The sequence below is a fragment of the Streptomyces sp. NPDC059957 genome, from assembly GCF_042730015.1.
Taxonomy (GTDB): domain Bacteria; phylum Actinomycetota; class Actinomycetes; order Streptomycetales; family Streptomycetaceae; genus Streptomyces.
On sequence record NZ_JBHWMB010000002.1, the window covers coordinates 197,579 to 255,249 of the forward strand.

Here is a 57,671-nt window from a genome sequence, read left to right on the forward strand (position 1 = left end):
GTGTTTTCTGCCGTTCTCTTTCTGTCCTTTCCGAGTGTTTCCTCTTCTGTCTCTCCCCGATTTTCTTTGTGTGTTGGGTTGTGGGGTTAGAGCGCGGCTGCCGCGAGGAGCGTGGAGGCGAGCACTGCCGGCGGGAGGAAGATGTTCTCCCTGGTCAGCAGGCGCGCTCGCAGGCCCAGGACCACTCGGAGCCGGCCGGCCAGCAGGGCGAGGAAGAGCACGCTCTGCCACGGCAGGCCCCAGGCGCGGGCGAGGAGGGCTGCTGCAAGGCACGAGGTGGGGACCGCGGTGGCGAGCAGGAGGAGTCGCTGCCAGGCACCGGCGCCGAGGATGTGCTGTCCGGGCGGGCGGGGCGGACCATGCGGGTGCACATCTCGAAGGTCTCGGGCACGCCGACGGCCTCCATGACGACGTCCGCACCGAGACCGTCGGTCAGGTCGCCCACGAGCATTTCCGGTTCCTCGGCGGCGTTCACGACCGCGTCCGCCTGGGTTCCGTCGATGGTGTGCCCGAGCACCCAGCCACCGCCCCCGCGGCACTGCCCGTAGCGGCTCTCGCGGCAGAGCCGGCACCGGCCGCACGAGGAGATGCAGGAGACCAGGACCCGATCGCCGGGCCGCACCGAGCGGACATCACCGCCGCACTCCACCACCGTGCCCACGGCCTCGTGACCGAGCACACGGCCTGGAGTCACCTCCGGCAGATCACCTTTGACGATGTGCAGGTCCGTACCGCAGATGGTCACTGCGTCGACGCGCACGATCACATCGGCGGGATCCTTGATCGCCGGATCCGGCACCTCCTGCCACGCGGTGCGTCCCGGTCCCTGGAAGACGAGTGCCTTCATGACGCCACCTCTCCATGTCTCCCGTGCTCCGGCAAAGGTCACCTCAGGCTGTCCCCCGCCGCCCGGTTCCCGGACAGGGCCGGTCGGTCCCGCACCGGGGCCCGACAGGCCCCTCCGGCCCGCGCCGTGGACGTGTGACGGTGGATGGCGGGGTCTGCTTCACCGACGGACGACGTCAACTGCGCGCTGACCACGTCGGCCGCGCGGACGGCCGGGGCATGAACGCTCCGCCCCGGCGGAAGTACCTGATCAGAACCCCTTTCGATCTCCGCACCGGAGTAGCATGGAGCTGCCGGGAGTATTTCGCGCATCGGATGCAACTCGGGTGTCATTTCCGGCGATCAATACGCCGGGGCGTCGATCTGCGGGCGGCCCGGGGACAGGTCTCCATCATGACCGTCATCCTGGAACGCACCACACCGGCCATGCCGCCGGTGCCTCCGGCTGCCGCGCTTCCGGCTGCCGCGCTTCCTCGCCCCGCTCGCCTCGTGCTCACGCCGAAGACCGCCCTCTCCGGGCAGCTGGACGGGGCCTGGTGGCCCCGCTCCCGTGACCTCGCAGCCGAACTCCCCGCTCTCGTCGCCGCCCTGGCAGAGCCCTGGGGGCGCATCACCCGCGTCACCGTGAACCCCACTCGCTGGCCCGTCATCCCGCACCAGGTTCCCGTCGCCGGGCACACCCTGCACGTGGGCTGGTTCACGGAACAGGACCCCGACAAGCTGATCCTGTTCTCCTACACCGTCGGCCGCTGGGATCTCCTCGTCGTCCCGCCCCAGACCGCCCCCACCGCCGCGGCCCGGCTGATGGCTGCCGCCGCCGTCCCCGGCAGCGTCCTGACCTCCCGCGCGCTGATCGCCGCCGAAGCCGTCATCGGCCGGATTCCCGACCTCCGGAACCGTGAAGACGCCTGGGAGAGCGAAGGCGGGGCGCGCGCGTCCGACATCGGCTCGCTCGCCAGGCTGCCGGTCGGGCCACTGTCCGCCGGCGCCTGGTGGTGAGCGCTGCCGTGCCTCCGGACGGGACCCTTCAGTTCGTGTAGTCGGGCCTGGCCGCCCCGAGATGCTCCGCCACCGTCCGGAGCCAGACTTCGACCGAGAACGGGGCCGGCGGCTCGACCTCCATGCCGAGCTCGGCGACGCCGGCGGCGTAGTCGTGCTCCTCCAGCCCCAGAGCCAGCAGTTCGTGGATCTCTCCGACCAGCCGGGCGGTCAGCTGGGGATCAACCGCTGCCCTGTAGTCGCGGACCGCCGCATCATGGTCGCCGAACTCGTCCGGCATGTCCTGCGAGAACCAGCCGCCGAGGAACTGTCCCAGCTCCCCGAAGCGGGCGTGCCACTCCCAGTGGGTCTGGGGCGCGACCGGCGCGGGCACCTCGCCGGACTCGATGCTGTGCTTGATGTGGTCGGCCATCTCGGACAGCCAGCTTTGAGTCCGGGACTCGGGCAGGCCGATGTCGGGTACCGAATAGAACTCGCCGAGGCGCAGCCGCAAGCGGCCCGGCGGATTGCGTGCGTACTCCCGGAGTTGTTGTTCGGCGACGGAGAGCGCCCAGGGCCGGGTGTGCCAGGTGTGCCGGAGGTACGCCTGAAGAGCCGGAGGCGCCGCGCCTGCTTCCGGGCCATCGGGTTCCTGTCCGACGAAGGCTGCGACGACGACGTCGAGTTCGCCGTACCGGCGGTCGAACTCAAGCGGCTTCATGGGCACTGCGGCACCTTCAGAGGTAGATCGGATAAGTGGCGTGCACGACGAAGCCGTGCGGACTCGACGCTTCACGCCTCAGCGTCACCCGCGCGGCCCGCACATCGACGGGCTCGCGGCCGGCGAGCATCATGGCCTGCAGCAGTACGCGCCCGACGGGCTCCTCACGGGACGGCCAAGCGGCCTCGATGGTGAGCCTCGGTCGCGTGCTCTGGGCCAGCCAGCGATGTACGGCCTGCTCGTTGCGCGTGACGACCTGCTGGGTACACCACTGTGCGGTCGTGCGGTCGGGATAGGTGGCAGAACGGGTACGCACGGGAGATCCTCAGTCGATGGTGAAGCCCCAGAAGATGCCGACTTCCGTGGCGGAGACAGCGATTACACCACAATCCATTACGTGGCTGGTGAAGCCCTCATAGGCACCCTCGCGACGGAACATATCGGCATGCGGATTCTCTCGCGCCGTCGCCGCATTGGTAAAGAACAGCGCATCTTCTCCGAACCTTTCCAGGATCGTCCTCGCGTGTGAGGTCAGTTCGACCTCTCGCGCATCAAAATCCGGAATGTCCTCTGTTTGAAACCACTCACCCTGGAGAGTGACCAGGATTTGTTCGGCGCCCCTCCTGGACACGGGAAAGGCCGTGCCGAAGTCTCCTGGCGTGACAGCACCGAACGGGCTGTCCGGGCCGGTGCCGTAATCGCCCCCTCCCGGTGCCGCGGCGCCCTTCGACCAGCCGCGCGGATCGTCCGTCCGCAGCTGCATGACGTCGAGGGCGTCCAGGCGCCAGTCATCGCGCCGCCGCGCCCCCACGGCCGCGAACATGCCCTCTCCGAAAAGAGCCCGCAGGGAACGGCTCCACGAGGGGGCGTCAATCTGGATCACGGGCCTTACCTCAGTTCTCCACGTGCGTACTACGGGTGCTGGGTCTTGTCGGTGGGCATCGACGTGAGAACGACGAACGGCGGGTTGCTCCCCGGGTTGGGCCTCAGAACGACCCACACGTTGGTCACGTCACGCGCGGCGGGGTCGCCCCGGTCCCACGACCTTCCCACGACGTCGTTCGTCGTCAGGAGGAGCGAGCGTGACGAGTTGGGTCCGGGGTTACCCGCGAGCCAATTGTCGATCTTCCTCTGATTGCCCGGTTCGTCCAGAGCCGCCTGAGTGTACCGCTGCGCGTCCGTAAGGCTCCCGAACGCCGAAACGGCCTCGGGCCGGATGCCGGAAGGCCTGACGATCTGCTGGTCCCTCAGCCTTTGTTCCAGTTGCTCATCCGTCTTGCCCACATGCTTGTCCACCACATGGGACCCGAGCATGCCCTCCTGGTTCGCGAGGTCGATCGGGTATTTGTGATTGCTTTCGTCGTCCCCGGCCACCGTGTACAGCGGATCGTTCTTGAAATCGGTCAGAGTTCGGGCGCCGAAGGACTCCGCCCGCGCCGACTCGGCCCGGAACGTGGGAGCACTGAGATATGCCTCGTCCAGCGCTCCGTGCAGTTTGTTGAGCTCCTCGACCTGGCGGCGCACGCGGTTGTTGTACGCCTCGACCGTCGCGTTCATCGCCTCCTCGTCCACCTCGAGGGAGAACCCGACCGCCAAACCCCTCCCCATCTTGAGGAGTCCCTTGCCGAAGCTCTTGACGTCCTTCATGTCCAGACCGTCGCTCCTGTCGATGTGCGGCAGGGCCTTCAGCACGGCTTCGTAGTAGAGCCTGCGAAGGTCGTCCCGCACATCCTCCGCGGCGGCCGCCCAGGCACGCAGAGCGTCGCTCATGACGTCACAGGTCTTGACCATCACGTCCATGACGGGGTGGCTGACGGCCTGACCGGGCTGCGCGGAGTCGTGCTTCCACCCGTAACCCTCGCGACTCTGGCCCCACGCGCTCGTACCCCAGACAGCACTGCAGAATTGCCGCATCGCGGCGTTCCACTCGCCGTTGGACCGATCGGTGTAGTTGTGCAGGGCACTGCTGAGGTTTCCGTCCGTCGCGGTGACGGACGTGCTCGCGTACACCCAGGCGATGGACATGTTGTCCAAACCCAGGTAGTCGGGCAACGGCATGATCTCGGCCGCCTTGCCCATGCGGTAGGCGTCCTCCAGGAGGGGCCTGATGATCGCCAGGACTCCGGCCTCCACCGCCTCCAGCGCCAATTGGAAGATGTCCTGGCTCTGGTCGACGTCCGCCCACTTGAGGTCCGTCACGGACCCGTAGTTCGGCGGCGTGTCGATCACGGTCGGCGGTGGCTGGGTCTGGGCCGGGGCGCCAGAGGGGTCCGTGGCGGCATCTGCGGTCGCGTAGTTGTTCGCGGTCACGGCGAAGCCGACGGCAGCGCCTCCGACGCTCGCCACCGACTTGGCCCACACCTCGATGAAACGGTTGCCGACCTTCTTGTACGCGTTGGCGAACTCCCATGCGGCGGTTCCATAGCCCCCGCAGTCCGGATATCGGCCGAGCTCGTTGAGGAGCTGATTGGCCCCCTTGTGCAGTCCGTCCTGAAGATGGGCGACGTAGCCCGCGAGTGCGTGCAGCGCACTGGGGGTGACGTCGATGTTTCCGTTCTTCAAGGGGGGCGGAGGAGGAGGCATGCTCATCAGGCCGCTCCCCATCCGCGCAGCACCGCGGCATGTGCCGCCGCGTAGTTGCTCTGCCCGGTCGTCACAATGCTGTGCAGCCAGGCCTGTGTCGCCTGAAGGTCCCGTGCGGACCGATCCCACTCGTCCAGCTTGTCGATGAACGCCTCGCGGGCGTCGCCCTCCCAGGTGAGTACGACCTTCTCGACGCGGTCGTGCATGGTCTGCACGTTCTCGTTGAGCTCCTTGAGGATCTCTTCCAGTTGGCCGGAGAGGAGCCGCAGAGTGGCGAAGTCCACCGCTATGTTGCCGTCGCTGTCAGCCATGAGTCCCCCTCGTCACAGATCCTGCAAGCGGCTCGTGCGCGGCGCGGGCGGCGGGCTCCCGGTGTTGGGGGTCGAGAGATCGGCCGCCTCGCTGTCCACGTCCACGGACATCTGGATGCGCCTGAAGGCGGCCAGAGTGTCGAGTTCCTGCCCGGTGAACCCGTCTCGGCTCATGCGAACGGCCGCTTCGAGCAGTTTCATGAGCTCGCGGATGCGTACCGCTTCCCTGGCGGCATCACGATGCCGCAGTCGGTAGGCCTTGGCCGCGGGCCCCTGCCAGCGGGCTTCGATCGTGTCGACGACCGCGTCCATGCGCTTGACCTGCCGGTCCAGGTAGCGCTGCATCTCGTCGAGGTCGTCGGCCAGCCTCGTCAATTGCCGGCCGCTCACCAGCAAGTTGGGATCTGTCGCCACGTATCCGCCCCCGTACCCCGTACCCCGATGACCGCTCGACTACTCAGTTGCTCAGTTGCCCCGTTGCTCAACAAAGTGTTCAACACTTGCACTCTAACAAGCACGAACACAGGCTCATCCATCGCCACTTCGTACGCACGGCGTCGCCCCGACGCGACAGAGCCGGGCCCGGTGTCGGGCCCGGCTCTGTTGCGTCGGGGCGGGAGTGGCGGTGCTCAGTGGTTCTCGTAGTTCTCGCCGAAGGCCGCTCGCCGGGTCCTCTTCAGGCGGGCGCTGAACATGCGGGCGATGATGACGGCGGGTACGCCGTGCCGCTCGCCCGGACCGGCCACGGACAGCAGCCAGGCCGGCAGGAAGCTCACGGTCCAGCCGGGGGCGGTCTTGCGCATGTGCGTGGCGTGCTCCTTCCAGATCTGCTCGCCGAGGGCCGGGGCGAGCCGGCCCAGCAGCTCCCGCTCCTCGTCACCGGCGTGCTCGGCGAGGTGATCGCGTACGCCCTGGGTGAGCCGTGCCAGTTCGGCGGCGGCATCGTCGGCCGTTCCCAGCCTCGTGCTCGCCACGTGCCAGGCGTGGAGCAGCTTGGCGAGCATCTCGTGTTCCTCGGTCATCAGGTCCAGTGCGGCCTCGTCCGCGCCGAGTTCGCGCAGCCGGGGCCAGAGGAAATCGTCCTCGCCCTCGTGGTGGTGTTCGATGACCTGGAAGAGCTTGTCGACGTAGGCCCGCAGCGCGGCCGCCCGCTCGGTGTCCGGGGTCGTGGCGAGCTGTTCTGCGGTACGGGCTATCCGGCCCAGGTCGCGCACCATGGCGCGGTGGGCCAGCAGCATCGTCTGGTGCGCCGGCAGCAGTGGCGTGGCGACGGACGGATTCATCAGGACTCCTCGGGAAGCGGCTCGTTCGCGGCGGGGTGCGGCGGGGTGCGGCGAGCAGCGGAAGCATCTCCCCGGGCGAAGAACCGGCCGGCCGGCTGTGGCAATCCTGCCCACACGGAATCCAGGCCGGGTGGATTCCGGGCAGAGTGGCACTCGAGCCGAGTGGGTCTCGGGCCGTGGCCGGGGCCGGCGAGGGCGGCGGTGGGCTCGGCGCCGACGAGCATCCGGCGGGGACCGCCCCTGGCTGGTGGGGCGGTCCCCGGGCTCACGCTCAACCGCGGTCCTGGCAGCTCTCCTTCCTTGTTTCCTGGCCGGGGTACGGTGCCGGGCGCGGGCTCACGCCGAGGGTTTCACCAGCTCCTGGGCGCGGGGCGCGGGGGTGGGTTCCGTCGCCTCCATGCGGTCCAGCCGCAGCGCTCGGTGCAGCCTGCGCAGCGGCCCGGGGGCCCACCAGTTGGCGCCGCCGAGCAGGACCATGAGCGCGGGCACGAGCAGGGCTCGCACCAGGGTGGCGTCGAGGATGACGGCGAAGGCGGTGCCGAGTCCCAGTTCCTTGACGAAGACGAGCCGCGACAGCGCCAGCGCGCCGACCGCCACGCAGAACAGCATGGCCGCCGAGGTGACGGTGCGGCCGGTGTGGGCCAGCCCCTCGGTGACGGCGGCCCGGTCGTCCAGGCCCGAGGCCTTGGCCTCCTTGATCCGGCCGAGCAGGAAGACGTTGTAGTCGGTGGACAGGCCGAAGGCGAGCGCGAAGACCAGCACCGGGGTGGTGCTCTCGATCCCGCTCTGTGCCTCGAAGCCGAGGTTGCCGTCCTGGAAGACCCAGACCAGGAAGCCGAGCGCGGCCCCGGTGGACAGGGTGTTCATCAGCAGCGCCTTGAAGGGCAGCACCACCGAGCCGGTGAACGCGAACAGGAGCAGCAGTGTCACCACGGCCAGCACCCCGATGGCCAGCGGCAGCCGGTCGCGGATCCCGTCCTTCTGGGACAGGAAGTCCGCGGTCTGGCCGGTGAACTTGACGGGTGCGGGCGCTTCCAGGGCGCGTACGCGTTCGACGGCGTCCCGGGCTGCGCCGTCCAGCGGCTTCCCCGCGAGCACCCCGTCGATCTCCCAGTGTCCGGCGTCCAGGCGGGCCGGCGGGGCCACCGCCACGACTCCGGGGACCCGGGCGACCTCGTCGGCGTACGCCTGGAGGCCGGCGCCGGCGGCGTCCTCCACGACGATCCTCAGCGGCGAGGACGGCGGCTTCTCGAAGTCCTCCGCCATCGCGGCGGCGACCTTGCCGGCGCTGATGCTCGAAGGCAGGGCGGAGGCGTCGGCCCCGGTGAAGCGGATGCCGAGCACCGGCGAGGCGACGGCCAGCAGCACCACGACCGCCGCGACGGCCACCGTGACGGGCCGGCGCATCACGCCGGAGGCGATGGCGCGCCAGCGCCGTACGGCCGGGTCCTCGAGCGAGGTGTCCCGCTGCCGGCGGCGCGGGGCCAGCGAGTTGACCCGCTCGCCCAGCAGGGCGAGGATCGCCGGGAGCCCGAGGACCGCGAAGAGTACGGCGGCCAGCGAGGTGATCACCCCGGCCAAGCCCATGGACCGCAGGTACGGCTGGGGGAACACCAGCAGCGCGGCCAGCGCCGCCGCCACCGTCAGACCGCTGAACAGCACGGTGCGTCCGGCCGTCTCCATGGTCCGGCGCAGGGCGAGGACTCCGGCGCCGTGCACGGCGATCTCGTCCCGGTACCGGGAAATGATCAGCAGCCCGAAGTCGACGGCCAGACCGAGCGCGAGAGCGAAGGCCAGGTTGAGGGCCCCGGAGGACACGTTGCCGAACAGCATGGCGAGGCGCAGCCCGGCCAGTGTGAACAGGAGCGTGAAGATCGCGCCGACCAGCGGCAACAGCGCCGCGACCAGGCCCCGGAAGACGAGGAACAGGAGGATCAGGATGACCGGCATGGCCAGACCCTCGGCCATCGCCAGGTCCTTGGCGGTGACCTGGCCGACCTGGACCATGCCGATGGTCGGGCCGCCCAGGTGCGCGTGGCCCTTCAGCACCGGATCGGCGTCGATCGCCGCCATCAGTGCCTTCTCGGCCTCCTTGGTCTCCTTCTCCGTCATCGGCCGGACCGCGCCGAGGACGACCGTGCTCCGGCCGTCCTTGGAGATGAGCGCCGGGTTCCGGTCGGTGGCGTAGTCCACCACCCGCTGCACCTCGGGCCGCTCCTTCAGCAGGGCGATGCCCGCGGAGACCGCCCGGGTCGGTTCGAGGCCGGCCCGGATCGGCTCCTCGGTGCGGATCAGCAGGGCGTACCCCTGCTGCGGATCGACGCCGGTGGCGTCCTGGATGACCGAGCGGGCCACGGTGTGCGGGCCGGTCGGGTCGTCGTAGTCGGAAAGGCCGTTGGTGACCATGGTCTGGACGGCGCCGCCGAAGACGGCGGCGAGGACCGCGCAGACGATGGCGACCAGGAGGGCGAGTTTCCGCTTCGCGTGCAGCACGGAACCCAGGGTGGTGAACATCAGGGATCTACCTTCGAGAGGAGTCAGGCAACTGCGGGCCGGGCGGGCTCGATGAAGCTGAGCGCGTTGTAGATGGTTCGGTCCGGGTCGGTGATCGCCCTGCGGCCGTGCATCACGCGGGTGTTGTCTATGACCGCCACGTCGCCGTCGCGCCAGTCGAGGTTCTCGGTGAGGGACGCGGTGGTGCGGGTGATCTCGTCGAGCAGGTCCGCCGGGATCTCGCCGCTGTCGGCGAAGGTGATGCGCGGCTTCTCGTAGTTGAAGGAGGGGCCGAGGATGCTGTTGGCGAAGGAGAGCCGCTCGCCGAAGAGGGTGGGCCCGGCAGCCGGCGTACGGAAGGCGTAGTGCACCCCGCCGTCCGGGTCCGGTGTCACCACCGTGCCCGGAACCGAGGCGGCGAGCGCCTCCAGCTCCGAGACGTGGATGTCCTCGGCGGGCTTGCCGGTCAGGTGGTGGGCCATGGCGCGCCACTGGGGCTCGGCCACGTAGCGGCTGTAGACCAGGTCTTCGGAGCCGAAGGCGGCCCGCGCCTCGTCCGACAGGGCGTCCCAGACCCGGTAGCCGTCGCACACGGTGGTCTGCGAGCCGGTCGTGGCGGCCTTCTCGCAGAAGAACCAGGCGAGATGGGCCCGGAACGGGCTGTTCCCGTTCTCCGTGTGCAGGCCGACCTCGTCCAGACCCGCGTCGACCTTCTGGGCCACTTCCGAGTAGAAGTCGCGGGCCGGGTCGAGCGTGGTGGAGGAGGAGGTGTTCTGCACGAGGGTGGTGAAGGAGGCCATGTCCGCGCCGAATCCGCGCAGCAGCAGGAATCCCGCCGTGGAGAGCAGTTCCCGCAGCTCAGCGGGGTCGATCGCGGTCAGGTCCTGCCCTTCACCCGGCTCCACGAGCAGCCCGCTGCCGGTGCCGTAGGAAGTGGTGCGCAGGGTGGTGGTGAGCTGGGCCGTGGTCATGCTGGGATCTCCTCGCGGGTACGGGTCAGAAAGTTGCGGACGGCGTCCCGGCGCGGACGGCCGGTCACGGTGAAGCAGGAGGCGTACTCGGGGTCGTCCTCGGCCAGCAGGCTGATCGAGGTGACGCGTTCGATGTCGGAGAGCCGGCCGAGACCGAACTCCTCGATCAGGGCGCGGGCCTGGTCCCGGTCGGTGCCGGAGTCGATCACGAAGAGGCCCAGCACCTCGTCGAGGCCGTCCGCGACGACGGCGGCCTCGCGTACGAAGACCAGCTCGCGGTAGCGGGCCTCGACCCACTCGGGCGACAGGTTGCGGCCGCCGGCCGTGATGACCAGGCTCTTCTTGCGGCCCGTGATCCGGATGTAGCCGTCCTCGTCGATGGTGGCCAGGTCGCCGGTGTGCAGCAGCCCGTTCTCGTCCACGTGGACGCTGGAGGGGTCCTCCTGGGTGTAGCCGGCGAACAGCGAGCTGCTGCGGATGAGCAGTTCACCGTCCTCGGCCAGCTCCACGTGGACGTGGTCCAGCGGGCGGCCCACCGTGCCCAGCCGCTGCCGGCCCGGGAAGTTCCAGGCGACCACGGAGCTGTTCTCGCTCAGCCCGTAGCCCTCGTACAGGGTGATCCCGAAGTCGGTCAGCCGGTCCAGCACCTCCGGCGAGACCGGTGCCCCTCCGCAGGCGATGAAGACCGGGCCGGTGTGGCCGAAGAGGCGGATGCCGCGCTGGTCGCGGTCCTCGTCCGGGTTCTGCTCGCACAGGGACAGCAGCAGCCCTGCGACGGTGGGAGGGACGACCATGGCCGTGGGCCGTGCCTGGCGCAGCAGGGAGAGCATGCGCGGGCCCGCCGAGGCGGAGGTGCCGATCAGGGCTGTGCCCGGTGGCAGGAAGGTGACGCTGCCGCCGTTGAGGAAGGGCATGTACAGCCCCGCGACCTGCTCGATGAGCAGGCTCAGGGGCACCACGGACAGGTAGCGGGCGAAGGCCGCGTCATCGACACGGCCGCCCAGCGAGGCCAGCAGCGACTCCATCCCGTGCAGCCGGATCTTCACGCCCTTGGGCGCGGAGGTGGTCCCCGAGGTGTGCACCACCTTGACGACGGTGTCCTCGGCGGCCTCGGCCTCGGCGATCTCCTCGGCGAGCGGGGGCAGCGGGACGCTGTCGGCGGCCCGGCCCAGTGCGTCCATGTCGATGTCCTGCACCGGGCAGCCCGCGGGCAGCACCGAGGTGCTGCCGGCGGCATCCAGCCAGTGCGCACCCTGGGGATCGACCAGGCATACGTCGGCCCCCGCGAGCAGCGAGGCGGCCTGGACCGGTGTGAAGGCGGTGGGGACCGGGATCTCCACGGCCCGTGCGAACAGCGCGGCCAGGTCTGCGACGACCCACTCGGCGGAGTTCTCGGCGAGCAGCCCCACCCGGACCGGGCGGCCGAGGTCCGCGCTCCGCCGGCGCAGGCGTGCGGCCAGCACGCGGGCGGCCCGGATGATCGTCCGGTAGCTGTGTTCGGCGCCCGGGGCGCCGTCGGAGGTCAGGATCTTGACCATCGGACGGTCGCTCTCGGCCTGTGCCAGCAGAGCGGCCGGCAGCGAGCTCCGCGTGGTCGCGGTCGGTACGTCAGGCAGCACGGTTGAGTTCCTCCCGCTTGATGGAGAGCAGCCGGATGTCCACCGAGTCGAGCGCGTACCGCTCGAAACCGGTGAACAGCTGCTGGGTGTGGTCGGCCAGGGTGCCCCAGCGCACGGCGGGCTTCTGGTCGTAGAAGGTGCCCCAGGTGGCCAGTTCCTCGGGCTCCAGCCGGGAGCCGTCGGCCTCGCAGAGGCGGTGGGTGATCAGCCCGATCCGGGCGGCGAGCCGCGCGGACCGGTCCGTCATCGTCATCACCGCGTACGAGCGGCCCAGGCACGTCGAGATCAGCGGGAAGGCCCGGTAGATCTCCGCGCCGGCCAGTGGCTGGACCGAGGCGACGCTGCCGAGCTGGACTATCTGGTGGCGCTCGATGGGCCGGCCGGCCTCGCGGGACAGCGTCTCCTCGATGGAACCCTCCAGGTATCTCTCGAGAAATACGGGTCCGTTCTCCGGAAAGGAGACACCGATGCAGGCCTGGACCGCGTCCCGGCCGTCGTCGCCGGGCGCCACATAGGCGATGAACTCTTCCGGGTCCGGGGTGATTTCGGCCCCGAAACTGCGGGCGAACACCTTGCTGACCAGGTCGGCCGATTCCTGCCAGTCCTGGGTTCCGCGTCGGGCGAGCACAATCTTCACGTCTCTGTCCTCTCGAATCGGCCGTACTCCGTTGGTAGGGCGCTGAATGGGGAAGTCACCGCTGCCGGACGCCGCGGCATCCCGCTCTCGCCGGAGCGCACGGGGAATTGCCCGCCGGGCATCGCGGGGGCTCGGCCAGGCGTACGGCCGGCTTCTCGCCGTCCACCTCGGGGGCCGGGATCCGGTTCGGCGGAATGGGTGGGGGCGCGGTGGGAGCTCGGGCTCAGCGCCTCTGGCAGCCGGGCGCCGCGGCGCTGCCGGCGCCGGGCGGACAGAACAGGTCGCCCGCAGCCGAACCGGGCCGGCTGTGGCAGATGGCGCGTCATGACCTGACTCCCGACCGCTCAGGGCAGCCGGAGTAAGGGCCGGTCGAGCAGGCCCTGGCCGATGTTCATGCGTGAAAGTCCCATCCCCGTACCCCGTTGATGGCCCGGCACGTCGTCCCGGGCATATGAGCTAGTGCTGCGACCGGGAAGGTTCACCTTCCCGCCCACAGCACTGGAAGCCCCTGCCAACTCCCCGGCCCGGCGCGGCACAAGGGTGCCGCCGCATGGAAACCGGGGAAGTCCTGCCGGTGCTCCGATCGGTCCCGCTTCGCCTCCACATGTCGGCCATGTGTGGTGCAACGTTCATTCGGATCTCCCTTCTGGGGGGACACACCGGGCCTGACCGCAAGAGGTTCCTACGCCAAACACTGTGGCCGGGTCCGGTAGCGCCCCCCTTGAGGGACGGTTGATCGAAGTGCGGAACGGGACGGGGAGCCGACCCGCTCCGGAGCACCTGTCCGGGCCGCCGTCACAAGGCGCCGGCCGACATCTCCGGCCGGGCTGACGCCTTCGTGACCTGCTGGGATGCCGCGCCTTCGGACGTGTCGCGCGGTTCCTGGCGGCCGGCCACGAGGGGGTAATGTCGTCCGGTCACGGACGGCGATCGGATCGTCCGTTCTACCCTGGGGAAGCAACATGACCGATCTGAGCTCGCTGCGGGCAAGCCTTGCGTCAGGTGAGCACGAGTTCGCCGACACCTTGGCCTTCGTCGCCGCGCACTACGCGTATCAGCCGCAGGCGTTCCGCAACGGGGACGTGGAGAACGCCGCCGGCGAGAACGAGGGCTCCTGCAAGACGCTGGGACTGGCCGTGCTGGAAGGGCTGAGCGACCAGGAGGCACTGCTGGCGTTCGGTGAGCACTACCGCAGTGTGCTGGCGACGCCGAACGGCACTGATCACGCCAACATTCGCAACCTCATGGCCCATGGTCTGGCAGGGGTGAGCTTCGCCGGGCAGCCGTTGGCCCGCAAGAGCTGAACACGGCCGACGGATCCGGACCCCGGGAAGCCGCGCGGGGCCCAGGCCGTCTCTTTCGGATCTTGCCGGGCGGCACGGGCCCGGCAAGATCCGAAAGAGACCCCCTAGGCCAGGTGGTCGAGCAGCCAGGAGCCTTCCTTGCTGGGGATCAGCAGGCCTTCCGGGTCCGCGGCGGTGGTGGTGTTGTCGTCGAAGTCGTCGTCGCTCAGATTGTCGGCGTGGTCGCCGACGACCAGCTTGACCTTCTTCGGCCTCCGCGGCCAACTTCCCAGCCCGTCCAGCCCGGTGTTCTCCTCCGGGGACGGCGCCGTTCCGTTGAAGGAGAAGTAGCCGGCGGCTCGATGGTCCTCCTGCCGGGACTCCATCCGGGTGAGGGCGTAGCGGACCGCCAGGGCTCCCCTGCCTATGCCGCCTGCCGCCAGGGGGGCGCCGCCGATCTGCTCGGCCGCCGCTCGCCGGAGGGCTTCGGTGACCGTGTCCGCCAGGTCGGCCAGGGGGGCGGCTCCATCGTCGAAGCCGACCAGGATCAGATCGTGGCCCCGGGCGCGCAGTGCGTCACCGAACGAGTACGTGGTGGTGTAGAGGCGGGCCTGGAGTGCGTCGAGGTCCGTCTTGCCCGGCCCCGCCTTGCTGGCCAGAATGAGCGGCTTGACGATTCCCTTGTCGCTCGCGGGAAGTATCCGCGCCGTTCCGGCGCCGAGTTCCCACTCCTGATTCGATGTCACAAATCCTCCAGAGAACGGGCTTTGGCGGTGTTGTCGCCGCGTCGGCGCACGGGCCAAGAGAAGCTGCACTGCCTCGGCCGGCGAAAGGGCGAAATTCCGCCGCCGGGCCGAGAGTCGATCACGAACGCCGAGTCGATCGGGTCGGATCTGCCGCGCCCCGCTCGAACTCCCCCCAATACGGGGCAACACCCGCGAGAACACCTTCATCCTGGCGCCGGCGAACCGGGCGCCACAACCTGCCGGTGGGGCGCGGCCCTCCGGGGCTCGGATGGCCGTGCGTCGGCAGATGTGAGAGATCGCCGCTCCTCTCGTGAAGAACTGCTTAACAGATCGATTGCGATACGGGTGGGCCGGAGAGCGATACAGGGGATCGAAAGTCCATGTCAACCCGCCGTCGTGGCAGCTTGGTTGGGGAGATGCGGTGCGGTAGTGGGCGTCCGGCGGGCCGAACATCCGGTGATAGCATCCCGGCATCTGTGATCTTGTTCCATTTCGACGCAGATGCTGATTTGGATCGGCGGCATGCTCTCCGCGTAACAGCAGGTGAACCGTGCCGATCAGCTGTGTTGCGGGGCCTCGCGAGGTGTATCTGCAGCCGTCCGCATGGCACGCGCCGGGAAAGGTTTCCATGAATCGAGATGCACTTGTGTGGTGCCTGGTCGTGGTGGCGGCGATAGCCGTCGCCGCGGTCGTGGCACTCGTCGCCCGCAACAGAGCACTGGGGGCGAAGAAGGAGCACACCGAGGCCGAGCTGAGGCACCAGCTGCTCACGGCGGACAGCTACCTGCACGCGTCGCACGCCGAGCTGCAGAGGTTCCGCAGCGAGCAGGACGCCACGCTCCGCCAGGCCCAGGAAGCGGCGGAGGAGAACACCAAGGCCGTCCTCAAGGGTGCCGCCAGCCTCCTGCAGAGCCTCGCGGCCGAGCAGACGACGCTCCTGGACGGCATCCAGCGCAAGTACGGCGGACACACCGTCCTCAGCGACCTGTTGGACGTGAACCACGCCAACGCCCAGATGGCGCGCAAGGCTCAGGGCATCGCCGTCATGTGCGGTGCGCCGCTCGGCCGCCGCAACAGGCCCGCCAGCGTCTACGACGTGGTGCGCAGCGCCCAGGGCCAGATCCGCAACTTCCACCGGGTCGCCATCATGCAGCAGACCAGCCTCGCCCTGAAGGCGTCCGCGGTCGCGCCCGTGGCCCTCGCCGTGGCGGAGCTGCTCGACAACGCCGCCAGCTTCTCGCAGCACGACGCGCCGATCGAGGTGACGTTCCAGCGCGTCCAGAACAACCTGTGCATCGTCATCGACGACGCCGGTGTCAGCATGAACGACGAGGAGCGGCAGCGGGCGACCGCGCTGCTCTCCGGGGAAATCGCCCCCCGCCTGTCGCAGCTCGGGACCCAGCCGAAGTTCGGCTTCCCCGTCATCGGCCTGATCGCGCGTCAGCACGGTTTCAAGGTCGACGTCACCGGAGTCTCCCGGTACGGCGGCGTCAGGGCCGTCGTCCTCTTGCCCGAGGAGCTGTGGACCATGGAGGAGATAGCGCCCGTCCAGGAGGCCCCGGTCAGTGAGATCCGGCGCGCCACCGAGAGCCGGCCGCCACAGCCCGTCACACCGCAGCCCACCGCCCCCCAGCCCACGCTGCCGCAGAGCGTGGCGTCGCGCACGATGCACGGTCTGCCCAAGCGCGGCGCACGCCAGGCGCCCATCGCGAGCGTCCCCGATCCGGACGCCGCCGCACCGGCGCCGCGGAACTCGGGGGAAGCGGGCCGCGCTTCCGGACGTAGTCTGGGCGCTTTCCAGCGGGGCACGCTGTCCGGCCGCAACCTTGACGCCACCTCGTTCGAAGGGCCCGAAGAGGCATGACCGCAGACCTCTCGTGGATGCTCGAGGACATCGTGCAGAACGTGCCCCGCGCACGGCACGCCGTCCTGCTCTCCGCTGACGGCCTTCCTCGCGGCGCGACCGAAGGCCTGGCCGAGAAGGACGTACGCACCATCTCCGCGGCCATGGCGGGGATGCAGTCGCTCAGCCGGGCGACGGCCCACTTCGCCGGTCCGGAGGAGGAGCGCCAGTGGAACCAGACCATCATCGAGTTCTCGCACGGCTGGAGCTTCCTGATCGGGGCGGGGCAGGGCTCCTACCTCGCCGCCGCGGCAGCGCCCGATGTGGACATGCAGCAGATCTCCTTCCGCATGCACCGCCTCGTCGCCCGCCTGGGCAACAACCTCACCTCGCCTCCGCGGGTGAGCAGCGAGGACGCCGGAGGTCCGCGCGGAAGCGCCCCACGGCAGCAGAGCGCCGGTGACGCGGGGTTCGTCCTCGGCGAGCTCGACCGGGTGATGTCCGAGGTCAAGGGCGCCCGCCACGCCGTACTGCTGGGGTCGGACGGCCTTCCCCGCGGGGCGACCGACGGGATGAGCCGCGACCTCGCGGACACGATCTCCGCGGCCATGACGGGCATCCACGCCTACAGCCGGGTCACCTCCCAGTTCGCGGGGACCGCCGAGGACGCGCAATGGCGTCAGACGGTCATCGAGTTCCAGCACGGCTGGATCTTCCTGATGGCGGCCGGCCCCGATGCCTTCCTCGCCGCCGCCGCCGAACACGACTGCGACATAGAGCAGTTCACGACGCGTCTGCACGAGGTGGTTCCCCGGCTGACCGCCACGGCGACAGCAGGGAAGGGGACAGGCCGTGCCTGATGGCTTCGAACAGGACGAAGAGCTGGAGCTGACCTCTCCATTAGTCCCACTGTTCGTGATCACGAACGGACGAGCGCTGCCCCCGGAGCACGAGTACGAGCACACGACGCTCGTGACCGCTGCGGTGGAGAACGGACAGGTCGCGGCGCGCACGCTGTCGCCGGAAGCGGGGCAGGTCATGGACCTGGTCGCGAAGGGCTTCCTGTCCGTGGCCGAGGTGGCAGGGCACACGCACCTGCCCCTGGGCATCGTCCGCATCCTGCTGGCGCAGTTGGAGGATGACGGGCTCATCCTCGCGAGGACACCGATACCGCGCGCCGAACGTGTCGACAGAGAACTGGTCAGCGCCGTGCTCGAGGGCCTGAAGAATCGATTCGGAGCGTAAAAGCGTGTACCTGGATCCAGACGTCTCCCACGCGGTGAAGATCCTCATAGTGGGTCACTTCGGGGTCGGCAAGACCACCTGCATCGGCAGTCTCTCCGAGATCGAGCCCCTGCGGACCGAGGAGGAGATCACCGAAGCCAGCGTGGGCTTCGACGATTTGTCGGGCACGCCCGACAAGACGACCACCACCGTCGCCATGGACTTCGGCCGGCTCACCCTGAGCGACACCCTGGTGCTCTACCTCTTCGGAACGCCCGGCCAGGAGCGGTTCAAGGAGATGTGGGAGGAGCTCTCGCGGGGCGCTCTGGGCGCGCTGGTGCTCGTCGACCCGGAGCGGCTGCACGAGTCCTTCCCCGTCCTGGACCTCGTCGAGCGCTTCGGCCTGACGTACGCCATCGCCGTGAACCACTTCGAGGGCACCACGCACTACCCGCTCGACGAGATCCACGAGGCCCTCAACCTCACCCCCGAGACCCCTGTCGTGGAATGCGACGTACGGGACGAGAGCTCCTCCGCGCGGGCCCTCATCACCCTCGTGAAACACCTCATGTCCCAACTCGGCTAGGAGTGCAGGAATGCAACAGCCACACGACCCGCACGAGATACCCCCCGGCTGCCCTGCGCACGGGAACGTCCAGATGTACGGTCCCTCGTTCGGAGCCGACCCCGACAGCCACTACGCAGAGCTGCGCCACTACGGTCCCAGCGCACCGGTGGACATCGCCCCGGACGTCCAGGTCGAGCTCGTCACGAGCTACGACGCCGCGCTGTACGTCCTGCAGAACCCCGCCTCCTTCGTGCGCGACTCGCGCCGCTGGAACGCCCTCAACGAGGGCCGCGTCCCGGCCGACAGCCCGGCACTGCCCATGATGGAATACCGCCCCAACGCGCTCCTCAGCGACGGTGCGGCACACGCCCGACTGCGGCGGGCCGTCACGGACAGTCTCGCCACGATCAACGAGCACCAGCTCCTCAGGCAGACCCAGCAGTCCGCCAACTACCTGATCAGCCAGTTCAGTACGGACATCCGCGGCCAGGCGGAGCTGATGGCCGAGTACGCCCAGCCGCTGCCCCTGCTGGTCTTCAGCGACCTGTTCGGCTGCCCGCCCGAGATCGGCGACCGCGTGATCGCCGGCATCAGCGGCCTCTTCGAGGGAACCCCCGGCTCCGACCAGGTGCTCGGCGGGGCGCTCACCGAGCTGATCGCCCTCAAACGGCGTCGCCCGACGGACGACCTGACGACGCGCCTGATGGAGCACTCGGCCCAGCTGACCGACGAGGAGGTGCTGCACCAGCTGGTCACCCTGCTCTCCGGCGGCACCGCGCCACTGGCCGCGGCCATCGGCACCAGTAGCGCCCTGTACCTCGGCGAGGACTGGCAGGCCGGTCTTCCCGTCGAGGAAGCGGTCTCCCAGACGCTCTGGAACTTCGCTCCGATCGCCAACTACGCCGCCCACTACCCGACGCACGACGTGGAGATCGGCGGCAGGGTCGTCCGGGCCAACGACCCGGTCCTCGTCTCGTTCGCCGCGGCCAACACCGACCCGAAGCTGACGGAGCACCGCGAACAGCTGAGCGCCAAGGCGCACTTGGCGTTCGGAGCGGGCCCGCACGCCTGCCCCGCCAAGGACCCGGCCTTCATGATGGCCGTGACCGCGGTCGAGACACTGCTCAACCAGCTTCACGACGTCGAGCTGCGCGTCCCGTTCAAGTCACTGACCTGGGTGCCGAGTCCGTGGAGCCGCTCGCTGGTCACCCTGCCGATCCGCTTCACCCCGAGGAGCGTTCCCCAGGCAGCCGGATCGGCCGGGTCGGCCGCGGCGAATGCGGGCCGGATGGCCCCGCAGCAGACAGCCGCCCCCACTCCGGCCAACACCGGCTCCTCGCGCACGAGTTCCGGCGCCGCGCCGCAGGCCAAGGGCGGGCTGTTCAGCCGCTTCCTGGCCTGGACCAGGGGCGAGTAGACCGAAGAGGAAGATGTGATTCCAGTAACGTCCTGAGTGCTGGGCGGTACCCGAGGCGCTCGTCCTGACGAAGCGGGCCCCGGCATCGCCGGGGCCCGCAGCCAACCTAGTGAAGCGTGATCTGTTCGAGGATCTCCGCGTAGCGGGACCGCTTGTCGGGGCGGGCGTGGTCCGTGGCGTGCTTGAGCGCCGGGACCGCCGACGTTCCCATGGTGACGAGCCCTTCGGCCGCGGCCCTGCGGACGACGGGGTGCGCGTGTTCCAGCAATCCCGTCAGCGTGGGGATCGCGGGGACCCAGCCCGCGTGGCAGAGCGTACGGATCGCCGTGCGCACCAGGTCCGGCTGGGGGTCGTCCAGCAGGATCGACGTGTGGTGCAGGTGGGTCCGCCGGTCCAGCATGACCCGCGAGGTGCGGTGGGCGTGCAGGCGGACCTTGGGCCTGGGGTGACGCAGCAACTCGCCGATCAGGTCCCGCAGGCCCGGGTCCTGATCGGCGTCCGGGCCGGTGTGTCCCTCGGACAGTCGCGTGAGTGCTCGGCGTATCCGCACCGGGTCGCCGGTACGGGCCAGGTCCAACAGCTCCTGCCGGGAACGGGGTTGTGAGGCCCCTGTCGACGCGGCCGGGCCACGGTCGCGGAGCGCTGCCAGCGCGGCGGCGTCCTGGTCCACGGCGTCCGGCCGGCGCAGCGGACCTTCCACGAGGAGCAGGCTGTCCACGAGGCCGTCACGTCCTTCGGCGCGCAGCCGGCGGCAGGTCTCCGTGAGCGCGGGGGTGCGCAGCAGGGGACGCCCGCGCAGCAGGTCGAGGAACCCCCAGGCACCGGCGCCGAGGCGGTCGCCGAGGCGCTGCGCCAGTACGTCGGCGGGGACCCGGTGCAGTGCCTGCCCGACGGCGGCCCTGTCGGACGCCGGGTCGTGCTCCCACCATTCCAGCAGCAGCGGGACCAGCGGTTCCAGATCCCACGGGTCGAGTTCGCCCGCCGCGAGGGCGACCCTGTCGTGCAGGATGTCGTCCCCGCGCAGTTCCCTCTCGTCGATGGCGCTCAGGGCGCGGGCCAGGCCCGCACCGACGGGTACGTCGACGCCGCCCCGCAGGAATGCCCGGAGTACGGGAAGCCCCGACTCGGGCTCGGGCCATTCCAGGAGTGCGAGGGCCGCGGTGTGCCGGCGGTCCTCGGCGGGTGCCCGCAGCATGGCCAGCAGGCGGTCCCGCAGTGCGGTCGATCGGGGCTGGTCGAGGTCGTCGATGCGCACGGTCCTCGGTCGCGGCGCCGGCGTCCGGGCGGCTTCGGCGAGGGTCCAGGGTGGTGTGTCGAGGGGCTGGATGTCCGTCATCCAGTCGATGAGGGCGGCGCGGACCTCGGTACCGGTCGAGGGGTACGCGTCGATCAGCGCGGTCAGGCGGTCCCGGGAGGCGAGGACGGTGCCGTCGTACGGCCGGTCAGGCCGGTCAGGCCGGTCAGGCAGGTCAGGCCGGTCAGGCAGGTCGCGTCGGCGGAATTCCTTCAGGGCGTCCGGTGTGCGCACCGCGGTGTCCAGCGCGGCCCGCCACTCCTCGGCCTCGGCCGACGCGGTGGATGGCGCGCTGGTCGACGCGGTCGATGGCGTGGTGGCCTCAGGGGCCCGCGGCGCGACGAAGGCGGCCCGCAGTGCGGCGGTCTCGGCCTGCCAGGGACTCGTGGCCGGCCGGGCCGAGGCCAGTGCCCGGTCGAGGTCGGCGCGGACCAGTACCGCGCCGAGGCTGCGGAGCAGCGTCAGTGCGGACGGGCTGTCCGAGGGGGCGCTGGGCAGTGCGCGTACCGCCGCGGCGACGGCCTGCTTCTCGACCTCGGGAAGGCTCGGCGCGACCGCTTCGAGTACCGCCATGAGCCCGTACCGGTCTTCCGCGGAGGCCTCGGCGAGCCCGTCGAGCAGGACCCCGGTGCACCGGGCGAAGGCCGTCAGTTCCTCGGGCGTCCACGGTGCGGGGCAGATCCGGAGCGTGAGCCGCAGCACGCGGGCTCGTCCGGCGGGTTGTTCGGTGGCGGCCAGGCGCAGCCAGTCCGGCAGCATGGGCCGGAGCTCCCGCAGCCGGGTGGGATGCGGCAGTTCGTGCCGTGCGGCCAGGCGTAGGGCGACCGGCGCGTGCCAGCCCCGCGTCTCCAGCGAGTCGACGTCGAGGCCCGCTCCGGTGTCCACCGCCGACCGCGGTACGGCGGGTGTGGTGATCCCGTGCCGGGCCATGGCCGCCGACAGGTCCTCGGCCGTCCCGGAAGCGAGGCCGACCCGACCGGTCGCCACCAGCGCGAGCAGGGTCGGCGCGACCCGGGAGGCCTGGTCGTCCAGGGCGAGGACCGAGCGCACCGAGAGCGTGCCGTCGAGGCCTTCCAGCAGCAGTGCGCGGGCGCGGCCGTCGTCGGTGTGTTCGGCGGCTGCGAGGACGGTCGCCTGGTAGGCGTCGCCGAGGACGGCCCGCAGCGCTTCGACGAGCGTGCCGCGCAGCCCCGGATTGTCGTGCCGCCCGAGGTGGCGGAGCAGCTCCGGTACCGCCGCGGGGGTGCCCGCGCCGACCAGGACCGCGGCGGCGGTCTTCTTGATGTTCATGTTCGGATGGCCGAGACATGCGGCGATCGCGCGGGAGGCCCAGCGGGCCCGCGCGTGACCGAGGGCGAGCAACGCCTGCCGGACGGTCTGGATGTCCTGGGCGGCCGTCAGCGTGATCAGCGTCGCCGACAGCGCCTGCGCGTCGTCCCCCGCGGCGTCTCGGGCGAGCAGCGCGATCACGTGCTTGCGCACGTGCCGGTCGCGGTGGCGCAGCAGGCGGTGCGCTCGCGCACGGGTGCCCTCGTAGGGGGCTCGGAGCAGGAGTTCGAGCAGGATCGCCTGCTCGCCGTTCGACAGTCCGGGCCGCTCCAGCAGGTCCAGCGCCATGGTCGCGACGAGAGCATGCCCGGCCTCCTGGGCGCTCCGCGCGTCGAGCAGGCAGGACGGCCTGATCCGGCCCCGCTCGTGGAGCCGGCAGCCCAGGCCGTGTACGGCGTCCAGGATCTCCTGAGGCACCACGGGCTCGCCGGCCGGCTGTCCGCCGTCGGGCCGCGGGGCGGCTCCGCCCTCCTCCCGGGGCGCCGCCAGCTCGGCGACGACGCGCAGCAGCAGGTCCGCGATGACCGGCAGCGTGCCGGCGCCGCCGTGGGCGGCCAGTCTGCACAGGGCCGCCACCGGCTGGTCCGGGTCCAGATGGGAACTCAGCAGGGCCAGTTCCCGCTCGTCCGGCCCACCGAGGTCCGTCGCGATGCGCGCCGGCAGATCGGCGGGATCGAGGCGCACGAGGAGGCCGCGCCGCTGCGACGGATCGTCGGTCAGATGCCACAGCACCTCGAGGGCCCGGCCGCGCACCGCGCGGAGGTGCGGCGCGATCTCTCCCTGCTCCTGCTCCGCGGCGAGACCGAGCCCTTCCCTCAGCGCCGTCCTCGTCCGGTGCCCGCCGATGGCCTCCAGAGCGTCCAGGGCGGCCGCAGGCGCCGATGGCAGGAGGGCGATCACCGCGTCTTCGGCGTCCGCGTGGCGCACCGCGCGGATCGCGTCGAGGAACGGCCCCGGTACCCGAGCCGCGGGAAGGACCCTGGTGATCGCGGCCCCGATCGGAAGCTCTCCCGCCCCCTGTCCGGCCAGGGCGACGAGCAGCGCGAGCCGACGCGGCCAGCTCGGATCGTCGGCGGGCGCGTCCACCAGGACGCGGAGCATCTCCTGCCGGCAGGTGAACAGGATCGTCGCGACCTCGTGGGGTGCGATCGTGTGGTCGGCCAGCGCCACGCCGATGAGGTACGGGACGTGCGCACCGTCCGGGAAGTGTCCGCGCCGGTGGAGCGCGCGCAGGCAGGTCACCACCGGACCGCCGAACAGCAGCGGATCGCGCGCGGCGACGGCCGTCAACGCGCCGATGTCCCCACGGTCGGCCAGCTCACCGAGCAGTTCCATCGCGCGCCGGCGAAGACCCGGCGGCAGGTCCGGATCGTCGATGACCTGCCGCAGCAGCCCGCGGTGTCCGTGGTGGGCCGCGGCCGTGAGTGCGGCACTGGCAGCCTCGGGCCGTGTGGCCACCGACCCCGCGGCGAGGAAGGGCGCCAGCCGTCCCGAGGGGAGGGGATCCAACGCCGCCCAGGGCTCGGCGAGTTCCTCCAGGGCGGCGGTGACGACGTCCGCGCTGTCGGCGCCGAGCAGGCCGATCACGTGTGCGCGGACCAGTACGGGAGCCAGCAGGCCGGCGTGCAGCCCCTGCCGGGCCAGCCGCAGCGCATCGGCCTGGAGCACGGGGTCGCCGCTGCCCGCCAGCTCCTTCACGAGGTGCTCGGGCCGGTGCGCGGAGCCGGCGGTCGTTTCCCGCACGGCCTGGTACAGCAGTTCACCGGGAGGCTCGTGACGGAGCACTGCCGGATCGTTCAGGAGCTCGGCGCGCAGCCAGGCGATCCGTACCCGTACCGGCAGAGCGGCCGTACGCCACGACGGGCGGCGGGACTCCCGGAGGTACGGCCCCAGTCGTTCGTGGAGCCGCGCCAGGACGAGTGCCTCCTCCGGGGTCCCCGCCACCGATACGGGCAGCAGCCCGGCGAGTTCGGCCATCTCCTGCTCGTCGCCCGTCCGGCCCGAGGTGACGCGCTCGGCCAGGAGGACCAGCCCCAGGTACCGCACGCGGGAATCCTCGTGCCGGATGAGGACCCCGAAGACGGCCGGCGGGCACAGCTGCGCGTCGAGATGGCCGGCCAGCCGGCCGACGTCGGCCCGGCGCACCGCGTCGAGGAAGAACGTGTCCACCGGCGCCGTCATTGTCCTCGTCATCGTCACCGTCGGACTCTAACCGGGACGTTCCGGGCTCCGGCAAATGGATTTCGCGCGCTGACGACCAGGTCGGAGGGGACGGCGACCTGAGCTTGCCGAGGGTTTCGTACAGGTAGCCGGCGTCGCCCGGGGTGATCGGCTTGCCCGCGCACGTCGACCCGGCGGCCGGCATGACGGACGGGTAACCCATCAACAGGACACGGGCGTCGGGTGCCTTGGTGTGAACCCGCTGCAGCGCCTCGGCGAGCTGCGGTGCGGTGGCGGCGATCCGGCCGGCCAGGTCGTCGCTGCCGTACTTCCAGGTCCCCGTGGACCAGTCCTTCGGGAGGCACGGGAGGTACCGGAGGTGCGGGAGGTGCGGGAGGTACCGGAGGTGCGGGAGGTACCGGAGGTGCGGGTCTTCCTTGCGGGGTGCAGCACAGTTGCTCCTGAGGGTGAGGGTGAGCGGGTGAGGGCCGCCGTGGCAGGGGTTTGCGACCCGTGCCACGGGCGGGGGTACGTGGGGGTGCGGCGGATGGCGCCGACTTCCTTCAACGCCTGCTTCAGACAGGCGGGATGCGCTGGATCAACCGCCGACTACGGGCAGTACCAACCTGCAGAGGTGCTTCGCATGCGACGGGTCGAGGGTGTTGAGGGGCCCGGACTGCGCCGTCGGCCCGATCTTGACAAGTCTTCATGGGCATGACACCAGTGGATGCCGCACCACTCCCACTCCCACCAGCGGCACCCCACCCCGAAGGGGGCGATCAGCGCATGCCCAGCCCTGAGAGCACGGAACACGACTACGACGTGGTCATCAGCGGGGCCGGCCTCGCCGGCAGTGCCCTGGCGATCCTGCTCGCCCGGCGCGGGATCCGCGTCGCACTGCTGGAACGCCGCTCGGACCCCGAGGCGTACAAGGTGCTGTGCACCCACTCCATCACCGCCAACGCCCACCCGGTGCTGGACGAGCTCGGTCTCGTACCCGCCCTGGAGAAGGCCGGAGCACTGCGCAACACGGCGCGCTGGTACACCCGTTGGGGATGGATCGAGCCGAAGCCGGAGCCGGGCGGACCCGAGTTGCCGTACGGGTACAACGTCCGGCGCAGCACCCTCGACCCGTTGATCAGGTCCCGTGCGGCCCAGACCCCCGGAGTCGACCTGCTGGTCGGCCACCGCGTGACCGGGGTGGTCCGGGAAGCCGGACGGACCGTCGGGGTCCGCGCGTCGGCCCCGCACGGCGAGCGCGAGATCCGGGCCCGTCTGGTCGTCGGCGCCGACGGCAAGGACTCTGCCGTGGCGGAGTTCGCCGGGCTCCGCACCTGGACGTACGAGAACTCGCGGTTCGGCTACCTCGCGCACTACCGCGGCCTTCCGCTGCCCGGCGGGATCGGCCAGACCTGGTTCCTCGAACCCGACATGGCGTACGCCTTCCCGAACGACGACGGGGTGACGGTCATCGCCGTACTCCCGGACAAGGAGCGGCTCCCGGCCTTCCGGGAAGACCTGGAGGGCAGCTTCTCCGCGTTCGTCCGCGCCCTGCCCGAGGCGCCGCCCATCGACTCCGCCGAGCGCGTTTCGAAGATCATCGGCACGATCGACTACCCCCTCCTCATGCGCAAGCCGACCGCACCGGGCATGGCCCTCGTCGGCGACGCCGCCCTCACCGGCGACCCCCTGTGGGGGGTGGGATGCGGGTGGGCCCTGCAGAGCGCGCAGTGGCTGGCCGAGGCGGTCGCCCCGGCATTGTCCGGTAGGGGCAAGCTCGACAAGTCACTCGCCCGGTACGCGCGCAGACACCAGTGGCGGCTTCGCGGCCACCAGCGCCTGGCCGTCGACTTCGCCAAGGCCCGTCCGTTCAATCCCGGGGAGGAGCTGGTGTTCTCCGCGGCGGCCCGCGATGCGTCGATGGCGCGGCACATGCACCTGTTCGCTTCCCGCCTGATCGGTCCGGCGCGCTTCTTGAACCCCCTGGCGCTGGCCAAGGCCATGGTCGTCAACATCAGGCATCGCGAGGCACCCGTACCACCGGACGGTCCGGAGGCCGGCCACGGCGCGGAGGGCGTCCGGGGGACCGCCTGATCCGGCTCGGCCCGATGCGGCTCGACCCGATAGGGCTCGGCCGGATCAACTCCTGCGGGCCCCGCCCCCGCTGCGGGCCGGCAGGAGGACGCGGACGTCAAGTCCCCCGCCCGCGCGGGGCGTGGCCACGACCTCCCCGTGGTGCGTGGCGGTGATCGCCTGGACCACGGCGAGCCCGAGCCCGAACCCGCTGCCGCGCTCCCGGCCCTGGTGGAACGGCGCGAACAGGGCGGGAACCTCCTCCGGCTGCAGGACGGGGCCGGTGTTGGAGACCTCCAGGAACACCGCGGTGCCCGCGGCTCCGGTCGTGATCACGGCGGTGCCGTCGCGGTGGTTGTGGCGTACCGCGTTGGCCAGCAGGTTGAGCGCGACCTGCCGGAGCAGCGCGGGATCCCCGTCCAGCGGCGCGGGCCCCGCGTCGAGCGTGACCCGGACCCCGGAGCCGTCGGCCTCCTCGGCCAGCTCCCGCGTCGCTGCCCGGGCGGCGTCCGCAAGGTCCGCCGGCCGCAGCGCCAGCGCGGCGGTCTCCGCACGCGCCAGGGTCAGCAGGGCGGCGATCAGCCGCTCGATCCGCACGTTGGCGTCCAGCGCGCGGAGCACCGAGGGGCGCAGGTCGTCCGGCACCCGCCCCCGGGCCAAGGGGATCTCCAGCGCGGTGCGCAGTACGGTCAGCGGGGTGCGCAGCTCGTGCGAGGCGTGCGCGGTGAAACTGCGCTGGGCCGTGAAGCTGCGGTCGAGCCGGTCCAGCATGGCGTCGAAGGTGTCGCCGAGTTCGCGGATCTCGTCGTACGGGCCGTCCAGCGCGAGCCGCTCGTCCAGGCTGCTGCCGGTGCTGATCCGCCGTGCGGCCGCGGTCACCTGGTGGAGCCGGAGCAGGGAGCGGTGGCTCGCCCACCAGGCCAGCAGGGCGGCGAGCGCCGTGAAGACGGTGAGCAGCAGCACGGAACGGGTCAGCAGGTCGCCCAGGATGGCGTTCTGGAAGTGGTCGAAGGCCCGGGCCGGGGTCGTGGGGGCGGCCTCGATGGACCCCGGGGGCACGTCGGTGGACCCCGGGGGCACCTCGACGGGCGCCGCGTCGGGGAGCGACGGCTGTGGAGTTTCCTCGGTCGGTGTGATGAGGTCGCGGTTGGCCTCGATGAGCTGGCGCGAGCTGAGCCAGTTCAGCGCCAGCACCCCGCAGCCGAGTACCGCGAAGACGGCCGTGGTCACCAGGGTCAGCCGGGCGCGCAGCGGCAGGCGGCCGGGGCCGAAGCCGAAGCCGAAGCCGAAGCCGAAGCCGCTCACAGCCGGTATCCGTAACCGGTGTCGTGCACGATCAGCGGCGGATCGCCGATCTTGCGCCGCAGCGCGTGCACGGTGACCCGGACCGCCGTGGTGGCCGGGTCGAGCCCCGTGTCCCACAGCCGCTCCCGCAGTTCCTCGGTGGCGACCGGGGCGCCGTCCGCGGCCAGCAGCAGTTCCAGGACGCCCAGTTCCTTCGGCGTCAGGTGCAGCGGGCGGCCGTCGCGTTCGGCGACCCGGCGCACCGTGTCGAGGCTGATTCCGCGCCGGCTGAGCACGACCTCGGCCCGGCCGGCCGCGGAGCGGCGGCCGAGCGCGCGCAGCCGGGCGACGAGCTCCAGGTAGGAGAAGGGCTTGGTCATGTAGTCGTCGGCGCCCTGCCCGAGGCCGTCGACGAGGTCGGACAGGGTGTCCGCGGCGGTGAGCATCAGGATCCGGGCGGGATGGCCCATCGCGACGAGCGCGCGGCACACGGCGTCGCCGCCCAGTCCGGGCAGGTCCCGGTCCAGGATCACCACGTCGTAGTCGGCCTCGCCGGTCCGCCGCAGCGCCTCCAGGCCGTCGTGGGCGAGGTCGCAGAGCATCCCTTCTTCGCGGAGCCCCTCGGCGAGCATCACGGCCAGTTCCCGCTCGTCCTCGACAATCAGCACCCGCATCGCGTCCCGCTCCGTTCGCCCGTGCCGCCGCTTCCCTGTGGGCCGGCGCCGGGGACCAGCCTGCCCGCAGGCGGGTTAGCCGGTGGTTAGGCGCGCGATCACCGGTGGCTCACCGCGCGGACCGTAGAACTTGGGCGTTCACCGGCAACGCACAGGGAGTGTGGGACATGCGAAGCTCATCCGCCGCGATACGCGAACGGTCCGTACGAGGTCTACGGAGCCTGCGCGCGCTGCCCGCCGCGGCCTCCGCGGCGGCGGTCCTGGCCCTGGCCGGCTGCTCGGCAGGCTCCCCGGCGCCCGAGGTCGCCGGGGCCGACCGCGGGGGCAAGGTCAAGCCGCAGGACGACAACGCGGTCCGCCGGGCCTGGGTGGACTGCATGCACAAGCAGGGGCAGACGAGCGTCGAGCAGGACAAGGACGGCAACATCGGCTTTCCGGCCGCGAGCACGGACACCGGCCTGCCGTCCGGGTACGACGCCGCGAGCCGGCTGTGCGACGAGAAGGTGCCGGGCATCCACCAGGTCCAGCAGGCCGACAACGCCAAGTACGTGGAGATGGCCCGCAAGTGGGTCGAGTGCGCGCGCAAGAACGGCTACTCCGACATGCCGGACCCCGATCCCAAAGAGGGCGTGGTCGTCATCCCGCGCGCCGTGTTCGACGCGTCCAAGTGGGACGCCGCCGCGCGCGCCTGCGATGCGCAGTTCCCGCTGCCCGGCTACCGGATCGGTGAGTGAACGTGACCCGCACGGTGGAGCCCGTGGAACCCCTTGAACCCCTTCGGCCCGAGAAACCCGTGGAGCCGGTGGAGCCGGTGGAAGCCGTAGTGCGCGCGAAGAAGCGCGGCAGGGTCCTCGTCCCGCTGCTGCTCGTCGCCGTGGTGGCCGGGGCCGGGGCCGTCGCCGTCGCCCGCCCGTGGGACCGCGGCGCCGGGGGGCCCGAGCGGGACGGCGTGGAGTACGGCCTCGCCCCGGTGGAACAGGGCTCGCTGTCCAGCAGCATCCAGCTCACGGGCTCGCTCGTGTACGACGCACCCACCCCCGTCCTCCCGGCCGGCAAGGGCACCCTCACGGGGCTCCCGGCCGTCGGCGCCGTCGTCAAGGCCGGACAGAAGCTCTTCGAGGTGGACGGACAGCCGGTGGTGCTGATGGCCGGCGACCGCCCGATGTGGCGCGATCTGGGCCCTGGTGTTCCCGCCGGCCCCGACGTGGAACAGCTCGAGCGCAACCTGCTCCGGCTGGGCCACGCCAAGGGACTCGGTCTGACCGCCGACCAGAAGTTCACCCCGGACACCGCAACTGCCGTGAAGCGCTGGCAGAAGTCCCTGGGCCTGAAGGAGACCGGCACGGTCCCCCTCGGCGGCATCACCATGCTGCCGCAGGCATCCGTACGCGTGCAGCAGGTCGGCGCGCAGCTCGGCGCGGCCCTGGGCGGTTCCCCGGTCATGACCGTCACCCGCGAGGACCTCGTGGTCACCGCGCGGCCGGCCGAGAACCAGCTCTCCCGGTTCAAGCCGGACGGGCGGGTCCGGGTCAAGCTGGCCGACGGCTCCGCCGTCGAGGGCCGCATCCGTTCGCTGATCCGAGGCTCCGGCTCCGGCGGGGAGGACGGGTCCGGCGGCGGCTCCGGCGAGGGCCAGAGCCAGGGCGGAGCCAAGACCACCGTGACGGTCGTGCTCGACGCCCAGGAACAGGCGCAGCGGGCGGGGCAGTCCGCGGTCACCGTCACCGTGGTGGGCGACACCGCCGAGCACGCGCTCATCGTTCCGGTCACCGCGTTGCTCGCCCTGGACGGCGGCGGCTACGGCATACGGGTCTCCGACGGCCCCACCCCCCGGCTGGTCAGAGTCCAGCTGGGCCTGATCGCCGACGCCAAGGCGCAGATCACCGGCGACGTACGGCCCGGCGCGCAGGTGGTGATCCCCAAGTGACGGCTCCCCCGGCGGCGAAAGCCGCCCCCGTCCTGGAGTTGTCCGCCGTCGTCAAGGAGTATCCGGGCGCACCCGGCGCGCCCCCGCTGCGCATCCTGCACGGCATCGGCCTCACCGTCGAAGCCGGCGAACTCCTCGCCGTCGTCGGGCCGTCCGGCTCCGGAAAGTCCACCCTCCTCGCGCTGCTCGGCTCGCTCGACCGCGCCACATCGGGCCGGCTCCGCTTCGAGGGCCGCGATCTTGCCGGTCTGTCCGACCGGGAGCTGGCAGCGCTGCGGGCGCACCGGATCGGTTTCGTGTTCCAGCAGTTCTTCCTGCTGTCCGGACTCACCACCGTCGAGAACGTCGCGACCGGGTTGCTGTACGCCGGGGCGCCGGTCTCCGAGCGGCGCGCCCGGGCCGTCGAGGCATTGCGCTCCGTGGGTCTCGGGCACCGGCTGGACCACCGTCCCGACCAGCTCTCCGGCGGCGAGAAGCAGCGCGTGGCGATCGCCCGCGCGCTGATCGGCCGCCCGGCGCTGCTGCTCGCCGACGAGCCCACCGGAGCACTGGACAGCGTTTCCGGCGCCTCCGTGGTCGAGCTGCTGCGCACCCTGAACGCGGACGGCACCACGGTGGTGGTCATCACCCACGACCGTGCGCTGGCCTCCTCGTTCCCCCGGCGGGTCGGCATCCAGGACGGCCGCATCGAGTTCGACGAACGCCTCCCGGAGCCTGCGGGAGCCAACCGATGGAGGGCCGGCCGATGAGGGCACCTCGTACCCGGCTGCGCCCCATTGACCTGCTGCGCCTGGGCATGATCGGGCCGCGTACGCGCGCCCTGCGTACCGCACTGTCCGCGCTCGGCATCTCGCTGGGCATCGCCGCCGTGGTCGCGGTCACCGGCATCTCGAACTCCAACCAGCAGCACCTGCTGGCACGGCTGGACCAGCTCGGCTCCAACCTGATCACCGTGGCCCCCGGCAAGGGTCCCGACCAGCAGCCGGTGCCGCTCCCGCTCACCGCGGAGAAGATGCTCTCCGCCATCGCACCCGTGCAGCGGACCACCGCCACCGGGGCCACCAAGGCCCAGGTGTACCGCAACGACCTGGTACCGGCGCAGCAGACCGGCAGCCTGACCGTACTGGCCGCGCGCCTCAACCTGCTGGAGGTGCTGCGCGCCGAACTGCGCAGCGGCCGGTGGCTGGACGCAGCGAGCGAGAACCTCCCGGTGACCGTCCTCGGCGGCCAGGCCGCTCAGCGCCTCGGCGTCACCGGACCGGGCGAGCGGGTGTGGCTGGGCGGGCAGTGGTACCAGGTGCTCGGCATCCTCGCCCCGAACGAACTCGCCCCGGAACTGGGCACCGCGGCCCTGGTCGGCTGGCCCCGGGCGGTCGCCGACCTGGGGGCCGACGGGAGCGCCGCGACCGTCTACCTGCGGTCGTACTCCGAACGCGTGCCCCAGGTCCAGTCGGTGGCCGCGGCCAGTGCGAACCCCGGCAGCCCGACCATGGTCGCGGTCAGCCGGCCCTCCGACCTCCTCCTGGCCCGCACCGAGACGGAGAACAGCCTCACCGCACTCGTACTCGTCCTGGCAGGCGTGGCGTTGCTGGTGGGCGGCGTCGGAATCGCCAACACCATGGTCGTCGGCGTGATGGAACGCCGCGGCGAGATCGGGCTGCGCCGCGCCCTGGGTGCCCGGGGCGGCCAGATCTCGGCGCAGTTCCTGCTGGAGGCCGTGCTGATGGGCTTCATCGGCGGGATGGGCGGACTGGTCCTCGGCGGCCTCACCGTGTACGGCTACGCGCTGGTCCAGGGCTGGCCGGCGGCCATCCCGCTCCACACCCTGGTCGCCGGCCCCTCGGTCTCGGTGGTGGTGGCCGCTCTCGCCGGGCTCTATCCGGCGCTGCGGGCCGCCCGGGCCTCCCCGACGGACGCCCTGCGCTCGGCGTGACGCCCGCGGTTCCGCGCGGGCCGGGGGCGCCTTCGCGGTACAAGTGCGCAGGTCCGGGATAGGGTGCCGCCGACGGATGTACTCGGTGGGGTGGGGCGGGACATGACACTGCGGGACGGGGATCCGCGCGCGATCGGCGGGTATGTCCTGATCGCCCGGCTGGGTTCCGGCGGGATGGGGACGGTGTACTCGGGGCGGGCCGCTTCCGGGCGGCTCGTCGCGGTGAAGCTGGTGCACCAGCAGTTCGCGGACGACCCGGAGTTCCGGACCCGGTTCCGGCAGGAGGTGGCGGCCGCCCGGCGGGTGAGCGGTGCCTTCACCGCCGCGGTCGTGGACGCCGACCCGGACGCGGAACGGCCCTGGATGGCCACCCAGCTGGTGCCGGGGTGGACCCTGGGCGCGCGGGTGAAGGCGGACGGGCCGCTGCGCGGGAGCGCGCTGCGCGTGCTCGCGCTGGGACTGGTGGAGGCGCTGCGCGAGCTGCACACCACCGGGGTGATCCACCGCGACCTGAAGCCCGACAACGTCATGCTGACGGACGACGGGCCGCGGGTCATCGACTTCGGGATCTCCCGGGCGGCGGGCCAGCAGACGCTGACCTCGACCGGCCAGATCCTGGGGACTCCGCCGTACATGTCACCGGAGCAGTTGTCGGCCCCGGCGCGGGTGCGGGCCTCCTCGGACGTGTTCTCACTGGGGTCGGTACTGGCGTTCGCGACGACCGGGCGGGGGCCCTTCGACGCGGAGTCCCACTACATGACGGCCTACCGCGTGGTCTCGGAGGCACCGGACATCGCGGGGCTGGCCGATTCGCTACGGGCCGTGGTCGGGGCCTGCCTGGCCAAGGAGGCGGCCGCCCGGCCGGGACCGGACGAGCTGTTGGCCGCGCTGGCCCGGATCCCGGCGGCCGACTGGGAGAACCCGCTCCGCGAGGACGGGGATCCGGTTGGGGAGGACCGTAAACCCCTCGGAGCCGGGACCTGGACCGGCTCGCGGGCCGGCGATGAAGCGGAGCCGGGGGCGAGTGCCGACAGGGACGGCGCCGACGCCGGCGCTGACGCACGTACAGACACAGACACAGATGCAGACGCAGACGCAGACGGCACCGGAGGCCCTGCGGGGCCGACCGCCGCGTCCCGGGAGGGGACCGGGGACACCGGCGGGCCGCTCACCCGGCCGTCGGGGCCCCCGACCGGCCCCGCCGGAGACCCGGCGGCCCTGCGGCCCCGGCGGATGTCCGGACCGCGCCGACGCGCCCTGCTCACCGGGGTACTCGTGGCTTCGCTGCTGGTCGGCGGCGGGTACTACTTCGGATTCGCCCCGCGGGACGGCGGCGCGCGGGACGACGCCAAGGCCCCCGCGTCGTCCGCCGGGCCCTCCGTGACCCCCGGCCCCTCCGGCGCCGCCACGCGTACGCCCTCCCGGCCGACGGTCACCGGAACCCTCGCCCCGTACCTGGCCACCGACGGCGGCAGCCCGGGCGGCAGCCGCGCCTACGCGGACTCCCCCGCCCGGCGCCCCGCCGGGTGGCGGGCCTGGGACGGCGGTTCGGACATGGGGGCCTGCGTGTACGCGGACTCCTCGCTGGTGTGCACCGACAGGGGCTCTTCGGGCGACGGCCTCAGCCGCTTCGACGCGGCGACCGGCGAGACGCTGTGGGGACAGCTGCTGGAAGACGTCGTGGACGGGCAGGCCCCGCTGGTGGTCCCCGGGACGGCCACCGGAACCCACACGGTGATCGTGCCCGGCAGCAAGGGGTTCACCGCGCTGGACCTCGACGAGGGCATCCCCCGCTGGAAGTTCCCCACCAAGGAGAAGCTGAAGCGGGCGGTGCTGGACGCGGCCGGCAGCCGGGTGTTCGCGGTCTCCGCGTCCGGCACGGTCACCGCCCTGGAGACCCGGTACGGCAAGCTCCTGTGGCAGCAGGAGGTCTCCGGATCCGAGGACGGCTACCCGGCGCTGCGGGTCGACGGGGACCGGGTGTACGTACAAGGACGCACCCAGAAGGCCGACATGGGGTTCCAGACCTTCGTGACCGCCCTCGACGGGGCCACGGGCAAGAAGCTCCCGTTCGGGACCCCCCAGGACGGCACCCGCTTCGCGATGCCCGGGACCTGCGAGACCCGCGGACTGACGCTGGCCAGGGATTTGTACGAGGCGACCGTGTTCCTGTGCAGCAAGGAGAACGGGGCGGGCGTGCTGCGCGGCGAGCCGGCTCATCTGCGGAGCGCGGACCTCCCGTACGCCGGAACGACCCTGTCCGGGCCTGCCGCGGCCGGGGACAAGGTCTACCTGATGGCGACCGCCGCGGGCGGCGAACCGGGCTTCATGGAACTCAACCAGGAGTCCGGCGGCGCCGTTTGGCGGATCCCGCTGGCGAAGGAGTGCACCGACCCGGAACGCCCGGAGGCCGCGAACGCGGTGGTGGTGACCGACGGGCTGGCGTACGTACGGTGCCGCACCTCGGGCGTGGTCATCGACCTGGCCTCCCGCAAGCAGACGGCCCGGTTCACCGTCCCGGGCGGCGTCCGCCCCGGGACGGACGGCCCGTCCGGCTTCCTGGTGGTGGGCGGCATCGTCTTCACCCCGACCGCCAAGGGCTGGTCCTCCATCGAACCCACCCCGGTCTAGGGCCTGTTCTGCGCAGGGCACCGGAGCCGTCCACTGTCAGCGGCCCCGCTCCCCGCTCCCCGCTCCCGGGACGACCTAGCCGATGCCGGGGATCTGGCGGTCCCTGAACGCCCTCCGGACCGCGTCCGCGGCGGCCGGCCCGTACATGCTGCGGGCGGTGGCGATCGTGGCGAGCGCCGCGTCCCGGAAGCTGGTGTCGGGTGCGAAGTCGAACTGTGCGTTGACGATGATGCGGTCGGCCGTCCTCGCGCCCAGGGCCCCGCGGATGTCGAGGAGGGCACGGGACCAGATCTCGCCGTCCGCGTGCACCTCGCCGGTGCGGTCCGCGTAGACCTTGTTCCCGTCGATGCGGCGCAGGCAGTGCGGGGCCGCGCTGTAGCCGACCGAATCCCAGTCGGCCACGCACGCGGGGTCCGTCCCGCGCGGCCAGCCGCGGGCAGCGGCGGCGTGGTCGCCGACCGAGACGGCCAGGTAGTCGCCGAAGGCCTCGCCTATCGCCCCGGCCTCCGGGGAGGTGCCGAAGCCGGGGACCTGCGCGTGGTGCACCGCGTGCCCGTACTCGTGGACGATGACCTCCGCGTCCTCGGCGTCGTCGACGCCGCCCTTGCCGAAGCGGATCTCGGGCTTCTTGTCGGTGAAGAAGGAGTTGTCGGCGCCCCACTGGTTGATGCGGACGGGCTGGGCGCGGTCGTTGACCCCGGCCAGTTCGCTGCCGAAGCCGAGGCCTTGCAGGTACTCCTGCGCCTCGTTGATCCAGAAGTAGGCCATGACCTGCTCGAACTGGTCGTCGGCGCGGGTGTAGCGGCCGGCGTCCCGGACGGCCGCGGGTGCGCCGGTCTCCGACCGGATGTACGCCCACCGGCCGGAAAGGCCCCCGCTGCCGTCCAGGTTGCGGAGCGCCACCGAGGCGTAGGCGGAGTCGGGTACGGCGCCGGCCGAGTCCTTGGCGTCGACGAGCGTCTGGTCACCGGTGGACTGGACGGGGTTCACCATGAAGACGCGGCCCTGGGGCAGGCCGGGCGCGGGCGCCGAGGCCTCGGCCGCGGCCGGTACGGCCAGGCCCAGCAGGGTCAGGGACGCGATCACGGCAGCGGTACGGCCGCGGGAGGTACGGCGGGGCATGGACATCCTCCTGTGAGGGACGCGTGGTGCCGGAAGAACGTGCGCGGTGAGGTGCGGACGCGATCTTTGCTCAACATCCCCGCGTTTGACCAGCCCCGGGGCGAAGCAACTGAGCTGCGGGGTCTCCGCGCGACGACGGCCGGGGCAACGGCCGGTACGACAGCCGGGGCGGCGGCCGGTACGACAGCCGGGGCGGCGGCCGGGGCGAAGGCCGGGCGACGGCCCGGCCGTCGGTCGGGGTGAGCCCTCGGGCCCGGGTGGCGCATGATGTCCCGCGTGCACAGTGCGGAGGAGTTCGGCGGAGCCGACGGCGGAGCGGGCATACCGGGGACCCGGGATGCCCCGTGGACCCGGGGCGCACCGGGAGACATGACGGACGCAGTCCGGGCGGCGCAGCAGGGGGACGAGGCGGCCTTCCAGGCGCTGTTCCGCGCGGTGCAGCCCGTACTCCTGCGCTACCTGACCGTCCTGGTCGGCGAGGACGCGGAGGACGTGGCTTCCGAGTCCTGGCTCCAGATATCCCGGGACCTCGGCTCGTTCACCGGGGACTTCGACGGGTTCCGCGGCTGGGTGTCGACGATCGGCCGCAACCGGGCCATGGACCTGTTGCGGCGGCGTCGGCGCAGGCCGGCCGTGAGCGTACCGGTCGAGTACCTGCACGACCGGCCGGCCGCGGAGGACACCGAGGGGGCCGCGCTGACCACGATGGGGACCGGTGCGGCGCTCGCCCTGATCTCCCTCCTGCCCCGCGATCAGGCCGAGGCCGTGCTCCTGCGGGTGGTCATGGACCTGGACGCGGCCGGCGCCGCGCGGGTGCTGGGGAAACGGGCCGGGGCGGTACGCATGGCATCGCACCGCGGGCTGCGCAAGCTCGCCAAGCTCCTCGAACAGCAGGGGGCCGGGGTCGCGGGAGTCGCTGAGGTCACGGGAGCCGTGGAGGTCGCCGGAGCCGCGGAGGTCACGGCAGTCGACGGAGTCGACGGAGTCGACGGAGTCGCGAAGAGCGGGGACATACCGGGTGAACCGGTCGATCCGGGGCTGTCCGAAAGAACTTCTGCCCCAGGAGTGACACCGACTACGGCTCCGACGCTGAAGGGCACGAAATGAGCACCCACCGATCCCGCCGGATCGACCGCGCCACGGCCGAGCAGTTGCTCGCCGGCGCCCGGCCGCAGCCCTCGGGCACGCAGGGTGCGTCCGAAACATTCGAGTTGGCGGATTTGCCCGGCGCCTCGGACCGTCACGAGGCCCTCGCGGACCTGCTCTCCGCCGCCGCCGCTCCGGCGGGGAGGAGCGAACTGTCCGGCGAGCCGCAAGCCCTCGCCATGTTCCGGGCCGCCCGCCTCGCCCCCTCGGCCGTCTCCGTACCCGTCTCCCTACCCGTCTCCGTAGCCGTTCCCGTCCCGGCCTCCCCGGGGCGGTCGTTGCTCACCCCGGCGACGCTCCTCGGCGCGAAGGTCGCAGTCGCCGTACTGGCGGCCGCCCTCGGCGGTGTGGCCGTCGCGGCCGGCACCGGCAACCTCCCCACCGTCCTCGGCGGCGCCCCCCGGCACGACCGCCCGGCCGCCTCCCCCACGCCCGGCACCCTGGTCGCGGCCGCGCCGCCCCCCGCGGCGTCCGGCCGCTCGTCCGCGGCGGTCCCCGCCGACCTGGCCGAGCTGTGCCGGGCCTTCACCCGCGCCCCTGGCCCCCGCCCCGAAGAGGTCCTGGACGAGCAGCGGTTCGCCCCGCTGGTCGCCGCGGCGGGCGGCCGGTCCGGCGTTCCGGACTACTGCGCTCCCGTCCGGAGCGGCGAGCCGGAACCGAGCGGCTCCGCCCCGGCCGCCACACCGACGCGCGACCCGCGGGGCGGCAAGCCCACGCATCCCGGCAAGCCCGATCCGAGCCGGCGTCCCGTCACCCCGGGGCCGAGCGCGGGAGAGCACCGACCCGGCACCCGTCCGCCGGGCCACCCTGGCACCGTCCCGTCCCCGCCCCGCCGGGGCGTCCCGACCGGACGCCCCCCAGGAGCGAACCCCTGACCCCGGACGGAATACCGGTCCGGCGGAGTGCGGGGCGTCCCCCGCGTCCGTAAGCACCCCCGCCCGGTCCCGTCCACCACCTGTAGAGGCTGTCCACCGATGCACCGACCCCCGGGTTCCACGGCAGAACCGGAACCGTATCCGCACGCCGCGTACGCGCCCGTGCCCACTGCCGCGCCCTGGCCGGCACCGGCCCCGTCCTCCGAAGCCGCCACTCCCTGGCTCGCGCCCTGGTCGGGATGAGCGCGGCCGGTCACCGTCGGCGTACGGCCGTACGCTCCCGGACCGGGCCGGGAACAGGTGCTCGGTTTGGCGGGTGCGGGGAATCTCAATACGATCCGGCGATGATCACTAGAAGATGGGCGAGGGCCAGTGCGTGCGGCCTGTTCGTCGCCCTCGCTGCCGGGTTGTTCCCGTCAGGTGCCGCCGCCGGTGAACCGGTGGCGAAGGAAGCTCCCAAGGTCGAGTTGGTGCTGGACGTCAGCGGCTCGATGCGCGCGCGGGACATCGACGGGCAGACCCGGATGTCCGCCGCGAAACAGGCGTTCAACGAGGTACTGGACGCCGTGCCCGACGAAGTGCAGCTGGGCATACGGACCCTGGGCGCCAACTACCCCGGCCCCGACAAGAACCTCGGCTGCAAGGACACCAAGCAGCTCTACCCGGTGGGCCCCCTGGACCGTACCGAGGCCAAGACCGCGGTGGCCACACTGGCCCCCACCGGGTGGACTCCCATCGGACCGGCGCTGTTGGGGGCGGCCGAGGACCTGAAGGGCGGCGACGCCACCCGGCGGATCGTGCTCATCACCGACGGCGAGGACACCTGCGCCCCGCTCGACCCCTGCGAAGTGGCACGGGACATCGCGGCCAAGGGGATCCACCTGGTCATCGACACGCTCGGGCTCGTCCCCGACGCCAAGACCCGCGACCAGCTGATCTGCATCGCCGAAGCCACCGGCGGCACTTACACCTCCGTGCAGCACACAGCCGAACTCTCAGGCAGAGTGCGGCAGTTGGTGGGCCGGGCGGCCACGCCGGTGGTCAATCCGGTGGCCACCGACGGCGCCGAGCAGTGCGCCGGAGCACCGGAGTTGAAGCCCGGTCTCTACAGCGACCGCGAGAGCTTCGCGCAGCACCGCTGGTACCGGGTCTCCGTGGCACCGGGCCAGGAACTGCGGGCCTCGGTCAGCATCGGGGCCGACCGCGCCGTGAACAACGACTACGGCGTGCTGCTGCGCGCCACGACGCAGAGCGGCCGGGAGATCGTACGCGGCCAGGAGGCCGGTGACGGTCGGACCGACCTGATCTCGTCCGGGCTGCGCTATCCCAAGGCCGGGAGCGCCGACGACGAGGAGCCGGCCGAGACCGTGTGCCTCCAGGTCAGCAACTCCTTCTCTGCGCCCGCCTCGGTCAAGACGACCCCGGGCATGCCGGTCGAGCTGACCATCGACGTGGTGGACGGCCCGGACGGGGCCTCCGACGTGGCCTCGTTCGGCCTCGGGCGCGGCTGGTGGCTGCTCGGCGCACTGGCGCTCACCGGCTTCCTCGCCGGACTGGTGTGGGGCTGGGTCTCCCGCTGGCGTATCGCGGTCTGGAGGACCAACTGATGAGTGCCCTGAGACGTGATCGAAGCGTGCGACGCGCGCTGACCGCCGCCCTCCTCGTCGGCGGCGGCCTGCTCGGGGTGGCGGCCTCGCCGTCGCCGAGCCCGAGCGGCTCCGGGGAGGGTCCGACCGAGGCCGGCACGGCCTTCCGTACCGCCACCCCGCTCCAGTTGGACCAGGAGGCCACGGCCGACGCCTCCACCGGCGACTACCTCTACTGGGTGCTCCCTCTGGACTCGGGCCAGCGCGCCACCGTGCGCGCCTCGGTCACCCTGCCCGCCGCGGCCGGCCGGCACTCCGCCTCCACGTGGCAGCTCGACGTGTACGACGGTCTGCGCCGCCGCCAGCCCTGCATGTACGGCACGCAGACCGGTACGGCCGCCAAGGACGCCGCGACCGTCGACCTCACCTGCACCCTGCGCCCGGTCCGCTCGGGCGCCGACCAGTGGGCCAACGACCCGCTGTCGGGGGCCTATTACGTCCGGCTCACGGTCACCGACCTCGCGCAGGAGGACCTCGGCCAGCCCGTACGGGCCCGCCTGCGGGCCGAGGCCAGGGACGTCGGCGGCGCCTACGCCGCCGACAACGCCCTGGCCGCGCCGCTCGTCCCCGGCGCCGGCACGGCGTCCGGCGTCGCACCGGCCGACGGCTGGTCGGGCACCTGGTGGTCGGACCGCTGGCTCTGGACGGCGGCCGGCGGCCTGCTCGCCGCCCTCGCGGGCATCGGCGGCCACCGCCTGACCCGCGGCGCGGGCCGCCCGGTACGGGTGCCGCCCACCGCCTGATCCCGGCCCGGGTGCGGGGCCGTCGGGCCCCGCACCCGGGAATCCGTGCAGTATCCACACACCGGAGCCGTTGCCTCCCCCCGGAACCCGCCGAGATGATGCGCCACACACGCACACCGGGGGGATGCACATGGACAACGGTGAAACACGGGCCGATCAGTACGACGACGAGTCGGAGGACTACGTCGCCTACTGGCAGGGGCGCGACTACGAACACGCGGCGGAGATAGCCGCGGTCAAACGGCTCATCGGCGGCCGCCGTTACGGGCTCGCCTGCGAAGTGGGCGGCGGGTTCGGCCGGTTGAGCCCGGTCCTCAAGGAGTACGCGGACCGGGTCATGATGTTCGACCCGAGCGCCAAGCACGTGGCCATCGCCGGGCGGCTGCTGGCCGACCGGCCCGGGATCACCGCGCACCACATGCGCCCCGGCCACCTCGCGCTGGACGACGGCTCGGCCGATCTCGTCTCGATGATCCGCGTCATGCACCACCTGCCCGACCCCGGCCCCACGCTGCGCGAGATCGCGCGCGTACTGAAGCCCGGCGGAAGCGCCCTGATCGAGGTGGCCAACTCCGCGCACATGCTGAACAAGCTGCGCTACGCGAAGCGGCTGCGCGGCGTCCCGCGCGGGCCCGTGGACATCCGTTCCGCCGAGAAGGTGGCCGAGGGCAGCATCCCCTTCGTCAACCACCATCCCGACACCGTCGTGCGGCAGTTCGCGGACGCCGGACTGCGGGTCGAGGACAAGCTGTCCGTGTCCAACATGCGCAGCGGCCGGCTCAAGCGCAGCGTCGGCGAGGACCGCCTGCTGGCGGTCGAGCAGCGCATCCAGAGCCCGCTGGCCGCCCTCAACTTCGGGCCCAGCCTGTTCTTCCTGCTCCGGCGGAGCGGGTAGCTCAGGGCTGCGACACGCCGGAACCTCCGTGGGCTCCGCCCAGCGTGAACGTCGCGGCGCCCGACGGCGGCAGGAGCGGCCGCCACGCGGCGGGCAGCCCCGTGCGGTCGGCGAAGGTCGTGTTCATGAACTCCCCGTGATCCGCGAAGTCGGTCGCGGCGAAGGTCACCCGGTCCGCGAAGAGCGTGCCTTTGAAGAACGCCGTCCCGGCGAAGGTGGCGTGGTCGAAGGACGCCCGGGTCTCGAAGCGGGCCTGGTCGAACACCGCGCCGGAGCCGCACACGGTCGATGCGAAGACGGCGGGCCCCTGGAAGGTGGTCCGCTGCCAGGTGCTGTGGCCGTGGAAGACCGCGTGCGCGAGGTCCGCGACCCCCCGCACGCGCATCCGATCCATCAGCGCCTTGTCCCACACCTCGGCCCCGGTCATGTCGAGATCCTGGGCGAACACGGCCTCCGTGAATCCTGCGTCGCCGTTGAAGTCGGCTTTGGCGAACCGTGCTTCGCGGTCGAACACGGCCGCGTCGAAGGTCGCGCCGCGCCGGAAATCGGTCCGCCCGAAGGAGGCGCTCCCCTTGAAGTGGACCGTGTCGAAGCCTGCCCGTCCTTCGAAGACCGCCAAGTCGAAGGAGGCCCCGCCTTCGAACCCACCGCCGGGCGTGGCCCAGTCGCCGGTGAAGCGAGCCCGGTCGAAGAGCGCGGGCCCCACCCTCACCTGTCCCACCCCGGGCTCCCGCAGCGCGAGCAGCAGGTGGCCGAGCAGCTCGTCGCTGAAGGTCGTGCCCCGCAGGTCCACGTCCGAGCCCGGTCGGAGCGCATCGAGGTACTCGGACCGTTCCACCGCCGCCACGTGGGCGAGACAGCGCAGGCGGCCCGGCAGCCGGATGCCGATGCACCCGCCCGGATCCGCCCGCGTGCCGCCGTACCCGCAGCGCGGCCAGCCGACGGCCGGCGCGTGGCTCCTCAGCTCGGCATCGACCAGCGCCCGCCCGACCTCCGCGGCGCCGTCGGAAAGGATCCACCCCTGCGGTTGCCGCTCCGCCCCCGGCCCCCGCTCCAGCCGCTCGACGGCAAGGTTCTCCAGCCCGCCCACGCCGAGCATCGATTCACCCTTCACCAGGATGATCCGCCCCCTGGCGTCGGGCCGGTTCAGCCGCCGCATGAACTCCTCGCCGTAGAGCAGAGCCAAGGCCTCGTCTGCCGCCGGCCCGTGCACCCCGTCCTCGTCGACCGTGAATCCGCCGCGCGCCACGGCCACCCCCAGGGAGATCTCCCATTCACCGGTGCCCCTGGCCAGCCGCGAGAAGGCCCCGGGCAGCGCGGACAGCAACAGCCCCGCCTTCCGCAGGGCTCCCGGATTCGGCGCCGTGAGCAGCAGGGCCCCCTGCTCCATGGTCGGCGTCCCGAGCAAGCCGGTGTCCGCCTTCAGCATCGTGAAGAGATCGAGGCGCTCCGACGCTCCCCCGAAGTCGATCTGCCCCTCGGGCCGGACCGCCAGGCAGATGCCGGAGTCCGCGCCCGTGGCGCGTGCGTGCGCCGCCACCACCGCATGGAATCCGGGCTGCTCCAGCAGCGCCTGCCCGGTGAGGAACACCATCCGGTCCGTCATCACCGTGTGCACGATGCCCGCCAGGAGGCCGTCGCGGGAGACCGGCGAGCCCGCGTAGTGGGTCCAGACCTCGGGCTCGGCGGAGAGCCGGACGAGCTCCCCGTTGCGCTCCCCCTCGTACGGGAGGACCTCGCCGGTCAGTGCCACCGCCTCGCCCTGGTCGGTCGCGCCGTCCACGATCAGGTGCTCCCCCGGGGCCGCGAACCCCTCTGCCCAGGCCGGCTCCGTCCAGCCCGCCGGGTCGATCAGGTCCACGTCGGAAACCAGCAGCAGCACCTGGGGCGCCGCCCCGTCCCCCCAGGCCTGGTGGCAGAGGAACTCCTGCTCCTCGACCCGGACCCATGCGGTGGCGCTCGTCCGCTGGGTCTGCGCCGACTCGCCGACCGTCAGGACCAGCCGGGGCGACAACAGCACGCCCACCGCCTGCGGCTCCCGCGGTGACTCGAAGCGGACCCGCACGACCCGGTCGGCCAGTCCCGACACCGGCCCGGCGGCAAGGGCGAACGGCATGGCATCCGGAGCCAGTTCACGGCGCCCCACGCCCCGGGGCCCGTGGCGGATCGCCGTGAAGTCCCGGCCGGTGCCGCGCTTGTGGGACATGTACTCCCACACGCGCCGCCGCACCAGTTCCCGTACGGCGGCCACGTCGCCGCGCAGCTGTGATCCGAGCAGGGCCTCCCGTACGCCCGGCAGGAACTCGAACTGGGCGGTGTCGGGGTCCTGTTCGCCGTCCCAGGGGGCGAGCAGCCCGCCCAGGGCCACTTCCGCGAGGTGGCCGTGGGCGGACTCCCGCAGCAGGGAGCGGCGTACGAGGGTCATCACGGGCAGGGTGAGCGGTACGGCGGCCAGGTGGTCGGCGAGGCGCTGGGCCGTCGGCGAGGCGCTCGCGCGGAAGCGCTCCACCGCCTCCAGGGGGTCCGGGTGGAACTTCAGGGCCCCGGGTGTCCCGTACGGGGCCTCGCGCGCGGGTTCCGCGTCGAGGCGCAGGCATGCGAGCCGCCGCCAGCGGCCGTCGCCGGACACCACCCGCACCAGCCGGGCCAGGCTCCCGGAGGCGATGCCGACCACCGGGACCACCGCCCCGCCGCCGCGGGCCCGCCGGGCGATCGGGACCCGCTGCCAGGAGCGGGTGGCCGCCGCCGGCCGGTCCGCGCGGACGGCGAAGGGGACCGGCCGGACCGCCCCGCGCGTCCAGAGCCGCTCGGGCAGGACGTTCAGCACGGCCACGGCGTTGTGCGCCGACCACTGCCTGAACACGCCGCGCAGGGGCGCTTCGCGCCACCCGCCGGCGACCGTGTCGGAGAGCACCAGGATCAGCCGCCGGCCCGCCGGGTCGACCAGCTCCAGGGGGTTGCGGGGCGGGCTGTCGCGGTGGTGCGCGACCTTGGGGACGCCGCCGGGACCGGTGCCCGTGAGCCGCCAGGTCCGTACGTCGCGGAAGACCCCGCTGCGGGTGAGGAGCCCGCGCAACTCCTCCACCAGGTCGGACCAGAGCAGCATCGAGTGGTGGGAGTCGACGACCAGGGCCACGTCCAGCCAACGGCTCTCGGCGGGGCGCAGGACCGGGGTGAGCACCATCCGCTCGATGCTTCGCTCGACGGTGAGCTGTTCGTCCAGCTCCTCTCCCGGGCCGCCGATGCCGCGGCGGCCGATCGGGCGCAGGGCGCGCATCAGGGCGAGCGGGTCGTCGAGGGAGGCGGCGCGCGGCAGCCGCACGGCGGTGCCGCGGCGCGCGGGCGGCACGGGCGCGCCGGGGCCGCCAGCTTCGGCCCGGTCCGCGCCGGGGCCCGCGGGGCCGTCGGGTGCGGTCGCGGTCGCGGTCTCAGTCGCCGTCGCGGTCGCGGTCGCGGTCGCGGGGAAGTACTGGACGCCCGGTTCGACGGCGCCGCCGCGCGCCTTGGCGGGTACCTCCGGTCCGTCGGAGGCCGGTTCGGGTCCGGCCGCCGGGTGTGCCCCGGGAGGCTCCGGGCGGAGGGCGGCCGCGTCGACCCGGGTCGCGAGCCACAGGATGTCGGCGATCTCCTCGGCTCCGACCCCGGGGCGCGGGCCGTTGTCCTCGGCGCCCTCGGCCAGGGCGGCGAGGATCTTCTCGATCACGCGGAGGGCCCGGTCAGGTGGTGCATGACGGTGGCGAGGAAGCGGTCGCGATCGCCGGGGGCGGACCAGGCTCCGGCCAGGCGGAGCTGGATGGCGTTGAGGAGCTGGTCGGTGGCGAGGTCGCCGTCCTCGGCGCGTTCCAGGAAGCTCTGGACGAGATCGCGGTACTCGTCGCTGTTCTCGATGTCGACGCCGAGCCGGCCGCGCACGATGCGGGCGAGCTTGTCGGGCCCCGGCGGGTCGAGGTGGAGCCGGACGCAGCGGCGCAGGAAGGCGGGCGGGAAATCGCGTTCGCCGTTGCTGGTGAGGACGACGATGGGGAAGTACCGGCACTGGACGCGGCCTTGGGAGATCCGGACGACCTCCTCCGTGTCGTCGTCGGTGCCGATGGCGACGGTGGGGGCCTCCTTGACGAGCCGGGCGAGTTCGGGAATGACGAAGCCGCCGTCCTCGAAGACGGTGAGGAGGTCTCCGGGGAGGTCGATGTCGCTCTTGTCGATCTCGTCCACGAGCAGGACGCGGGGGCGGTCCTGGGGCAGGAGGGCCGTGCCGAGGGGCCCGAGGCGCAGGTAGCGGGCGATGGACGGACCGCCGTCGGCCGGGGCGGGAACCGGCCCGCGGGCCGCGGACGGCGCGGCGCCGGGTGTGCGCAACTGCTCCAGCCCAGCCTCCTGGAGCCGGCCGATCGCGTCGTACAGGTACAGGCCGTCGCGCAGGACGGTGCGGCTGGTGACCGGCCAGTGCAGGACCGGCCCCAGGCCGAGGTCGGCTGCGATGCTGGAGGCGAGCGTGGACTTGCCGACGCCCGGCTTGCCGGTGATCAGCAGTGGCCGGCGCAGGTGCAGGGCCGTGTTGACCACGTCCTTCTCCAGCTCGTCGGGTACGTAGCCCTCGCCGCGCCGCCAGGTGCGCTCCCAGGCCGGCCCCTCGCGCCCCGGGGGCGCGTACCCCGGGTCGGGGACGCCCTTGAAATCGCGCCAGGGCGGTGGCGGTCCGGCCTCCAGCCTGGCCCGGCGCTCGGCGGCCTCGCCGGTCCCTTGGTAAAGCCACCAGTCCTTCACCACAGCCTCTGCCTCCATCGTCGGTGTCTCGGGCCGTCTCGCCGCGAGCGGTCATCGGGATCGGTGCGGATGCGAAGTCGGGAGCGGGCACGGGACCCGGGTCCGGGGTGGGGGTCAGGGTCGGCGGCATCGGGAGCGGGTTCAAGCCAGGGACCGGAGGGTGAGGGTGTCGTCGGGATCGTCCCACAGGAGGACCAACCGGTCTCCCCCCGGCGGCTGTCGGCGGTCGCCGCCGGGGGCGCCCGCGTCCGCGACGGCCGCCGCCCGGCGCACCGCGCGCACGCGGGCGGGCAGCGCGAGCACGTCGAGTGCGCCGGGGTCGGGCGGCCACCCGTCCTCGCCGGCCGGCACCAGCAGATCGAGCAGGTCGCCTGCAGCCCCGCCCTGACCGGCGCCCCCGGTGTCCCCGGTGCCTCCCGCCCGGCCCGTCCCGGTGTACGTGGAGCCGCCCGGAGCCGCCTGCGCTGCCCCCGGTCCTCCGGCCCGGCCGGAGCCGGCCCGCGCCGCCCCGGCCCGCGCCGCCCCGGTACGGTCTGTGCCCGCCGGAGCGGGACCCCGGTGCCAGAGGGCCACCGGGACGCCGCCCTCCAGTACCGCCTCCACCACCGCCGCCGTCCGCGCCCCGGCCCGGGTGTGCGCCACTACGCACGCGGGCGCCGGTCCCGCGCCCAGTTCCATGCCGAGCCCGTCGCCCGCGTCCGCGTCGGCCACCACCCGGACCGCTTGCGGGTGCCGGCCGCCCTGGGCCCACAGCCAACGCCATTTGCCGCGCCATTCGGCGCCGGTGTACTCCCGCTCCTGCGGACAGCGCACCACCACCTGGTACAGCACCCCGAGGGGCCGGGTCCGCCTGCCCGGGCCGCGCGGGACCGGCCACTGGTCGAAGTCCAGGTCGAGCAGCTCGTACGGCACGTGGAACTCGATCCGCTCCACCGCGCCGGAGAGCCGCCACGCCTCCGCCTCGGCTCCCGACACCCGCGAGGCCGCCACGAGTTGCCGTACGAGTGCGTCCCGTACCGCCTCCAGCCGCACCGGCTCCCCCTCCGATTCCCAGATGTGCTCGGTCGCCTCCCGGCGCAGCCACATCCGGGCGAGGAACCCGTCCTCCCCGCCCGGCGGCGTCTCCAACCGCACGTGCAGGGCCGTCCTGCGCGGGGGCGGGGGCGGCGGCGGCAGCGCGGGCAGGGCGAGGCGTTCGCGGGTGGCGCGCACCCAGTCGCACAGCCGGGCAGCCCATCGCTCGTCGCCCGGCGCGCCCTGTTCTCCGAGGAACCGTACGAAGGGCACCGGGAGCGGCATCCCGCCCGGCCCGCCGTGCCGTTCGTCGAGGTCCTGGACCACTTCCAGCAGGGTGTCGCCGGGCAGGCCGCCCCGGACGGGGGCCGCGCAGCCGGCCGCCTTGAACGCCCACAGGTACGCCTCGTAGGCGCAGCGCGGCAGGTCGCGGTCCTCGAAGAGCTCGCCGAGCCCGTCCCAGGCGACCTGGTCGAGGCGGCCCGCGCTCGGCGGCGCGAGCCCGGGGCGCCCGTCGTCGGGGAAGTCGAGGAAGGAGGAGGCGTCCCAGTCGCGGTCCACGACGAACTGCGGGAGCTGCCAGCCCTCCCCGCGGTCGCGCAGGCCCAGGAAGGTGCGGTGGATGGAGCGGGCGGTGTCGGCGAGCCCGGAGACGGCCTCGAGCAGAGGGCGTTCACCGAGTTCGGCGAGGAGTTCCTCGGTGAAGCGGCCCGCGCCGCGCTCGGCGTCGTTCTTCGCGGCCTCGCCCTCGCGGGAGGCGTACAGCCGGAACTGGCGCCGTCCGGGGACGGTCGCGCCGCCGCCGTAGTCGCTGCTGCCGAAGTTCCACCGGGCGTCGCGGGGCGCGTCGACCCGGCAGGCGTCCACCAGGGTGGCCTGGTACCGGAAGAGTTCGCGCTTGACGAGGTTGGTGCGCCACCAGCGCAGCGCGGAGTCGAGGTTGAGGTGGCGGATCTGGCCGGGCGTGGCGTCCGCGGAAGGCAGCATCAGTTCGCCGCGGCGCGGTTCCGTGTAGCCGTGTCCGGCCCAGAAGATCACGAGCAGATCTCCGTCGCACGCGGGGAGTTCGTCGAACAGCACCGATTTCACGTTCGCCTCGGTCGCCGGGCGGTGCGCGGTGCGCAGGGCCTCCAGGCCGGCGGAGGCCGACCAGTCGAGCGCGTCCGGGTCGTCGAGCGGCGACAGCAACAGCCGTACGTGGCCCGGCGGCACCCCTCCCGGTCCGGTCAGCCAGCGTGCGAACCGCAGGGCGTCGCGGGCCGGGCCGCGCAGGTTCCAGTGGCGGCTGACGTCGTAGCTCTCGACCCCGGCGACGAGCGCGAAGGTGCGCGGCCCGAGGTCGGGGGGCAGGGAGCCGAGGGGGTTCACCCGATCTCCGCTTCGGCCACCGCCTGTTCGATGCGTGCGTAGAGGGAGTCCTGTTTCCAGTAGGCGCTGTGGCAGGCGGGGAAGGGCTGGCGGCTGCCGATCTCCTGGTCGCTGACGCGCGGGTCGCCGGGGAAGACGGGCTCGGCGAGGTAGGAGAGCACGTCCTGGCGGTCGTAGACGTTGAGCCAGCGCGGGAAGGCGTACGGGAGCCTGGTGCCCGGCACGATCCCGGCGAGCGCGCCGAGTTCGTAGAGGAAGGGTGCCTGCGAGCCGACGGTGACGAGCAGTTCGACTCCGGGCACCGGCTCGCCGCGGGCCGCCGCCAGGGCGAGGAGGTCCACCAGGGCGATGCCGCCGAGACTGTGGCCGATGAGTACGGTCGGCCCCGGCTCGGCGGTGATCCGCTCGTGCAGGAACGCGCGGAGGTCCGCGCCCCGGGCCTGGTAGCGCAGGATGTCGCCGAGGGCGGGGGTGGCCCCGACGGTGAGGGAGCCGCGCCAGGCGTTGAGCAGCGGCTGGGTGGTGACGCGCAGGGCGAGCCGGCCGAGGACGGCGGCGGCGCGGGCTCCGGGGACCCGGGCACCGCCGCCGAGGCGGGTGGTGATCAGCTCGACGAGGCGGTCGCGTTCGGCTCCGGTGCAGTCGGCCTCGGCTCCGGCCGAGGCGAGTGCGGCGGCGGTCACCGCTCGGGCCAGGGCCTTGGCCAGTTCCCGGGCCTGCGGCTGGCCGGCGGCGCGGGCCCCGGCGCGGGCGGCCTCGGCGGAACGGGAGACGGTCTTCAGGGCGGCAGGGAATCCGGCGGCGAGGCCGGTCCCGAGCAGTAACGCGGCCTGTTCGCCGCCGTCGGGGACCCCGGAGACCTCGGCGAGCAGCTCCAGGACGCGTTCGCCCGCGGACTGCACGCCGGGCATGGCGAAGCCGTCGTCATCGGGGCCGTCGTCGAGATCCCCGTCGGGGCCGCCGCCGGCTCCGGTGTCCCAGCCGGCTTCCGCCAGTACCCGCAGCTCGCAGAGCGGGTCGGCGACCAGCAGCCCCCACTCCGCGATCTCCTCCTCGTCCGGGCCGACGGCCGCGCCGGGAGCACTCAGTCCGGGCACGGAACGGCCCTGGGCGCTCAGGGTGGCCCCGTACCGCTCCCCCCAGAAGCAGGAGTCGACGGCCGCCCCGGGGAACCGGGCGGTCAGCCGGTCCCGGACCAGGGCGAAGAGCTGGTCGTGCCGCTCGCGTCGCACCCCCGTGCCGTGCACAAACAGAAATCGCATCGCGGCTCCGCCCCCTCGCACAGTCGTCCCCCGCTCGGCACGATAGCGCCGCGCGGCGAACGGGGCCCTCGGAACGTCGAGTTCGCAGTACCCGGGGCCCGCGCCGAACCGCCCCCGCCGACCAGCCGCCCACCCCCGGCCGCTTCTCCACCGCAGGCCCGGCCGCATTCAGGCATCCCCCGCCGCAGGCCCGTCCCCGCTCAGCCGCTTCCCCACCGCAGACCCGGCCCCTATCAATCACCTGTCACATGTGAAATATTACTCCCGCTCCGGCCAACCCGACCGACCGGAACCTCCAGAAAGGTCAGCTACGTTGCGCAGACTCGCTGCGGTGGGAGCGGCGATATCCCTCGCCCTCCTCGCCGCCCCCGCGCTCGCCGCCACCGCACCCCCGACCCCGCCCCCGACGCCCGCCGGGCAGCAGCAGGCCGATCGGGCCGCCCCGCCGCCCGCACCCCTGGAGCTGCAGCGCCAGGCCCTGCGCCGCCAGGCCCTCGAAGAGGTGGCCGCCGGCCGTCCCGGCGGCCTGCGCGCCGAGGCGGACGGCACGCTGCCGCGCCTGGCCAAGGTCGGCAAGCGGTACGTCGAACTGGCCCGGGAGCGCAAGGACAAGGTCTTCGTGATCCTCGCCGAGTTCGGCGACCAGGTGGACGACACCACCCAGTTCGAGGGCAAGCCGCGCTTCGGCGGCACCCCGGGCCCGGCGCACAACACCATCGGCAAGCCGGCCGCGGACGACAACCACACCCTGTGGCGCAAGGACTTCGACCGGTCCTTCTACCAGAAGCAGTTCTTCTCCACCGACCCGCAGTCCGCATCCCTGCGCGCCTACTACCGGCTCCAGTCCTCCGGCCGGTACGACATGGACGGCATGGTGACCGACTGGGTCAAACTGCCCTGGAACGAAGCCCGTTACGGCACGGACAACTGCTCCGAGTCCGGCCAGTGCCGGACCAACTGGGACATGATCCGGGACGCCACCGACTCCTGGTACAAGTCCGAGCGGGCGAAGGGCCGTACGCCCGAGCAGATCAAGGCGCAGCTCGCCGAGTACGACGTGTGGGACCGCTACGACGCCGACCACGACGGCAACTTCGACGAGCCGGACGGGTACCTCGACCACCTCGTCGTCGTCCACGCGGGCAAGGACCAGACCTGGGGCGGCGGCACGCAGGGCAAGGACGCCGTGTGGGCGCACCGCTGGTTCGCCTACTGGAACCAGGCCGGCAGCGCGGGCCCGGAGGGCAACAAGGCCGGCGGCACCCCGGTCGGTGACACCGGCATCTGGGCCGGGGACTACCTGACCGGCGGGGAGAACAGCGGCGCGGGGCTCTTCGCGCACGAGTTCGGGCACGATCTGGGCCTGCCGGACCTGTACAGCTCTGACGGGGACAACAGCGTCAACTTCTGGTCGCTGATGTCTTCCGCTTCCTACCTGGGCAAGGGGCGCAACTCCACGGGCGAGTTCCCGGGCGACCTCGACCCCTGGAGCAAGCTGCAGCTGGGCTGGCTCCAGTACACGGAGGCCGACGCGGGCCGCACGACGCGGGCGACGCTCGGAGTGTCCGGGTACAACACCGAGGATCCGCAAGCCCTGTTGGTGCACCTGGCGCCGTCTTCGACCAAGACCGAGCTGGTGGACCCGTACGAGGGCGCCGGCCAGTGGTGGAGCGGCACGGGTGACTTCATGGACAACACGCTGTCGCGCACGGTCGACCTCTCGGGGATCGCGGCCGGGACGGCGGCCCGCCTGGACGCCCGCGTCTGGTACGACATCGAGCAGGACTTCGACTACCTGACGGTGGAGGCCTCCACGGACGGCGGGGCCGCCTGGACGGCGCTGCCGGGCACGGTGGACGCCACGCCGATCGGCGCGAAGGGGATCTCCGGCACCTCGGCCGGCTGGACTCGGCTCTCGGTCCCGCTGACCCGATTCGCGGGCACCTCCGTTCAGTTGAGGCTGCGCGTCACCTCGGACAGCAACACCCACGGCAAGGGCGTCACCTTCGACGACATCCGCGTCACGGCGGGCGCCGACGACCGGGAGCTGCTGCGCGACGGGGCGGAGCAGGGCGCCAACGGCTGGACCGCGGTCAAGTGGTCGCGTACGGAGGGCCGCACGGGCAGCGAGCAGCACCCGCGCGCGTACTTCGTGGAGAACCGCCGCTACACCGGCTACGGCAGCCTGCTGAGGACGGGGCCGTACAACTTCGGCTTCACGGGCGACAAGGTGGAGTTCTACCCGTATCAGCAGGGCGTGCTGATCTGGCTCTGGGACACGGCGTACAGCGACAACACCACCAAGGCGCACCCCGGCGGCGGCATGCTGCTGCCCGTCGACTCCCGCCCGGAGCCGCTGGCCCACGCGGACGGCACGCTGCTCAACGCGCGTGCGCAGACCTTCGACGCCACCTTCTCCCTGGGGAAGAGCGACCGGATCGTCCTGCACAAGGCGGGCGCACCGACCGTGATCCCGGCCCGGAGCGGCGTACCGGTCTTCGACGACCGCCACGGGTCGTACTGGAACGCGGGACTGCCGCAGCTCGGAGTCAAGGTGCCGGACACCGGGACCCGGCTCACGGTGGTGAAGGAGGCCGCGGGCGGGGCCCTGACGACGGTGCAGCTCAGCCCGTCGAAGTGACCTGCCGCAGCTGAAGGCGGGGGGCGGCGGGGCCGCCGGTCAGTGGCGCACCAGACAGAAGGGGTGCCCGGCCGGGTCGGCGTAGACCCGCCAGCCCTCCCCGGCCCGGTCCCCGTCCAGCAGCGCCGCACCGCAGGACATGACCTCCGCATGGGCCGCGTCCAGGTCCGCGACGGCGAAGTCCAGGTGGAGCTGCTGGGACCGGGCCGGGTCCGGCCAGCGGGGCGGCCGGTGATCCTCGGCGTACTGGAAGGCGAGGACCTGGCCGGCCGGGAGGTGCAGGGTGGCCCAGGTCGCGTCGGTCGCCCAGCGCCGGTCGGGACGGTTGACCTCACCTCCGGTCAGGCGTTGGTAGAACGCGGCCAGCGCGGCCGGGTCGGGGCAGTCCAGCACCACGCACTGCATCTCGGCGATCACGCACCGATCCTAGGGCGTGTCCTCGGATCGGGCCGGGGGCGAGGCCCAGGAGAAACCCCCACATCTCCCCCCTTCCCCCCCCCCCCCCCCGGGGCCACGGTGGGGGTGGGAGGGGGGGGGGAAGAAAAAAAGGGAGGGCGCGGGGGGAACAAAGGGGGGGGGGGGGGTGGGTTGGGGGGGGGGGAGGGAAAAACCCCGGAGACCACGCCCTACGCGTTCCGGCGTGCGCCCCGCTCCGCCGGCGGGCCGTGGTGGGCCGGGTAGGCGGTGGAATCCGGGGCCGCCGGGAGGTGCCGCTTGGACAGGACGCGGAGCATCGTGACGGGGTCGAGCAGGGTGCTCGGCGGGCTGGTCAGCGACAGCACGCCGAAGAAGCGGGAGGCGATCGCCTGGTCGGCGTTGGCCCCCGCCATCACCCGGGACATGTAGCGCTGCAGGATCCGCGTGGCCCGGTCCGGCGGCGGCCCCTCCGTCACCGCGTACCGCATGTCCTCACTGGTGGCGATCTGCCAGGGCACCGCGGCCGCCGCGAGGGTGCGGCGCTGGATCCGGTGGGAGGCCGCGGCGATCTGTTCCGGGTCCAGGGTGCGGATCTCCTTGGCCAGGGCCTCCGCAGCGAGCGCCGCGACCGTCATCCCGTGCCCGTACACGGGATTGACCCGGCAGGCGGCGTCTCCGAGGACCACGAACCCGGCCGGCCAGCGCTCCAGTCGCTCGTAGTGCCGCCATTCGTTCATCGTGTTCCGGAAGGCGGTAGGCGAGGACAGCGGGACCGCGTCCCGGATGGCGTCGTACAGGGCCGGACTGCGCAGGCTCCGGGCGAACGGCAGGAACTCCTCCTCCCGTACGGGCGGGGCGTGTTCGCCGTTGCCCACGAGGGTCACCAGCCAGCGCTTCCCGTCCAGCGGCATCAGCACCCCGCCGCGCGGGAGCTCGGGCCTCCCCTGGACGTACATGCCCTGCCAGCGCCGGCCCGGATCGTCCGGGATCTCGAAGTAGCGGCTGGAGTACCCGAGATGGGAGTCGTAGCGGGTCACCGCCGGAACCGGGTGGCCGAGCGCCGCGAGCCAGGCGGGGGCCTTGGAGGCACGGCCGGTCGCGTCGACCACGAGGCGTGCGGCCAGCCGCTCGCCGCCGCGCAGTTCCACGCCGGTCACCGTACGGCCGTCCGGCCCGGCCACGAGCCCGGTGGCGGTCGCTCCGGCCCGGACCCGGACGCGTGCGTTGCGGAGCACTTCCGCGCGCACCGTCGAGTCGAGCAACTCCCGGCTCGCGAGCAGCACTCTGGCCCCGGACACCGGCCCGAACCAGTCGGCCGGGCTGAGCCAGAGGAAGTCGCGCGGCGAGTCGAAGAGGCCCGCCCCCGCCGCCACCAGCTTGTCGGTGATGCCCGGCAACATGAGCTCGATCAGCTCCGCACCCCGCGACCACAGGATGTGCGCGTGCCGGGACTGGGGTATCCCGGGCCGGAACACCGGCTCGCCCTCCGGCAGTTCGTCCCGTTCGATCAGGGTGACCCGGGAGAACCGCATCGCGAGCACCCGCGCTGCCAGCAGCCCGGCCATGCCCGCGCCGAGGACCACGGCATGGCCCTCGGCACGGTCCTCGGCGCGGGGATCGGCCTGCGCATCGGTCCGCGGGCCGGCGGTACGTAGGTGGTTGTCCGTCGTGTCGTCGTCCATGCCGACGAGTGTGACTGCAGACGGGGCGGCCTGGTCAGGGCCCGGACAGGGCGCCCGGAGGCTCGACGGGGGCGGACGGGCTCATACCGGGGCGCGCCCCCACCCGGACCCCCGCCCGGCCCCCCTCTCGGCCTTCCTTTGGACCCCTCCCGACCCCGTCGGGATCTCCGCCGGATCAGGGGCAGAGGACGGTCCAGGTGACCTTCACGTGCCCTCCGTCGTCCCCGCGGAACTCGCTGGTACGGGTACCCGGCTGATCGGTGTACGGATCCCAGGCCACGGTGCCCCGGGCGACCAGGTCGTCGGCCGAGGAGGCGTCGTAGTCCCAGAGGAAGACGCCGATCTCGAACGGGCCGGGCCCGTACGTGGTCCCCGAGCCGACCCGCTGGTAGAAGTACGGGTCGGGGTTGGTGCGGTTGCCCTGGTTGGGGAAGGTCGACGGGTCCGAGCCGGAGCGCGACCACACGGCGGTGCGGGCACCGTCACCGGTCCGGACCGCGATGTCCCCGTAGAGCGCGGGGCGGGTCGTACCGTCGTCGAAGTAGGTCAGCTCCGCCTGGTCCACGCGGACCCGGCAGGCGGGGACGCCCTGCACCGGGGTGACGGTGTAGGTGACGGAGGCCTCGCCGCCGTCCACGCCGGCCATCTTGGCGGTGAACCGGCCGAAGCCGAGCGCGGAGTCCCAGTGGACGCGGCCGGCGGCCATCACGTCGTCGTTGTTCCCGGCGCTGTAGTCGGCGTCGACGAGGTAGGCGGTGAGGGTGGCCCGGCCGCTGAAGACCTGGCTCCGGGTGGAATCGTCGAGCCCGAACCAGGGGTCGTGGTCGGGGAAGGCGGTGGCGCCGGACCGGTCGCGGTGCCAGAGCGAACGGGCCGTCCCGTCGGTGGTCAGGGTGAGCCCGTCGTAGAGCTCGGGACCGCTCTCGCCGCTGGAGGTGAACCGGGCCGAGTCGACGGTGATCCGGAACGGACCGGTCTTCAGCTCCACTTGACCGACCGGATCCTTGGAGAACTCGGCGACGATCTGCCGTCGGACCCAGTCGTTGCCGAGCAGTCCGTAGTGCGAGGGGCAGCCGCTGTCACCCACCGGCAGGACGTGGTTGACGGCTCCGGCCAGTTCGGTGGAGCGCGGGGCGCGGCTGTCGCCGGGCGGGATCTGCTGGTCGCAGGTGGAGCTGAAGGTGGTGTAGCGGGTGGCGCCCGGGGTTTCGTCTCCCGCGTTGAGGGAGTTCAGGAAGGGGCTGGCGGGGGTCATGTCGGCGAGCGAGGCCGCGTGGATGTCGCAGAAGGTGGCGAAGGGGCCGCAGGGTGCGGCGTCCCCCGCCCCGTGATTGGGTCCGCCGAGCGAGACCCAGGCGCGGACCCGGGAACTCCCGCCGTCCTTGAGGTACTTGCGGGTCAGCAGCGAGCCCATGCTGTGTGCGACCACGTTGACGGGACGGCTGCCGAACCGTTCGGTGAGGAAGGCTCCGAAGCGGGCGGCGTTGGCGTCGTTGGTGGCGGCCCAGTCGTAGCCGAATTCGGCGAGGTCGCTGGAGAGCCACCCCTGGGCGTGCAGATGGTCCTCCAGCCCGTCGAGGGAGGCCGCGGTGTCCCCGAACCCGTGGACGAGAACGACGGGCGTACGCCGCTCCGCGCGGTCGGCGCTCCCGGCGGCGCGTGCCGTCGGGGCGGTGAGCAGAGCGGATACCAGCGTCGCGGCGAGGGCCGCGGCCAGGGCGACGAGCATCGGGAACAACAGGGGCACGGGCAGGGCGGATCTGCGCATGGCTCTCCCAGGGGATGAGGCGTGACGCGACTCGGACTCGGCAGCCTGAAGTGACTGGCGAGTAGCAAGTTAGCCCTCGGGGATTCAGCGCGATAGAGACGTGTACGAGACTCCGGTGAGCTTTTCGGAGGCACCCCAGAGCCGTTCGCCGGACTTGTCGTCCAGGGTCCATTTCGCCCGCCGGGAGCGGACGGGTGCACCGCGCCAGCCGAGCCGCGGCCCGATGAACTCGTCGGGCAGGACCCCGGGCGCGGTGGCCGCGTACAGGGTGGGCAGCGCGCCGGAGGCGGCGGACTGCGCGATGACGGTGTTGCCGATCGCGTTCCCGAGGGCGGAGGCGGCGGCGGTGAACCGCGAGGTGAGTGTGACCCCCGCCTGCGGGGTCGCCCCGACGTGCAGGTTGGTGGCGGCGTAGCCGGGGTGGGCGGCGGCCGCGACGACCTCGGATCCGGCGGCCGCCAGGCGGCGGGCGAGCTCGTGGGTGAAGAGCAGGTTCGCACTCTTGGAGCGGCCGTAGGCGATCCAACGCCGGTAATCGCGCCGGCTGTTCAGATCGTCGTGCGCCACGTCCCCGAGGGCGTGGAAACTGCTGGAGAGGTTGACGATCCGGGCCCCGGGCGGGGCGTCGAGGAGCCTGGGCAGCAGAAGCCCGGTGAGAGCGAAGTGGCCGAGGTGGTTGACCCCGAACTGCGTCTCGAAGCCGTCGGCGGTCCGGCCGTACGGCAGCGCCATCACGCCGGCGTTGTTGACGAGCAGGTCGAGGCTGCCGTTCCGGCGCCGCCCGTACGCGGCCGCGAACTCCCGCACGGAGGCGAGGTCGGCGAGATCCACGGCCATGAACTCCACGTCCGCGCCGGGTACTTCACCCCGCAGGGCCACCTCGGCGGCCCGCCCCCTGGCCGCACTCCGGCAGGCCAGCACCACCGCGGCGCCGCGGCGGGCGAGCTCCCTGGCGGCGGCGTAGCCGATCCCGCTGTTGCCTCCGGTGACGATGGCCGCACGCCCGCTCTGATCCGGCATCCGGCTCGCCTTCCAGCCCGCCATGGCAGCTCCTCCCGTCCCGGCAGCCCCACGGCCCACCGGCCCCCGCACCCTACTCCCGACGTACGGCCGCCGGACCTTCCGGGCCTCGGGGACGAGGTGCGATCCCTAGCTGCCGGTCGTGCCGTCGAGCATCTCGCGCAGGATGTCCAGGTGGCCGTTGTGGCGGGCCGTCTCCTCGGTGAGGTGGAGGAGGATCCAGCGCAGGTCGACGTGGAGGCCGTCACGGATGGCTCGCTGGGCCTGCTTGTCCAGGCTGTTCCCGGCGACCAGTTCGCGGTAACGGGCGCTCTGTTCGGCGTATTCGTCGACCAGCTGCGCGAGCGGGAAATCGACCGCAATGCGCATCTCGCGGTCGGGGTCCTCATCGGTCCAGGGGCCCAGGTCCTCCTCGCCGAGGAAGACCACCTGGAACCAGTAGTACTCGACCCAGCGGAGGTGGTTGATCACTCCGCTCAT

The 57,671-nt window shown here is 72.4% G+C and carries 45 protein-coding genes (1 of these 45 cut by a window edge); 19 read left to right on the forward strand and 26 right to left on the reverse strand.

The genetic code is table 11. The features are described from left to right. Positions 1 to 154: 154 nt before the first annotated feature. Complete coding sequence (locus tag ACFWBW_RS02405; RefSeq protein WP_385367618.1) at positions 155 to 847, reverse strand: alcohol dehydrogenase catalytic domain-containing protein; 693 nt, start codon at positions 845 to 847, stop codon at positions 155 to 157. Positions 848 to 1,239: 392 nt separating this feature from the next. Here ACFWBW_RS02405 and ACFWBW_RS02410 point away from each other — a divergent pair, with 392 nt between their 5' ends. Further along, positions 1,240 to 1,845, forward strand: coding sequence for a DUF5994 family protein (locus tag ACFWBW_RS02410; protein WP_385367619.1), 606 nt, complete (start codon positions 1,240 to 1,242; stop codon positions 1,843 to 1,845). Positions 1,846 to 1,873: 28 nt separating this feature from the next. Here the strand turns inward: ACFWBW_RS02410 and ACFWBW_RS02415 are convergent, their stop codons facing one another. The 11 genes from ACFWBW_RS02415 to ACFWBW_RS02465 form a co-directional block, all read right to left on the reverse strand. After that, positions 1,874 to 2,551, reverse strand: a complete 678-nt coding sequence (locus ACFWBW_RS02415; RefSeq protein WP_385367620.1) for a contact-dependent growth inhibition system immunity protein — start codon at positions 2,549 to 2,551, stop codon at positions 1,874 to 1,876. A 10-nt stretch (positions 2,552 to 2,561) separates the two neighbouring features. Next, on the reverse strand, positions 2,562 to 2,861 hold the full coding sequence (locus tag ACFWBW_RS02420) for an RNase A-like domain-containing protein (protein WP_385367621.1): 300 nt from the start codon (positions 2,859 to 2,861) through the stop codon (positions 2,562 to 2,564). A 9-nt stretch (positions 2,862 to 2,870) separates the two neighbouring features. Beyond that, the gene (locus tag ACFWBW_RS02425) at positions 2,871 to 3,428 is read right to left on the reverse strand and encodes a hypothetical protein (RefSeq protein ID WP_385367622.1); all 558 of its coding nucleotides are present in this window, start codon (positions 3,426 to 3,428) and stop codon (positions 2,871 to 2,873) included. 29 nt (positions 3,429 to 3,457) lie between these two features. Further along, positions 3,458 to 5,134 (reverse strand): RNase A-like domain-containing protein, encoded by a 1,677-nt coding sequence (locus tag ACFWBW_RS02430; RefSeq protein ID WP_385367623.1) that lies wholly within the window; start codon positions 5,132 to 5,134, stop codon positions 3,458 to 3,460. Beyond that, a complete protein-coding gene (locus tag ACFWBW_RS02435) occupies positions 5,134 to 5,439 on the reverse strand; it encodes a WXG100 family type VII secretion target (RefSeq protein ID WP_385367624.1) in 306 nt (101 codons plus the stop codon). Before ACFWBW_RS02435 ends, ACFWBW_RS02430 begins: the two co-directional genes overlap by 1 nt. 12 nt (positions 5,440 to 5,451) lie before the next feature. Beyond that, complete coding sequence (locus ACFWBW_RS02440; RefSeq protein WP_385367625.1) at positions 5,452 to 5,853, reverse strand: WXG100 family type VII secretion target; 402 nt, start codon at positions 5,851 to 5,853, stop codon at positions 5,452 to 5,454. A 215-nt stretch (positions 5,854 to 6,068) separates the two neighbouring features. After that, positions 6,069 to 6,722 (reverse strand): hemerythrin domain-containing protein, encoded by a 654-nt coding sequence (locus tag ACFWBW_RS02445; protein WP_385367626.1) that lies wholly within the window; start codon positions 6,720 to 6,722, stop codon positions 6,069 to 6,071. A gap of 336 nt (positions 6,723 to 7,058) precedes the next feature. Further along, positions 7,059 to 9,236, reverse strand: coding sequence for an MMPL family transporter (locus tag ACFWBW_RS02450; protein WP_385367627.1), 2,178 nt, complete (start codon positions 9,234 to 9,236; stop codon positions 7,059 to 7,061). Positions 9,237 to 9,259: 23 nt separating this feature from the next. After that, positions 9,260 to 10,186 carry a TauD/TfdA family dioxygenase gene (locus ACFWBW_RS02455; protein WP_385367628.1) on the reverse strand — a complete coding sequence of 309 codons (927 nt, stop codon included), beginning with the start codon at positions 10,184 to 10,186 and terminating at the stop codon, positions 9,260 to 9,262. Next, on the reverse strand, positions 10,183 to 11,805 hold the full coding sequence (locus tag ACFWBW_RS02460; protein ID WP_385367629.1) for an AMP-binding protein: 1,623 nt from the start codon (positions 11,803 to 11,805) through the stop codon (positions 10,183 to 10,185). Before ACFWBW_RS02460 ends, ACFWBW_RS02455 begins: the two co-directional genes overlap by 4 nt. After that, positions 11,795 to 12,442 (reverse strand): thermostable hemolysin, encoded by a 648-nt coding sequence (locus ACFWBW_RS02465; RefSeq protein WP_385367630.1) that lies wholly within the window; start codon positions 12,440 to 12,442, stop codon positions 11,795 to 11,797. The genes ACFWBW_RS02460 and ACFWBW_RS02465 overlap by 11 nt, the downstream gene beginning before the upstream one ends. A gap of 962 nt (positions 12,443 to 13,404) precedes the next feature. Between ACFWBW_RS02465 and ACFWBW_RS02470 the strand changes: the two genes are divergently transcribed. Then, positions 13,405 to 13,746, forward strand: a complete 342-nt coding sequence (locus ACFWBW_RS02470) for a HopJ type III effector protein (protein ID WP_385367631.1) — start codon at positions 13,405 to 13,407, stop codon at positions 13,744 to 13,746. Between the two features lie 104 nt (positions 13,747 to 13,850). Here ACFWBW_RS02470 and ACFWBW_RS02475 read toward each other — a convergent pair whose 3' ends face one another. Continuing rightward, entirely contained in the window at positions 13,851 to 14,471 is a 621-nt protein-coding gene (locus ACFWBW_RS02475; protein WP_385367632.1) for a hypothetical protein, read from the reverse strand. 628 nt (positions 14,472 to 15,099) lie between these two features. On the opposite strand from ACFWBW_RS02475, the gene ACFWBW_RS02480 reads away from it, so the two are divergent. From ACFWBW_RS02480 to ACFWBW_RS02500, 5 genes are read left to right on the forward strand one after another with little or no spacing between them, the layout of a single operon-like run. Then, the gene (locus tag ACFWBW_RS02480; RefSeq protein WP_385367633.1) at positions 15,100 to 16,335 is read left to right on the forward strand and encodes an ATP-binding protein; all 1,236 of its coding nucleotides are present in this window, start codon (positions 15,100 to 15,102) and stop codon (positions 16,333 to 16,335) included. After that, the gene (locus ACFWBW_RS02485) at positions 16,332 to 17,174 is read left to right on the forward strand and encodes a roadblock/LC7 domain-containing protein (RefSeq protein WP_385367634.1); all 843 of its coding nucleotides are present in this window, start codon (positions 16,332 to 16,334) and stop codon (positions 17,172 to 17,174) included. Before ACFWBW_RS02480 ends, ACFWBW_RS02485 begins: the two co-directional genes overlap by 4 nt. Continuing rightward, positions 17,167 to 17,559 (forward strand): DUF742 domain-containing protein, encoded by a 393-nt coding sequence (locus tag ACFWBW_RS02490; protein WP_385367635.1) that lies wholly within the window; start codon positions 17,167 to 17,169, stop codon positions 17,557 to 17,559. The genes ACFWBW_RS02485 and ACFWBW_RS02490 overlap by 8 nt, the downstream gene beginning before the upstream one ends. A 4-nt stretch (positions 17,560 to 17,563) precedes the next feature. Further along, a complete protein-coding gene (locus ACFWBW_RS02495; RefSeq protein WP_385367636.1) occupies positions 17,564 to 18,124 on the forward strand; it encodes an ATP/GTP-binding protein in 561 nt (186 codons plus the stop codon). A gap of 10 nt (positions 18,125 to 18,134) precedes the next feature. Continuing rightward, complete coding sequence (locus tag ACFWBW_RS02500; protein WP_385367637.1) at positions 18,135 to 19,523, forward strand: cytochrome P450; 1,389 nt, start codon at positions 18,135 to 18,137, stop codon at positions 19,521 to 19,523. Positions 19,524 to 19,629: 106 nt separating this feature from the next. On the opposite strand, the gene ACFWBW_RS02505 is transcribed toward ACFWBW_RS02500, so the two are convergent. After that, positions 19,630 to 24,315: a HEAT repeat domain-containing protein gene (locus tag ACFWBW_RS02505; RefSeq protein ID WP_385367638.1), complete on the reverse strand. Its 4,686-nt coding sequence runs from the start codon at positions 24,313 to 24,315 to the stop codon at positions 19,630 to 19,632. 777 nt (positions 24,316 to 25,092) lie between these two features. On the opposite strand from ACFWBW_RS02505, the gene ACFWBW_RS02510 reads away from it, so the two are divergent. Then, the gene (locus tag ACFWBW_RS02510; protein WP_385367639.1) at positions 25,093 to 26,400 is read left to right on the forward strand and encodes an NAD(P)/FAD-dependent oxidoreductase; all 1,308 of its coding nucleotides are present in this window, start codon (positions 25,093 to 25,095) and stop codon (positions 26,398 to 26,400) included. A gap of 45 nt (positions 26,401 to 26,445) precedes the next feature. Here ACFWBW_RS02510 and ACFWBW_RS02515 read toward each other — a convergent pair whose 3' ends face one another. Together ACFWBW_RS02515 and ACFWBW_RS02520 are read right to left on the reverse strand one after the other, a co-directional pair. Next, positions 26,446 to 27,684, reverse strand: coding sequence for a sensor histidine kinase (locus ACFWBW_RS02515; protein ID WP_385367640.1), 1,239 nt, complete (start codon positions 27,682 to 27,684; stop codon positions 26,446 to 26,448). Next, positions 27,681 to 28,337 (reverse strand): response regulator transcription factor, encoded by a 657-nt coding sequence (locus ACFWBW_RS02520; RefSeq protein ID WP_385367641.1) that lies wholly within the window; start codon positions 28,335 to 28,337, stop codon positions 27,681 to 27,683. Before ACFWBW_RS02520 ends, ACFWBW_RS02515 begins: the two co-directional genes overlap by 4 nt. Positions 28,338 to 28,504: 167 nt before the next feature. Between ACFWBW_RS02520 and ACFWBW_RS02525 the strand changes: the two genes are divergently transcribed. From ACFWBW_RS02525 to ACFWBW_RS02545, 5 genes are all read left to right on the forward strand, one after another. Further along, positions 28,505 to 29,071 carry a hypothetical protein gene (locus ACFWBW_RS02525; protein ID WP_385367642.1) on the forward strand — a complete coding sequence of 189 codons (567 nt, stop codon included), beginning with the start codon at positions 28,505 to 28,507 and terminating at the stop codon, positions 29,069 to 29,071. A gap of 23 nt (positions 29,072 to 29,094) precedes the next feature. Then, a complete protein-coding gene (locus ACFWBW_RS02530; RefSeq protein WP_385367643.1) occupies positions 29,095 to 30,264 on the forward strand; it encodes a peptidoglycan-binding protein in 1,170 nt (389 codons plus the stop codon). Then, positions 30,261 to 31,013, forward strand: a complete 753-nt coding sequence (locus ACFWBW_RS02535; RefSeq protein WP_385367644.1) for an ABC transporter ATP-binding protein — start codon at positions 30,261 to 30,263, stop codon at positions 31,011 to 31,013. Before ACFWBW_RS02530 ends, ACFWBW_RS02535 begins: the two co-directional genes overlap by 4 nt. Next, a complete protein-coding gene (locus ACFWBW_RS02540) occupies positions 31,010 to 32,197 on the forward strand; it encodes an ABC transporter permease (protein WP_385367645.1) in 1,188 nt (395 codons plus the stop codon). The genes ACFWBW_RS02535 and ACFWBW_RS02540 overlap by 4 nt, the downstream gene beginning before the upstream one ends. A 102-nt stretch (positions 32,198 to 32,299) precedes the next feature. After that, complete coding sequence (locus tag ACFWBW_RS02545; protein WP_385367646.1) at positions 32,300 to 34,828, forward strand: protein kinase; 2,529 nt, start codon at positions 32,300 to 32,302, stop codon at positions 34,826 to 34,828. A gap of 75 nt (positions 34,829 to 34,903) precedes the next feature. Here the strand turns inward: ACFWBW_RS02545 and ACFWBW_RS02550 are convergent, their stop codons facing one another. Continuing rightward, positions 34,904 to 35,950 (reverse strand): M4 family metallopeptidase, encoded by a 1,047-nt coding sequence (locus ACFWBW_RS02550; protein ID WP_385367647.1) that lies wholly within the window; start codon positions 35,948 to 35,950, stop codon positions 34,904 to 34,906. Between the two features lie 369 nt (positions 35,951 to 36,319). Between ACFWBW_RS02550 and ACFWBW_RS02555 the strand changes: the two genes are divergently transcribed. The 5 genes from ACFWBW_RS02555 to ACFWBW_RS02575 all read left to right on the forward strand — a co-directional run bounded on the left by ACFWBW_RS02555 (position 36,320) and on the right by ACFWBW_RS02575 (position 41,255). After that, positions 36,320 to 37,057 (forward strand): RNA polymerase sigma factor, encoded by a 738-nt coding sequence (locus ACFWBW_RS02555; protein WP_385367648.1) that lies wholly within the window; start codon positions 36,320 to 36,322, stop codon positions 37,055 to 37,057. Then, positions 37,054 to 37,971: a hypothetical protein gene (locus ACFWBW_RS02560; protein WP_385367649.1), complete on the forward strand. Its 918-nt coding sequence runs from the start codon at positions 37,054 to 37,056 to the stop codon at positions 37,969 to 37,971. The genes ACFWBW_RS02555 and ACFWBW_RS02560 overlap by 4 nt, the downstream gene beginning before the upstream one ends. A gap of 344 nt (positions 37,972 to 38,315) precedes the next feature. Further along, on the forward strand, positions 38,316 to 39,578 hold the full coding sequence (locus ACFWBW_RS02565) for a VWA domain-containing protein (RefSeq protein ID WP_385367650.1): 1,263 nt from the start codon (positions 38,316 to 38,318) through the stop codon (positions 39,576 to 39,578). Next, complete coding sequence (locus tag ACFWBW_RS02570; RefSeq protein WP_385367651.1) at positions 39,578 to 40,360, forward strand: hypothetical protein; 783 nt, start codon at positions 39,578 to 39,580, stop codon at positions 40,358 to 40,360. Before ACFWBW_RS02565 ends, ACFWBW_RS02570 begins: the two co-directional genes overlap by 1 nt. 130 nt (positions 40,361 to 40,490) lie before the next feature. After that, positions 40,491 to 41,255: a class I SAM-dependent methyltransferase gene (locus tag ACFWBW_RS02575; protein ID WP_385367652.1), complete on the forward strand. Its 765-nt coding sequence runs from the start codon at positions 40,491 to 40,493 to the stop codon at positions 41,253 to 41,255. A gap of 1 nt (position 41,256) precedes the next feature. Here the strand turns inward: ACFWBW_RS02575 and ACFWBW_RS02580 are convergent, their stop codons facing one another. The 4 genes from ACFWBW_RS02580 to ACFWBW_RS02595 form a co-directional block, all read right to left on the reverse strand. After that, positions 41,257 to 44,958, reverse strand: a complete 3,702-nt coding sequence (locus ACFWBW_RS02580) for an SAV_2336 N-terminal domain-related protein (RefSeq protein WP_385367653.1) — start codon at positions 44,956 to 44,958, stop codon at positions 41,257 to 41,259. Continuing rightward, positions 44,955 to 46,037, reverse strand: a complete 1,083-nt coding sequence (locus ACFWBW_RS02585) for an AAA family ATPase (RefSeq protein WP_385367654.1) — start codon at positions 46,035 to 46,037, stop codon at positions 44,955 to 44,957. Before ACFWBW_RS02585 ends, ACFWBW_RS02580 begins: the two co-directional genes overlap by 4 nt. 123 nt (positions 46,038 to 46,160) lie before the next feature. Beyond that, the gene (locus ACFWBW_RS02590) at positions 46,161 to 48,401 is read right to left on the reverse strand and encodes a hypothetical protein (RefSeq protein ID WP_385367655.1); all 2,241 of its coding nucleotides are present in this window, start codon (positions 48,399 to 48,401) and stop codon (positions 46,161 to 46,163) included. Next, positions 48,398 to 49,663, reverse strand: coding sequence for a hypothetical protein (locus ACFWBW_RS02595; protein ID WP_385367656.1), 1,266 nt, complete (start codon positions 49,661 to 49,663; stop codon positions 48,398 to 48,400). Before ACFWBW_RS02595 ends, ACFWBW_RS02590 begins: the two co-directional genes overlap by 4 nt. A gap of 313 nt (positions 49,664 to 49,976) precedes the next feature. On the opposite strand from ACFWBW_RS02595, the gene ACFWBW_RS02600 reads away from it, so the two are divergent. Continuing rightward, the gene (locus tag ACFWBW_RS02600) at positions 49,977 to 52,304 is read left to right on the forward strand and encodes an immune inhibitor A domain-containing protein (protein ID WP_385367657.1); all 2,328 of its coding nucleotides are present in this window, start codon (positions 49,977 to 49,979) and stop codon (positions 52,302 to 52,304) included. 39 nt (positions 52,305 to 52,343) lie between these two features. Here the strand turns inward: ACFWBW_RS02600 and ACFWBW_RS02605 are convergent, their stop codons facing one another. The 5 genes from ACFWBW_RS02605 to ACFWBW_RS02625 all read right to left on the reverse strand — a co-directional run. Next, entirely contained in the window at positions 52,344 to 52,721 is a 378-nt protein-coding gene (locus ACFWBW_RS02605) for a VOC family protein (RefSeq protein WP_385367658.1), read from the reverse strand. A 209-nt stretch (positions 52,722 to 52,930) separates the two neighbouring features. Continuing rightward, a complete protein-coding gene (locus ACFWBW_RS02610) occupies positions 52,931 to 54,403 on the reverse strand; it encodes an FAD-dependent oxidoreductase (protein ID WP_385367659.1) in 1,473 nt (490 codons plus the stop codon). Positions 54,404 to 54,578: 175 nt separating this feature from the next. Beyond that, positions 54,579 to 56,171: an esterase/lipase family protein gene (locus ACFWBW_RS02615; RefSeq protein WP_385367660.1), complete on the reverse strand. Its 1,593-nt coding sequence runs from the start codon at positions 56,169 to 56,171 to the stop codon at positions 54,579 to 54,581. Positions 56,172 to 56,255: 84 nt separating this feature from the next. After that, positions 56,256 to 57,215 (reverse strand): oxidoreductase, encoded by a 960-nt coding sequence (locus ACFWBW_RS02620; RefSeq protein ID WP_385367661.1) that lies wholly within the window; start codon positions 57,213 to 57,215, stop codon positions 56,256 to 56,258. Positions 57,216 to 57,320: 105 nt separating this feature from the next. Then, on the reverse strand, positions 57,321 to 57,671 hold the 3' portion of the coding sequence (locus ACFWBW_RS02625) for a DinB family protein (protein ID WP_385367662.1). Its footprint extends 156 nt past the window's final position; only the last 351 of its 507 coding nucleotides appear in the window; its start codon lies off the right edge, out of view; its stop codon occupies positions 57,321 to 57,323.

Bases quoted from the DNA above. Each gene is read 5' to 3' on its own strand.
- ACFWBW_RS02410 (WP_385367619.1), top strand. From the start codon at position 1,240: ATGACCGTCATCCTGGAACGCACCACACCGGCCATGCCGCCGGTGCCT.
- ACFWBW_RS02430 (WP_385367623.1), bottom strand. From the start codon at position 5,134: ATGAGCATGCCTCCTCCTCCGCCCCCCTTGAAGAACGGAAACATCGAC.
- ACFWBW_RS02520 (WP_385367641.1), bottom strand. From the start codon at position 28,337: ATGCGGGTGCTGATTGTCGAGGACGAGCGGGAACTGGCCGTGATGCTC.
- ACFWBW_RS02575 (WP_385367652.1), top strand. From the start codon at position 40,491: ATGGACAACGGTGAAACACGGGCCGATCAGTACGACGACGAGTCGGAG.
- ACFWBW_RS02610 (WP_385367659.1), bottom strand. From the start codon at position 54,403: ATGGACGACGACACGACGGACAACCACCTACGTACCGCCGGCCCGCGG.
- ACFWBW_RS02620 (WP_385367661.1), bottom strand. From the start codon at position 57,215: ATGGCGGGCTGGAAGGCGAGCCGGATGCCGGATCAGAGCGGGCGTGCG.
- ACFWBW_RS02555 (WP_385367648.1), top strand. From the start codon at position 36,320: ATGACGGACGCAGTCCGGGCGGCGCAGCAGGGGGACGAGGCGGCCTTC.
- ACFWBW_RS02585 (WP_385367654.1), bottom strand. From the start codon at position 46,037: ATGGAGGCAGAGGCTGTGGTGAAGGACTGGTGGCTTTACCAAGGGACC.
- ACFWBW_RS02595 (WP_385367656.1), bottom strand. From the start codon at position 49,663: ATGCGATTTCTGTTTGTGCACGGCACGGGGGTGCGACGCGAGCGGCAC.
- ACFWBW_RS02570 (WP_385367651.1), top strand. From the start codon at position 39,578: ATGAGTGCCCTGAGACGTGATCGAAGCGTGCGACGCGCGCTGACCGCC.
- ACFWBW_RS02500 (WP_385367637.1), top strand. From the start codon at position 18,135: ATGCAACAGCCACACGACCCGCACGAGATACCCCCCGGCTGCCCTGCG.
- ACFWBW_RS02480 (WP_385367633.1), top strand. From the start codon at position 15,100: ATGAATCGAGATGCACTTGTGTGGTGCCTGGTCGTGGTGGCGGCGATA.
- ACFWBW_RS02525 (WP_385367642.1), top strand. From the start codon at position 28,505: ATGCGAAGCTCATCCGCCGCGATACGCGAACGGTCCGTACGAGGTCTA.
- ACFWBW_RS02435 (WP_385367624.1), bottom strand. From the start codon at position 5,439: ATGGCTGACAGCGACGGCAACATAGCGGTGGACTTCGCCACTCTGCGG.
- ACFWBW_RS02445 (WP_385367626.1), bottom strand. From the start codon at position 6,722: ATGAATCCGTCCGTCGCCACGCCACTGCTGCCGGCGCACCAGACGATG.
- ACFWBW_RS02510 (WP_385367639.1), top strand. From the start codon at position 25,093: ATGCCCAGCCCTGAGAGCACGGAACACGACTACGACGTGGTCATCAGC.
- ACFWBW_RS02560 (WP_385367649.1), top strand. From the start codon at position 37,054: ATGAGCACCCACCGATCCCGCCGGATCGACCGCGCCACGGCCGAGCAG.
- ACFWBW_RS02450 (WP_385367627.1), bottom strand. From the start codon at position 9,236: ATGTTCACCACCCTGGGTTCCGTGCTGCACGCGAAGCGGAAACTCGCC.
- ACFWBW_RS02615 (WP_385367660.1), bottom strand. From the start codon at position 56,171: ATGCGCAGATCCGCCCTGCCCGTGCCCCTGTTGTTCCCGATGCTCGTC.
- ACFWBW_RS02550 (WP_385367647.1), bottom strand. From the start codon at position 35,950: ATGCCCCGCCGTACCTCCCGCGGCCGTACCGCTGCCGTGATCGCGTCC.
- ACFWBW_RS02470 (WP_385367631.1), top strand. From the start codon at position 13,405: ATGACCGATCTGAGCTCGCTGCGGGCAAGCCTTGCGTCAGGTGAGCAC.
- ACFWBW_RS02540 (WP_385367645.1), top strand. From the start codon at position 31,010: ATGAGGGCACCTCGTACCCGGCTGCGCCCCATTGACCTGCTGCGCCTG.
- ACFWBW_RS02455 (WP_385367628.1), bottom strand. From the start codon at position 10,186: ATGACCACGGCCCAGCTCACCACCACCCTGCGCACCACTTCCTACGGC.
- ACFWBW_RS02405 (WP_385367618.1), bottom strand. From the start codon at position 847: ATGAAGGCACTCGTCTTCCAGGGACCGGGACGCACCGCGTGGCAGGAG.
- ACFWBW_RS02485 (WP_385367634.1), top strand. From the start codon at position 16,332: ATGACCGCAGACCTCTCGTGGATGCTCGAGGACATCGTGCAGAACGTG.
- ACFWBW_RS02545 (WP_385367646.1), top strand. From the start codon at position 32,300: ATGACACTGCGGGACGGGGATCCGCGCGCGATCGGCGGGTATGTCCTG.
- ACFWBW_RS02565 (WP_385367650.1), top strand. From the start codon at position 38,316: ATGATCACTAGAAGATGGGCGAGGGCCAGTGCGTGCGGCCTGTTCGTC.